General features: G+C 69.5%; 63 protein-coding genes (1 of these 63 only partly in view). 14 read left to right on the top strand and 49 right to left on the bottom strand.

Translation table 11 applies throughout. The features are described from left to right. The 4 genes from ACZ6QO_RS17205 to ACZ6QO_RS17190 all read right to left on the bottom strand — a co-directional run. On the bottom strand, positions 1 to 233 hold the 5' end (the start) of the coding sequence (locus ACZ6QO_RS17205) for an alpha/beta fold hydrolase (RefSeq protein ID WP_465851691.1). It extends 937 nt beyond the left edge of the window; 233 of the gene's 1,170 nt are visible here — the first part of the coding sequence; the start codon lies at positions 231 to 233; its stop codon lies off the left edge, out of view. A 13-nt stretch (positions 234 to 246) separates the two neighbouring features. Further along, the gene (gene alr / locus ACZ6QO_RS17200; RefSeq protein ID WP_465851689.1) at positions 247 to 1,377 is read right to left on the bottom strand and encodes an alanine racemase; all 1,131 of its coding nucleotides are present in this window, start codon (positions 1,375 to 1,377) and stop codon (positions 247 to 249) included. Positions 1,378 to 1,485: 108 nt separating this feature from the next. Continuing rightward, positions 1,486 to 2,988: an NAD(P)H-hydrate dehydratase gene (locus ACZ6QO_RS17195; protein WP_465851687.1), complete on the bottom strand. Its 1,503-nt coding sequence runs from the start codon at positions 2,986 to 2,988 to the stop codon at positions 1,486 to 1,488. A gap of 121 nt (positions 2,989 to 3,109) precedes the next feature. Further along, complete coding sequence (locus tag ACZ6QO_RS17190) at positions 3,110 to 3,460, bottom strand: holo-ACP synthase (RefSeq protein ID WP_465851685.1); 351 nt, start codon at positions 3,458 to 3,460, stop codon at positions 3,110 to 3,112. Between the two features lie 88 nt (positions 3,461 to 3,548). On the opposite strand from ACZ6QO_RS17190, the gene coaA reads away from it, so the two are divergent. From coaA to ACZ6QO_RS17150, 8 genes are all read left to right on the top strand, one after another. Then, positions 3,549 to 4,451 carry a type I pantothenate kinase gene (gene coaA / locus ACZ6QO_RS17185; protein WP_465852008.1) on the top strand — a complete coding sequence of 301 codons (903 nt, stop codon included), beginning with the start codon at positions 3,549 to 3,551 and terminating at the stop codon, positions 4,449 to 4,451. A 25-nt stretch (positions 4,452 to 4,476) separates the two neighbouring features. Continuing rightward, positions 4,477 to 5,442 (top strand): DUF389 domain-containing protein, encoded by a 966-nt coding sequence (locus ACZ6QO_RS17180; RefSeq protein ID WP_465851683.1) that lies wholly within the window; start codon positions 4,477 to 4,479, stop codon positions 5,440 to 5,442. 39 nt (positions 5,443 to 5,481) lie between these two features. After that, a complete protein-coding gene (locus ACZ6QO_RS17175; protein WP_465851681.1) occupies positions 5,482 to 6,390 on the top strand; it encodes an ABC transporter ATP-binding protein in 909 nt (302 codons plus the stop codon). After that, positions 6,383 to 7,279 carry an ABC transporter permease gene (locus tag ACZ6QO_RS17170; RefSeq protein WP_465851680.1) on the top strand — a complete coding sequence of 299 codons (897 nt, stop codon included), beginning with the start codon at positions 6,383 to 6,385 and terminating at the stop codon, positions 7,277 to 7,279. The genes ACZ6QO_RS17175 and ACZ6QO_RS17170 overlap by 8 nt, the downstream gene beginning before the upstream one ends. Next, complete coding sequence (locus ACZ6QO_RS17165; protein WP_465851678.1) at positions 7,276 to 8,193, top strand: ABC transporter ATP-binding protein; 918 nt, start codon at positions 7,276 to 7,278, stop codon at positions 8,191 to 8,193. The genes ACZ6QO_RS17170 and ACZ6QO_RS17165 overlap by 4 nt, the downstream gene beginning before the upstream one ends. Beyond that, positions 8,190 to 8,906, top strand: coding sequence for an ABC transporter permease (locus tag ACZ6QO_RS17160; protein WP_465851677.1), 717 nt, complete (start codon positions 8,190 to 8,192; stop codon positions 8,904 to 8,906). Before ACZ6QO_RS17165 ends, ACZ6QO_RS17160 begins: the two co-directional genes overlap by 4 nt. Positions 8,907 to 8,996: 90 nt before the next feature. Further along, entirely contained in the window at positions 8,997 to 10,352 is a 1,356-nt protein-coding gene (locus ACZ6QO_RS17155) for an AAA family ATPase (protein ID WP_465851676.1), read from the top strand. A gap of 2 nt (positions 10,353 to 10,354) precedes the next feature. After that, positions 10,355 to 10,822, top strand: coding sequence for a hypothetical protein (locus tag ACZ6QO_RS17150; protein WP_465851675.1), 468 nt, complete (start codon positions 10,355 to 10,357; stop codon positions 10,820 to 10,822). Between the two features lie 117 nt (positions 10,823 to 10,939). Here the strand turns inward: ACZ6QO_RS17150 and ACZ6QO_RS17145 are convergent, their stop codons facing one another. Beyond that, a complete protein-coding gene (locus ACZ6QO_RS17145) occupies positions 10,940 to 14,545 on the bottom strand; it encodes an NACHT domain-containing protein (protein ID WP_465851673.1) in 3,606 nt (1,201 codons plus the stop codon). A 108-nt stretch (positions 14,546 to 14,653) separates the two neighbouring features. Next, positions 14,654 to 15,028, bottom strand: coding sequence for a hypothetical protein (locus ACZ6QO_RS17140; protein ID WP_465851672.1), 375 nt, complete (start codon positions 15,026 to 15,028; stop codon positions 14,654 to 14,656). Positions 15,029 to 15,158: 130 nt separating this feature from the next. Between ACZ6QO_RS17140 and ACZ6QO_RS17135 the strand changes: the two genes are divergently transcribed. Beyond that, the gene (locus ACZ6QO_RS17135; protein WP_465851670.1) at positions 15,159 to 15,704 is read left to right on the top strand and encodes a hypothetical protein; all 546 of its coding nucleotides are present in this window, start codon (positions 15,159 to 15,161) and stop codon (positions 15,702 to 15,704) included. 96 nt (positions 15,705 to 15,800) lie between these two features. Here the strand turns inward: ACZ6QO_RS17135 and glmM are convergent, their stop codons facing one another. The 3 genes from glmM to rplM are packed head-to-tail and all read right to left on the bottom strand — an operon-like array spanning position 15,801 to position 18,179. Continuing rightward, on the bottom strand, positions 15,801 to 17,162 hold the full coding sequence (gene glmM, locus ACZ6QO_RS17130; RefSeq protein ID WP_465851669.1) for a phosphoglucosamine mutase: 1,362 nt from the start codon (positions 17,160 to 17,162) through the stop codon (positions 15,801 to 15,803). After that, positions 17,159 to 17,683, bottom strand: coding sequence for a 30S ribosomal protein S9 (rpsI, locus tag ACZ6QO_RS17125; protein ID WP_465851667.1), 525 nt, complete (start codon positions 17,681 to 17,683; stop codon positions 17,159 to 17,161). Before rpsI ends, glmM begins: the two co-directional genes overlap by 4 nt. Before the next feature lie 52 nt (positions 17,684 to 17,735). Next, positions 17,736 to 18,179, bottom strand: coding sequence for a 50S ribosomal protein L13 (gene rplM / locus ACZ6QO_RS17120; RefSeq protein ID WP_465851666.1), 444 nt, complete (start codon positions 18,177 to 18,179; stop codon positions 17,736 to 17,738). A 320-nt stretch (positions 18,180 to 18,499) separates the two neighbouring features. Between rplM and ACZ6QO_RS17115 the strand changes: the two genes are divergently transcribed. From ACZ6QO_RS17115 to ACZ6QO_RS17100, 4 genes are all read left to right on the top strand, one after another. Then, a complete protein-coding gene (locus ACZ6QO_RS17115) occupies positions 18,500 to 19,297 on the top strand; it encodes a CAP domain-containing protein (protein WP_465851665.1) in 798 nt (265 codons plus the stop codon). Between the two features lie 35 nt (positions 19,298 to 19,332). Next, positions 19,333 to 21,108: a hypothetical protein gene (locus tag ACZ6QO_RS17110; protein ID WP_465851663.1), complete on the top strand. Its 1,776-nt coding sequence runs from the start codon at positions 19,333 to 19,335 to the stop codon at positions 21,106 to 21,108. 1,418 nt (positions 21,109 to 22,526) lie between these two features. Further along, the gene (locus tag ACZ6QO_RS17105) at positions 22,527 to 22,844 is read left to right on the top strand and encodes a hypothetical protein (protein ID WP_465851662.1); all 318 of its coding nucleotides are present in this window, start codon (positions 22,527 to 22,529) and stop codon (positions 22,842 to 22,844) included. 36 nt (positions 22,845 to 22,880) lie between these two features. After that, the gene (locus ACZ6QO_RS17100) at positions 22,881 to 23,048 is read left to right on the top strand and encodes a hypothetical protein (RefSeq protein ID WP_465851660.1); all 168 of its coding nucleotides are present in this window, start codon (positions 22,881 to 22,883) and stop codon (positions 23,046 to 23,048) included. A gap of 306 nt (positions 23,049 to 23,354) precedes the next feature. Here the strand turns inward: ACZ6QO_RS17100 and ACZ6QO_RS17095 are convergent, their stop codons facing one another. Beyond that, positions 23,355 to 23,969 carry a hypothetical protein gene (locus ACZ6QO_RS17095; protein WP_465851659.1) on the bottom strand — a complete coding sequence of 205 codons (615 nt, stop codon included), beginning with the start codon at positions 23,967 to 23,969 and terminating at the stop codon, positions 23,355 to 23,357. 193 nt (positions 23,970 to 24,162) lie between these two features. On the opposite strand from ACZ6QO_RS17095, the gene ACZ6QO_RS17090 reads away from it, so the two are divergent. Then, entirely contained in the window at positions 24,163 to 25,686 is a 1,524-nt protein-coding gene (locus ACZ6QO_RS17090; protein WP_465851657.1) for a hypothetical protein, read from the top strand. A gap of 72 nt (positions 25,687 to 25,758) precedes the next feature. Here the strand turns inward: ACZ6QO_RS17090 and truA are convergent, their stop codons facing one another. From truA to ACZ6QO_RS16895, 39 genes are all read right to left on the bottom strand, one after another. Then, positions 25,759 to 26,679 (bottom strand): tRNA pseudouridine(38-40) synthase TruA, encoded by a 921-nt coding sequence (gene truA, locus ACZ6QO_RS17085; RefSeq protein ID WP_465852006.1) that lies wholly within the window; start codon positions 26,677 to 26,679, stop codon positions 25,759 to 25,761. A 412-nt stretch (positions 26,680 to 27,091) separates the two neighbouring features. Further along, complete coding sequence (gene rplQ, locus ACZ6QO_RS17080; protein ID WP_465851656.1) at positions 27,092 to 27,628, bottom strand: 50S ribosomal protein L17; 537 nt, start codon at positions 27,626 to 27,628, stop codon at positions 27,092 to 27,094. A gap of 117 nt (positions 27,629 to 27,745) precedes the next feature. Further along, a complete protein-coding gene (locus tag ACZ6QO_RS17075; protein WP_114032755.1) occupies positions 27,746 to 28,762 on the bottom strand; it encodes a DNA-directed RNA polymerase subunit alpha in 1,017 nt (338 codons plus the stop codon). Positions 28,763 to 28,879: 117 nt separating this feature from the next. Further along, positions 28,880 to 29,506 carry a 30S ribosomal protein S4 gene (gene rpsD / locus ACZ6QO_RS17070; RefSeq protein WP_465851653.1) on the bottom strand — a complete coding sequence of 209 codons (627 nt, stop codon included), beginning with the start codon at positions 29,504 to 29,506 and terminating at the stop codon, positions 28,880 to 28,882. Between the two features lie 20 nt (positions 29,507 to 29,526). Continuing rightward, the gene (gene rpsK, locus ACZ6QO_RS17065) at positions 29,527 to 29,931 is read right to left on the bottom strand and encodes a 30S ribosomal protein S11 (RefSeq protein WP_012887860.1); all 405 of its coding nucleotides are present in this window, start codon (positions 29,929 to 29,931) and stop codon (positions 29,527 to 29,529) included. 93 nt (positions 29,932 to 30,024) lie between these two features. After that, the gene (gene rpsM, locus ACZ6QO_RS17060) at positions 30,025 to 30,405 is read right to left on the bottom strand and encodes a 30S ribosomal protein S13 (RefSeq protein ID WP_465851652.1); all 381 of its coding nucleotides are present in this window, start codon (positions 30,403 to 30,405) and stop codon (positions 30,025 to 30,027) included. A 203-nt stretch (positions 30,406 to 30,608) separates the two neighbouring features. Then, positions 30,609 to 30,722: a 50S ribosomal protein L36 gene (gene rpmJ, locus ACZ6QO_RS17055; RefSeq protein WP_003956441.1), complete on the bottom strand. Its 114-nt coding sequence runs from the start codon at positions 30,720 to 30,722 to the stop codon at positions 30,609 to 30,611. Between the two features lie 112 nt (positions 30,723 to 30,834). Further along, positions 30,835 to 31,056, bottom strand: coding sequence for a translation initiation factor IF-1 (gene infA / locus ACZ6QO_RS17050; protein ID WP_012887858.1), 222 nt, complete (start codon positions 31,054 to 31,056; stop codon positions 30,835 to 30,837). Between the two features lie 606 nt (positions 31,057 to 31,662). After that, complete coding sequence (locus ACZ6QO_RS17045; RefSeq protein ID WP_465851651.1) at positions 31,663 to 32,121, bottom strand: hypothetical protein; 459 nt, start codon at positions 32,119 to 32,121, stop codon at positions 31,663 to 31,665. A gap of 185 nt (positions 32,122 to 32,306) precedes the next feature. Beyond that, positions 32,307 to 32,735: a DUF1707 SHOCT-like domain-containing protein gene (locus ACZ6QO_RS17040; protein WP_465851650.1), complete on the bottom strand. Its 429-nt coding sequence runs from the start codon at positions 32,733 to 32,735 to the stop codon at positions 32,307 to 32,309. Positions 32,736 to 32,799: 64 nt separating this feature from the next. Then, positions 32,800 to 33,639, bottom strand: a complete 840-nt coding sequence (gene map / locus ACZ6QO_RS17035; protein WP_465851648.1) for a type I methionyl aminopeptidase — start codon at positions 33,637 to 33,639, stop codon at positions 32,800 to 32,802. 134 nt (positions 33,640 to 33,773) lie between these two features. Beyond that, entirely contained in the window at positions 33,774 to 34,427 is a 654-nt protein-coding gene (locus tag ACZ6QO_RS17030; protein ID WP_465851647.1) for an adenylate kinase, read from the bottom strand. Further along, the gene (gene secY / locus ACZ6QO_RS17025; RefSeq protein ID WP_465851645.1) at positions 34,427 to 35,734 is read right to left on the bottom strand and encodes a preprotein translocase subunit SecY; all 1,308 of its coding nucleotides are present in this window, start codon (positions 35,732 to 35,734) and stop codon (positions 34,427 to 34,429) included. Before secY ends, ACZ6QO_RS17030 begins: the two co-directional genes overlap by 1 nt. Positions 35,735 to 35,902: 168 nt before the next feature. Then, positions 35,903 to 36,376, bottom strand: a complete 474-nt coding sequence (gene rplO, locus ACZ6QO_RS17020) for a 50S ribosomal protein L15 (protein ID WP_465851644.1) — start codon at positions 36,374 to 36,376, stop codon at positions 35,903 to 35,905. 2 nt (positions 36,377 to 36,378) lie between these two features. Then, entirely contained in the window at positions 36,379 to 36,561 is a 183-nt protein-coding gene (rpmD, locus tag ACZ6QO_RS17015; RefSeq protein ID WP_030451484.1) for a 50S ribosomal protein L30, read from the bottom strand. 3 nt (positions 36,562 to 36,564) lie between these two features. Further along, the gene (gene rpsE, locus ACZ6QO_RS17010; protein WP_347632437.1) at positions 36,565 to 37,197 is read right to left on the bottom strand and encodes a 30S ribosomal protein S5; all 633 of its coding nucleotides are present in this window, start codon (positions 37,195 to 37,197) and stop codon (positions 36,565 to 36,567) included. Positions 37,198 to 37,267: 70 nt separating this feature from the next. Continuing rightward, positions 37,268 to 37,648: a 50S ribosomal protein L18 gene (rplR, locus tag ACZ6QO_RS17005; RefSeq protein WP_465851641.1), complete on the bottom strand. Its 381-nt coding sequence runs from the start codon at positions 37,646 to 37,648 to the stop codon at positions 37,268 to 37,270. Between the two features lie 2 nt (positions 37,649 to 37,650). Further along, the gene (rplF, locus tag ACZ6QO_RS17000; RefSeq protein WP_465851639.1) at positions 37,651 to 38,193 is read right to left on the bottom strand and encodes a 50S ribosomal protein L6; all 543 of its coding nucleotides are present in this window, start codon (positions 38,191 to 38,193) and stop codon (positions 37,651 to 37,653) included. A 17-nt stretch (positions 38,194 to 38,210) separates the two neighbouring features. Next, a complete protein-coding gene (gene rpsH, locus ACZ6QO_RS16995) occupies positions 38,211 to 38,609 on the bottom strand; it encodes a 30S ribosomal protein S8 (RefSeq protein ID WP_465851638.1) in 399 nt (132 codons plus the stop codon). Between the two features lie 171 nt (positions 38,610 to 38,780). Further along, positions 38,781 to 38,966 carry a type Z 30S ribosomal protein S14 gene (locus tag ACZ6QO_RS16990; RefSeq protein ID WP_114032742.1) on the bottom strand — a complete coding sequence of 62 codons (186 nt, stop codon included), beginning with the start codon at positions 38,964 to 38,966 and terminating at the stop codon, positions 38,781 to 38,783. Continuing rightward, positions 38,966 to 39,541, bottom strand: a complete 576-nt coding sequence (gene rplE / locus ACZ6QO_RS16985) for a 50S ribosomal protein L5 (RefSeq protein WP_465851635.1) — start codon at positions 39,539 to 39,541, stop codon at positions 38,966 to 38,968. Before rplE ends, ACZ6QO_RS16990 begins: the two co-directional genes overlap by 1 nt. After that, entirely contained in the window at positions 39,541 to 39,840 is a 300-nt protein-coding gene (gene rplX / locus ACZ6QO_RS16980) for a 50S ribosomal protein L24 (protein WP_465852004.1), read from the bottom strand. The genes rplE and rplX overlap by 1 nt, the downstream gene beginning before the upstream one ends. A 9-nt stretch (positions 39,841 to 39,849) precedes the next feature. Continuing rightward, positions 39,850 to 40,218, bottom strand: coding sequence for a 50S ribosomal protein L14 (rplN, locus tag ACZ6QO_RS16975; RefSeq protein ID WP_189162756.1), 369 nt, complete (start codon positions 40,216 to 40,218; stop codon positions 39,850 to 39,852). A 150-nt stretch (positions 40,219 to 40,368) separates the two neighbouring features. Next, a complete protein-coding gene (rpsQ, locus tag ACZ6QO_RS16970; protein ID WP_380847212.1) occupies positions 40,369 to 40,653 on the bottom strand; it encodes a 30S ribosomal protein S17 in 285 nt (94 codons plus the stop codon). After that, on the bottom strand, positions 40,646 to 40,882 hold the full coding sequence (gene rpmC, locus ACZ6QO_RS16965; RefSeq protein WP_114032840.1) for a 50S ribosomal protein L29: 237 nt from the start codon (positions 40,880 to 40,882) through the stop codon (positions 40,646 to 40,648). The genes rpsQ and rpmC overlap by 8 nt, the downstream gene beginning before the upstream one ends. An 82-nt stretch (positions 40,883 to 40,964) precedes the next feature. Further along, complete coding sequence (gene rplP / locus ACZ6QO_RS16960; protein ID WP_184608221.1) at positions 40,965 to 41,384, bottom strand: 50S ribosomal protein L16; 420 nt, start codon at positions 41,382 to 41,384, stop codon at positions 40,965 to 40,967. A gap of 2 nt (positions 41,385 to 41,386) precedes the next feature. Then, on the bottom strand, positions 41,387 to 42,235 hold the full coding sequence (gene rpsC, locus ACZ6QO_RS16955; RefSeq protein WP_465851633.1) for a 30S ribosomal protein S3: 849 nt from the start codon (positions 42,233 to 42,235) through the stop codon (positions 41,387 to 41,389). After that, positions 42,235 to 42,603 (bottom strand): 50S ribosomal protein L22, encoded by a 369-nt coding sequence (rplV, locus tag ACZ6QO_RS16950; protein WP_189162760.1) that lies wholly within the window; start codon positions 42,601 to 42,603, stop codon positions 42,235 to 42,237. Before rplV ends, rpsC begins: the two co-directional genes overlap by 1 nt. A 25-nt stretch (positions 42,604 to 42,628) precedes the next feature. After that, positions 42,629 to 42,907, bottom strand: coding sequence for a 30S ribosomal protein S19 (rpsS, locus tag ACZ6QO_RS16945; RefSeq protein ID WP_184608224.1), 279 nt, complete (start codon positions 42,905 to 42,907; stop codon positions 42,629 to 42,631). Positions 42,908 to 42,918: 11 nt separating this feature from the next. Continuing rightward, the gene (rplB, locus tag ACZ6QO_RS16940) at positions 42,919 to 43,755 is read right to left on the bottom strand and encodes a 50S ribosomal protein L2 (RefSeq protein ID WP_214414915.1); all 837 of its coding nucleotides are present in this window, start codon (positions 43,753 to 43,755) and stop codon (positions 42,919 to 42,921) included. A gap of 50 nt (positions 43,756 to 43,805) precedes the next feature. Then, positions 43,806 to 44,108, bottom strand: coding sequence for a 50S ribosomal protein L23 (rplW, locus tag ACZ6QO_RS16935; RefSeq protein WP_248964952.1), 303 nt, complete (start codon positions 44,106 to 44,108; stop codon positions 43,806 to 43,808). Beyond that, positions 44,108 to 44,758, bottom strand: coding sequence for a 50S ribosomal protein L4 (gene rplD, locus ACZ6QO_RS16930; protein WP_465851631.1), 651 nt, complete (start codon positions 44,756 to 44,758; stop codon positions 44,108 to 44,110). Before rplD ends, rplW begins: the two co-directional genes overlap by 1 nt. Next, positions 44,755 to 45,408, bottom strand: coding sequence for a 50S ribosomal protein L3 (rplC, locus tag ACZ6QO_RS16925; protein ID WP_465851629.1), 654 nt, complete (start codon positions 45,406 to 45,408; stop codon positions 44,755 to 44,757). The genes rplD and rplC overlap by 4 nt, the downstream gene beginning before the upstream one ends. A gap of 14 nt (positions 45,409 to 45,422) precedes the next feature. Further along, positions 45,423 to 45,731, bottom strand: coding sequence for a 30S ribosomal protein S10 (gene rpsJ / locus ACZ6QO_RS16920; protein ID WP_030912931.1), 309 nt, complete (start codon positions 45,729 to 45,731; stop codon positions 45,423 to 45,425). A 270-nt stretch (positions 45,732 to 46,001) separates the two neighbouring features. Further along, positions 46,002 to 47,195 carry an elongation factor Tu gene (gene tuf, locus ACZ6QO_RS16915; RefSeq protein WP_465851626.1) on the bottom strand — a complete coding sequence of 398 codons (1,194 nt, stop codon included), beginning with the start codon at positions 47,193 to 47,195 and terminating at the stop codon, positions 46,002 to 46,004. 175 nt (positions 47,196 to 47,370) lie between these two features. Further along, positions 47,371 to 49,419: an elongation factor G gene (gene fusA, locus ACZ6QO_RS16910; RefSeq protein ID WP_465852003.1), complete on the bottom strand. Its 2,049-nt coding sequence runs from the start codon at positions 49,417 to 49,419 to the stop codon at positions 47,371 to 47,373. A gap of 90 nt (positions 49,420 to 49,509) precedes the next feature. Next, positions 49,510 to 49,980: a 30S ribosomal protein S7 gene (rpsG, locus tag ACZ6QO_RS16905; RefSeq protein ID WP_380847232.1), complete on the bottom strand. Its 471-nt coding sequence runs from the start codon at positions 49,978 to 49,980 to the stop codon at positions 49,510 to 49,512. A gap of 1 nt (position 49,981) precedes the next feature. Continuing rightward, positions 49,982 to 50,356: a 30S ribosomal protein S12 gene (gene rpsL / locus ACZ6QO_RS16900; protein WP_061253213.1), complete on the bottom strand. Its 375-nt coding sequence runs from the start codon at positions 50,354 to 50,356 to the stop codon at positions 49,982 to 49,984. Positions 50,357 to 50,999: 643 nt separating this feature from the next. Then, complete coding sequence (locus ACZ6QO_RS16895) at positions 51,000 to 54,875, bottom strand: DNA-directed RNA polymerase subunit beta' (protein ID WP_465851624.1); 3,876 nt, start codon at positions 54,873 to 54,875, stop codon at positions 51,000 to 51,002. Positions 54,876 to 55,008 lie beyond the last annotated feature (133 nt).

Here is a 55,008-nt window from a genome sequence, read left to right as displayed (position 1 = left end):
GTCAGCGGGGCGTCCTCTGGCCCGTCGACCTCGGCGTACAGCTCGACGCCGTCGGAGGTCCTGACCGTGGTCGGACGCCCGCGCAGCTCACCGAACTGCTCGCTCGCCTCCAGGTCGGGCCGCAGACGGATGCGGCCCACGACGTACCGCTTGGCCAGCGCCGTCGCCGCGAGGCCCGCCGACGCCGTCCCGAAGACCGCCCCGGCGATCCCGACCCTGCGCCGTGTGGACATTCACGACCTCCTCTTACCGGTGAACGCGCGGCACGCGCGGACCAATCCTCGTCACGATCTCATGGGTGATCGTGCCGAGGGAATCGGCCCACTCTTGCGCGGTCGGCTCGCCGGCGGTCCCCGGCCCGAAAAGGATCACCTCGTCACCCTCGCTCGCCTGGTCGTCACCGATGTCGATCAAAAACTGGTCCATGCACACCCGGCCCGCGATCGTGCGCCGCCGGCCCGCCGCCCACACCTGCCCGCGATTGGTGGCCGCACGCATCACACCGTCGGCGTAACCGAGGGGCACCAGCGCCAGCGTCGTCTCGCGCTCGGTGACGTAGAGGTGCCCGTAGGACACCCCCGTGCCGGGCGGCACCCGCTTGACCATCGCCAGGCGGGCGCTGAGCGTCATCGCGGGCCGCAGCCCGAAGTCGCCGAGCTCGGGGATCGGGCTGAGCCCGTACACCGCGAGGCCGGGCCGCACCATGTCGTAGTGGGCCTGGGGGATGTTGACGGTGGCCGCCGAGTTGGCGATGTGGCGCAGGACGCGCGGCCCGGCCACCCCGGACTTCTCGGCTACCGCGAGGGCGTCGTCGAACGCGGCGAGCTGCCGCTCGATCGCCGGGTGCCCGGGGATGTCCGCGCAGGCCAGGTGCGACCACAGCCCGGCGATCTCGATCAGGCCCTCGGCCTGTGCGGCCAGGGCGCGCTCCAGCAGCGCGGGCCACCCGTCGGCGGTGGCGCCGCCGCGCGTCATGCCGGTGTCGATCTTGAGGTGGACGCGCGCCGTGCGCCCGGTGCGGCGGGCCGAGGCCGCGATGTCGTCCAGCAGCCAGACCGCGCCCGCCGACAGGTCGACCGCGGCGGCCACGGCGTCGTCGATGGGCTCGCCGGGCGTGACGATCCACGACAGGACGGGCGCCGTCACGCCGGCGGCGCGCAGGTCCAGGGCCTCCTGGATGAAGGCGGTGCCGAGCCGCGAGGCGCCGGCGGCGAGAGCGGCGCGCGCGCAGGGCACCAGGCCGTGGCCGTAGGCATCGGCCTTCACCACGGCCATCATCTCGGCGGCCGGGGCGTGCTCGCGCAGCACGGCGAGGTTGTGCGCGATGGCGGAGAGATCCACCCGGGCCTGAGCCGGCGTCACGAGGGAACCGTCCATGGGGAAGCTCACTCTCTCAGTCTGGCAGTGACGCGCCGTGCCCGAGCCGGTCGGCAGGGCGGCGGTGGCGGTCGTCACAGTGGTACGGGTCGGCGTGATCAGTCGAGGTCAGGCGCCCGCGGTGAGCGCGCGGACGGCGGCGGGGATCGCAAGGGCCACGTCGAGGGCGGCGATCGGCGCCTCGCCCTCTTTCGGCCCGCCGGCCGCGAGGCGTCCGGCCAGACCATGCGCGTAGGCCGCGCAGGAAGCGGCGTCATAGCAGCTCAGCCCCCCGGCGAGGAAGGCTCCCGCGATGCCGGCGAGCACGTCGCCCGTGCCGCCGGTGGCCAGCCAAGGGGTGCCCGTGACGTTCACGCGGACCGGCCTGCCCTCCTCGGCGACCAGGGTAGTCGACCCCTTGAGAAGAACGGTCACTCCCAGTTCCCGGGCCGCGTGGCGTGCGTAGTGCAGCCGGCGGGCCTCGATGTCGTCCCGCGCCACGCCGAGCAGCCGGGCGAGCTCACCGGCGTGCGGGGTGATCAGCGTGGGCGCCTCGCGCCGCAGGAGCCCGGGGTCGCCGGACACGACGGTCAGGCCGTCGGCGTCGACCAGCACCGGGACGTCGCCGCCGAGCACCGACCGTGCCAGGGCGTGCGCCTCGTCGCCGGTGCCCATGCCGGGCCCGAGTACCCACGCCTGCACCCGGCCGACGTCTCGCACTCCCTCGGCGGCCGTGACGACCTTCGTCACCGCCTCGGGCCATCTGGCGCGTACCTGGGCGACGGGCTCGGCGGCGCTCGCGAAGCGGACCAGCCCGGCGCCCGCGCGCACGGCGCCGCCGACCGTCAGCACCGCCGCCCCGGTGAACCGGTCGCTGCCCGCGACGACGCCGACCACGCCCCTGCGGTACTTGTCGGACTCCGCTCCCGGGCGCGGCAGCCGGCCGGCGACGTCCGCGCCGGTGAGCGCCACCACGTCCGGGTCGGGCAGGTAGGGCCCGAGGCCGATGTCCACCGGGTGCAGGGTGCCCACGCGGCTCGCTCCCGGGTCGATCAGCAGGCCCGCCTTGACCGCGCCGAAGGTCACCGTGAGATGCGCGCTGATCGCCTCGCCCGCGACCTCCCCGGTGCTCGCGTCGACCCCGCTCGGGACGTCCACGGCGACGACGACGCCGGGCGCGCCGGCCGTCAGCCTGGCCAGCGCCGCGTACGGCTCGCGCAGCGCGCCGGCGCCGCCGATGCCCACCAGGCCGTCGACGATGACGTCCGCCCGCTCGACCAGGTCCGCGAGGACGCCTCCCGCGGCGTCGACGCCGTCCCGCGCGTCCACGAGCCGGCCTCCGGCCCGGCGCAGGTCGGCCAGGCCTCCCTCGTGCGTCTTGCGCCCGGCGAGGACGGCGTGCACCCGCGCGCCGCGGCGGGCCAGCAGGGCTCCGGCGTACAGCGCGTCGCCGCCGTTGTCACCGCTGCCGATCAGCAGGACGACGCGGGAGCCGTACACGCGGGGCAGGACGTTCACGCAGGCCACCGCCAGCGCGGAGGCGGCACGGCGCATGAGCGTGCCCTCGGGGAGGCGTGCCATGAGCGTCCGCTCGGCCGCCCTGATCTGGTCGGAGGTGTACGCGGTCAGCATCTCACCGAATGTAGCCCTCGCCGATCACCGCCGCGAAGGCCACCCGCCGCGAGACGCCACCCACGCGCGGCCCCACGCGCCCTTCCGTGCCGACCCCGCGCGCCGGCGGCCCGGCCGGGCGTCAGCCTTCGGCGATGACGTAGGCGATGGCGAGGCCGCCGTCGTGGCTGAGGGAGACGTGCCAGCGGCGCACGCCGAGCTTCGCGGCGACCTCGGCGACCCGGCCGCGCACCCCGAGCACCGGACGTCCGTGCTCGGCGACCGTGATCTCGGCGTCGCGGTGGCCGAGGCCGGGCGGCGCGCCCAGCGCCTTGGCCACGGCCTCCTTGGCGGCGAAGCGGGCGGCCAGCGAGGCGACGGGCAGCCCCTTCTCGGCATCGGTGAAGACGCGGTCGCGCAGGCTCGGAGTGCGTTCGAGGGCGGCGCCCAGGCGCGCGATGTCAACGATGTCCACGCCGATGCCCACGATCACCGCCCCATTCTGCCGCAGAGCGGCCCCGCCGAGATCGAAGGCGGGGCCGTCAGTAGAGTTTGCGGCCATGGAGGCACCGAACCCCTATGTGGAGCTCAGCCGCGCGCAGTGGCGAGATCTCCGAGAGAACACGCCTCTCACCCTCACGGCCGACGAGCTCGAAGAGCTGCGCGGGGTCGACGACCCGATCGACCTGGCCGAGGTCACCGACATCTACCTCCCGCTGACGCGCCTGCTCAACCTGCACTTCACCGGGGCGCGGCAGCGCAGCGCGGCCGTCAACACCTTCCTCGGCGACGACCGCGAGCCGCCTCCGTACATCCTGGGCATCGCGGGCAGCGTCGCGGTCGGCAAGTCCACGACGGCCCGGTTGCTGCACACCCTGCTCGCCCGCTGGCCGGAGCACCCCCGGGTGGAGCTGGTCACCACCGACTCCTTCCTCTACCCGAACGCGGTGCTCGAAGAGCGCGGCATCCCGCACCGGAAGGGCTTCCCCGAGAGCTACGACCGCCGGGCGCTCGTGCGGTTCGTCGCCGACGTCAAGGCGGGGATGCCCGAGGTCCGCGCCCCCATCTACAGCCACCTGGAGTACGACATCGTGCCCGGCGCCGTCCAGACGGTCCGCCGGCCGGACATCCTGATCGTCGAGGGCCTCAACGTGCTGCAGCCCGCCCCGCCCGCGGCGCTCGCGGTGAACGACTACTTCGACTTCTCCATCTATGTGGACGCCAAGGTGGAGGACATCAGGTCCTGGTACGTCGACCGCTTCCACAAGCTGCGCCGCACGGCGTTCGCCGATCCCAAGTCGTACTTCGCCTACCTCGCCGACCTGTCGGAGGAGGAGGCGACGCGGTTCGCCAAGGACGTCTGGCGGGACGTCAACGAGCGCAACCTGGTCGAGAACATCGCCCCCACGCGCGGTCGCGCCGGACTGGTCCTGCACAAGGGCGCCGACCACTCGGTCCGCCGCGTCCAGCTCCGCCGTACCTGACCCGCGCCGTACTTAGGCTTTGATCGTGTTGCACTTGCGGGTGATCTCCCCTTCCGGCCGCACCGTCGATGTGCTGGACCTCCTCGACGCCGCCGTCGGCGTCACCAACGTCGTCGTCCTGCCGGACGCCGGCCACCGTCCCAAGGGCGACGTGATCCTGTTCGACGCCGCGCGCGAGGCGACGAACGAGATCATCGAACGGCTGAAGGACCTGCGCCTGCCCGAGGACGGCTCGATCGCGGTCGAGCGGGTCGACCTCTCGCTGTCCGACGTGGCCGACGTCGCCGAGGCCGAGGCGCCGGGCGCGCCCGAGGACGCCGTGGTGTGGGAGGAGTTCGCCCGCCAGGTCGCGAGCGACTGCCGCATCACCTGGGCGTTCCTGGCGTTCCTCACCATCGCCACGCAGCTCGCGGCGATCGGCGTGCTGCTCCCGTCGATCATCCTGATCGTCGGTGCGATGGTCCTCGGCCCCGAGTTCGGCGCCGTGGCCGCGGTCTCGTTCGGGCTGCTGCGCCGCGACCGCCGGCTCATCGTGACCGCGGCCCGCGCGCTCGTCGTCGGGTTCGCCGTGGCCATCGCCGTCACCTGCGCGTGCGCGCTGCTGTTCTCCGCCTTCGGGTGGATCACCCCGCAGAGCCTCAACGGGCACAACGAGGTCGAGTTCATCGTCAAGCCGGACAAGTGGTCGTTCATCGTCGCGCTGCTCGCCGGGGGCGCCGGGGTGCTGTCGGTCACGGCGGGCAAGTCCTCGGCGCTGGTCGGCGTCTTCATCTCGGTCACCACGGTCCCGGCCGCCGGGTACGCCGCGGTGGCCGTCGCGCTGGGCCGCTGGCAGGACGTCGGCGGCTCGGTCACCCAGCTGACGACGAACATCGCAGGCATGATCATCGCCGGCACGCTGACGCTGCTGGTCCAGCGGTTCTTCTGGGCGAAGTACGGCCTGCGCATCACCTCGCCCGCCGCTCGGAGGAGACGCGGTTCCTCCGTGTGAGGGAGGATCCGCGCCGGGCGCTTGGATAGTGTCCTGGTCATGACCATCCTCGCGACCGAGGGACTCACCAAACGCTTTCCCCGGGTGACGGCGCTCGACGGCCTCACCGTCAGCGCGGGATCGGGCGTCACCGGCCTGGTCGGCGCCAACGGAGCGGGGAAGTCCACCCTCATCAAGATCCTGCTCGGCCTGCTGCCGCCCACCGAGGGCCGCGCCACCGTCCTCGGCCTGGACCCCGCCGTCCAGTCGCTCGACATCCGGCGCGTCGTGGGCTACATGCCCGAGCACGACTGCCTGCCGCCCGACGTGTCCGCCACCGAGTTCACGGTGCACATGGCGCAGATGTCCGGCCTGCCGCGCAGCGCCGCCCGCGAGCGCGCCGCCGACACCCTGCGGCACGTCGGCCTGTACGAGGAGCGCTACCGGCCCATCGGCGGCTACTCCACCGGCATGCGGCAGCGGGTCAAGCTGGCCCAGGCTCTCGTGCACGACCCGAGGCTCGTCTTCCTCGACGAGCCCACCAACGGCCTCGACCCGCAGGGCCGCGACGACATGCTCGCCCTGATCCGGCGCATCGGCACCGAGTTCGGCATCAGCGTGGTCGTCACCTCGCACCTGCTCGGCGAGCTCGAACGGGTCTGCGACCACGTCATCGTCATCGACGGCGGGCGCCTGCTGCGCTCCTCGGCCATCGGCGAGTTCACCCAGGCGACCAAGTCGATCACCGTCGAGGTGGAGGAGGGCGCCGACCGCCTGGCCGCCCGGCTCACCGAGGCGGGGCGGCAGGTCACGCCGCACGGCCGCCTGCTGAGCGTCGAGGCGGGCTCCCCCGACACCTTCGACATCGTCCGGGACGCCGTGTGCGACCTGGACCTCAGCCTGGTCCGGCTGGAACAGGGCCGCCACCGCATCGAGGACGTCTTCCGGGAGGAGGCCGCCAATGTCTGAGACCGTTCCGCCTCCGCACGCGCCCACCGGCGTCATCCACGACATCGGCTACCGGCACTACGAGGGCGCGCGTCTCGGCCGGGGCAACGCGTTCGCCGCCCTGACGCTGCACAGCCTGCGCGGCGTCTTCGGCCTGGGCCGCCCCGCCCGCGCCAAGATCATGCCGTTCGCCCTGGGCGGGGTGATGATGCTGCCGGCCGCCGTGTCGATCGCGGTGATGGCCCTGCTCAAACGGCAAGGGGTGTCCTATACGGCCTACGCCGTGACCATGCAGGCGGTGCTGGCGGTCTTCCTCGCGGCCCAGTCGCCCTATCTGGTGGCTCCCGATCTGCGGTTCCGCGTGCTGCCGCTGTACCTGTCCCGGCCGGTCAAGACCGGCGACTACGTGGCGGCCAAGCTCGGGGCCATGGCCATCGCGCTGTTCCTGCTGGTGGCGGTGCCGCTGACCACCCTGTACATCGGCGAGCTGCTCATCGACCTGCCCGGCCCGCCGCACACCGGCGACTACCTCGCCGCGCTGGCCACCGCGGTCATCTACGCGGTGCTGCTGGCGTCCGTCGGCGTCGCGCTCGCGTCGTTCACTCCGCGGCGCGGGCTCGGCGTGGCCTCGGTCATCGCCGTCTACCTGCTGTCCTCGGCGATTTCGGGCGTCATGGTCGGCGTGCTGATGTCGGTCAGCCGCGACAGCGCCGCCCAGTGGGCGTGGCTGCTCAATCCGTTCTTCCTGGTGGACTCCGTGCAGGTGTGGCTGTTCGGCACCACGGCCAACAACGACGGCGGCTATCCGCCCGGGGCCGGCGGGCCGATCGCCGCCGCCGCCGTGCTCGCGATCGTCGCCCTGTCGGTGACCGCGCTCGTCCTCCGCTACCGCAAGGCGGCCTCATCGTGAACATCGAACTCACCCAGGTCTCCCGCTGGTACGGCAACGTGGTGGCCGTCAACGACGTCACGATGACCGTCGGCCCCGGCGTGACCGGGCTGCTCGGCCCGAACGGCGCGGGCAAGTCCACGCTGCTGCACATGATGGCGGGCTTCCTCGCCCCCTCCACCGGCACCGCGACGCTCGACGGCAAGCCCATCTGGCGCAACCACCAGATCTACCGCTCCATCGGGCTGGTGCCCGAGCGCGAGGCCGTCTACGGCTTCCTCACCGGCTGGCAGTTCGTGCTCTCCAGCGCGCGCCTGCACCGCCTGCCCTCCCCGGAGGACGCCGCCGCCAAGGCGCTGGCCATGGTCGAGATGGAGGACGCCAAGGACCGCCGCGTCGAGACCTACTCCAAGGGCATGCGCCAGCGGGTCAAGGTCGCCGCCGCCCTCGTCCACGACCCCCAGGTGCTGCTGCTGGACGAGCCGTTCAACGGCATGGACCCCCGCCAGCGCCTCCACCTGATGGACCTGGTCAGCGAGCTGGGGGCCGCTGGACGCACCATCTTGTTCAGCTCGCACATCCTGGAGGAGGTCGAGCGGGTCGCCCAGCAGATCGAGGTGCTCGTGGCCGGCCGGCACGCGGCCTCCGGCGACTTCCGCGAGATCCGCCGGCGCATGACCGACCGGCCCCACCTGTTCCGCGTGCGCTCCAGCGACGACCGGCGCCTGGCCGCGGCGCTCATCGCCGACGCCTCCTCGGGAGCGGTGTCGCTGAGCGAGACCGGCCTTGAGGTGCAGGCCGTGGACTTCCGCAGGTTCACCTGGCTGCTGCCCCGCGTCGCCCGCGACGCCGGCGTCACCGTCTGGCAGCTCTCCCCCGCCGACGAGGACCTCGAAAGCGTCTTCTCCTACCTGATCACCCGGAGCACCCGATGAACTCCGTCGTCGCCGGCATCACCTACCGCGCCGTCCTCGGGCGCCGCCGGGTCCTGCTGCTGATCCTGCTCCCGCTCGTGCTCATCGGCCTGGCCGTGGTCCTGCGCCTGGTCGGCAGCACGGACGAGCGGGCCACCGTCACGCTCATGCAGGTGTACGCCATCGGCACCATGCTGCCGCTGCTGGGCCTGATCGCCGGCACCGGCACGATCGCGCCCGAGATCGACGACGGCACGATCATCCACCTGCTGTCCAAGCCCATCTCGCGCCCGGTGATCGTCCTCACCAAGTTCGCGGTGGCCTCCTCGCTGCTCGCCCTGTTCGCCGCCGTCCCGACGTTCGCCGCCGGGTACCTCCTGCTCCGCGGCGAGTCCGGCATCGCCGCCGGGTTCGCGCTGGGCTCCCTGATCGGCGGCATCGCCTACTCGGCGGTGTTCCTGCTGCTCGGCGTCGTCACCCGGCACGCGGTGACCATCGGCATCATCTACGCCGTGGTCTGGGAGAGCCTGGTCGGCGGCCTGGTGCCGGGCGCGCGCAACTTCTCCATCCAGCAGTGGGCGCAGACCTTCGCCGGGCAGCTCACCTCGACCGACTTCTTCAAGCCCACGGTCACCATGGGCTTCGCCGTCCCCGCCGTCCTGATCGTCACCATCGGCGCCGTCCTCTGGGCCGGCCAACGCCTGCGCTCCCTCTCCCTCACCGGCGACGAGTAACCCGCCCGCGCTCGCACCGCTGCGGCCCGCAGCCTCAAGCACTGAGCGAACCCGTCATGGCGGCGCCATGACCCCCGGTACGGTTTACCCATGAGACCGCACCTGTTGGAGCTGCGCCTTTCACATTTCAAGACGTTTCATGATGAGAAGCTGCTCTTGCATCCAATGACGGTGCTTATCGGGCGCAACAGCAGTGGGAAGTCAAATGCGCTCGATGGTCTCGAAGTTCTCTCTCGACTCGCCAGCGGCGCGGACGTCGCCGACGCCCTCGACAGTCGCCGGGGCGACGAGGGACCCCTGCGCGGCGGAATGGCAGGCTGCCCGCCACACGGTAGTGATCATTTCACCTTGGGCTGCAAAGTCTTCTCCCCCGAGGACGCACCACACCGCGACTACTGGCTCCTCGACCTTGAGGTCACCGTCCAGGTTCGGCCAGAGCCTGAGATCGTCAAGGAAACCCTGCGGGGCGTCTCTGGAAAACGGCGTGACACCAAGAACCCAGAGGAAAAATACTTTCATACCCTCCTGACCACGCACGAACCTTCGTCGGGCCCTGGAAGCATCGACGCAAGCTGGCACAGCGGGCGCAGAGGACGCGCGCCCCGCGGAGCGTTTCGATCGACCAGACTCCTTACCGCGCAGCTTCCTCTCCGCATACCCGGCGAAACCAAAACGGAGCAACAGGTCGTCAAGGCCGCGAAGACCGTACTAGACGTCCTTGGCCGCGTTTTCCACCTTGATCCAATCCCTCATCTGATGCGGCAGTACGTGCCCGGACGCGATGTCAGACTGAGGCGGACGGCGGAGAACCTCTCGGCCGTCATCGGGCAGATGTCAAACGAGGACCCTGAGGGATTCCGGCGCCTGCTGCGACTGGTACAGGATCTCGTGGAGCACGAGGTCACCGGCCTCGACATCGTGCGCTCGGAGTTGAACGATGTCATGCTGGCGCTAAACGAAAGCAATGCGATCACGCCGGCTCGGGAAATGAGCGACGGACTTCTGCGCTTCATCGCGATAGCCACAGCCCTCCTGCGCAGAGGTACGGACCTGGACGTCGGAGGACCGGACGGCAAAGATGAGAACCGCCCCATCACGCTGGTGATCGAGGAATTGGAGAACGGCCTGCATCCATCCCAGGCCGCGAAATTGCTTGAACTAGTAAAAAGCTACGCAATGGACTACGGCGCGCGAGCGCTGTTCACTACACACAGCCCTGCGCTGCTGTCCGCCCTCGATCCGAGCGATCACACAGGTGTTATGGTCTGCTCTCGTGACTCTCGCACGGGATGGTCACATCTTCGGCCACTTCCCGCCCTTGAAGGCTACCCAAGGCTGATGGCCAAGGGAAAGCTCGGTGATGTGATCACGTCCGGGCTGCTGGAGGAAGGGACCGAACAGGCCACGAACTACAGCGAGTTCGACCGGCTGATGGGAATGGAGTGACCATGAGCCGCAGGGTCGAATTCGTTGACACCTCCATTCTGTGCAACCTGCTGGACGTTCCCGGGAAAAACCAGGACCGGCAAGCGGTCCAACAGGATCTGATGACCAAGAGAAAGTCCACGGACCTGATCCTGCCCGTCACGGCCGTTATCGAGACGGGCAATCACATCGCCCAACTCAAGGACGGATCTGCTCGCCGGGATCGCGCGGAGAAGCTGACCAAGCTTCTGGAACTTGTCATCGCAGGGGATGCCCCCTGGGTCCTCCATACGGTCGAGTGGGGTGAAGGCTTTCTCCGTCGGCTCCTCACGGGAGCCGGAACAGATATCACCCTGACCAACCACGCCATGTCCGGACTAGGACTGGGCGACCTGTGCATCCTGGTCGAACGCGAACTGTATCAGCAGCGCGTAGCAGGCGTCGAAGTGTCCATATGGACTCTCGACCATCAGCTCAGTGCCCATAACTGACCTGCTCGCGCCCACGCCTTCAGCGATCACCACCGATGTCATCTTCGCGTGCTGCGACAGGAGCCTCGGCAGGGAGACGCCTCAACGAGGTCGATCGAGACGAGCGACCTTCGTGGCTCAGGTTCGCATAAGGACGATGAGTTCGTTCGCCGGCAGGCGGCCCTCGAACCGTTCCTGGAGGCCCGCGAGCCCGGCCATGGCCTCGGCGAGCAGTTCGGCGGCCCCCTCGCTCTTGCTGACCGGCAGCTCGTACCGCCCGCCGACGGGGCGCACCAGCAGTGCCACGGCGGCGAGCAGGCGCACGCGCGCGTGCGCGAAGTCGACCACGTTGTAGGAGGCGCCGTCGAGCAGCACCGGAGCGACCAACTCGTCGGCCTCCTCGGCCAGGCTCAGGGCCTGCTCGCGGACGCTCTCCGCGAGGCCGAGCGAGGTCATCCCCGACAGGACGGCGATGCCCCCGCGCAGAGCCGCGACCGGATTCCCGCGGTGGCGCAGCGTGAAGGACAGCCCTCTGGTGAACTCGGTGAGCGCACGCTCAAACGCGGCACGGTGGAAAGTCGTGAGCGGGGGTCCGCCTATGGGCGTCCGCCCCGAGCCGCCCCCGGCCGTGACCCGCGTCGGCCGCCACAAGGTGAGCAGAACGTGCAGCGCGGTCATCGCTCCCTCGAACCGGTCGTCATGCATCACGAGGGCCAGGCCGAGCCCGCGCCTGAGTTCGTCTTCCCCGTCGGAGGTGCCCGCGCCGTCGTAGAACTCGTGGACGGCATCGGGGTCCCGGAAGTAAGGCGAGTCGCCGGCGACGCCGGACAGCCGGGCCAGAACGGCGTCGGCGCGGCCGAACTCCCGGGTGGGATCGCCGGCCATCCGGTCGAGCCGGCGCTCATGAGCCAGAACGGCGGCATGCTCAAGCGCCTCCTCCAGATTCGACACGATGAGCCGCCACGCCGGTATTCGCAGATCCTCGGACAGATCAGCATCGAGGTGTCCGTAGGCGCCCAAGGCGTCCTCGATCTGCTCGATCAACGGCGCGAGGAGGTCGGTCAACGAGAACAACGAGGGAAGTCGCCTGGAGTTCGGAAATGCCCTGCCCGGCAGGGTGGCCTCGACCAGTTCGTCGAACGTGAGGAAGCCGGTGAGGCCGGCGTGGGCCGCGAGGTCCAGGCCAAGGGCCTGTCCCAGCCGCATGACGCGGGCGAGCACCACGGCGCGGCGGGCGTCCGCCGCGCGGTCCAGCACGAGGATTCCGAGGCGTTCGAGCTCCAGTCGCAGCGCCAGGACCAGGACGCGGGCGAAGTCGTCCCGGTCGCGGCCCTGCGACGGCTCCTCGACGGATCTGAGCGCGGCGGCGAAGACGCGCGTGTGCGACCACACATTCCGGGATATCTCCGCGCTCAGCGCCAAGGCCAGATAGTCGCCGCAGAAGGCGACGTCGCGCGCCGGGTAGTCCAGGAGGCGCGAGACGTCGGGCGCGTACGGGGATCTGACGCGGGCCGGTTGGTAGAGGACGACGCCGTCGGCGGTGGGGGCGACGCCATCGGCGGTGGAGGTGACCTCCGACGGCCCTGCGGCGCCGGAGCCGCGAACCCAGACGGTGCGGCGCGGAACGCCCGCCACCAGGCTCAGGGCGGGGTCGGCGATCTCCTCGGGGGTCGGCAGCCGGTAGGTGACGTCCCCGTCGAACAGGGCGTTGAGCCAGTTGACGAAGCGCTCGGCGTGACCGGCGAGGACGCCGACCGCCGGCACGTCACCGGCCGCCCTGGCCGACGCGTCCCCGGCACCGGTCGGCGACGCGTCCCGGCCGTCCTCGGACGGCACGTTCCCGCCGCGCGCGGGTGAGGCGTCGCCGTCGTGACCGGACGAGGCGTCGTCGCGCGCGCCGTACCAGGTGTCGCCCCGCACCCCGGTGTCGCGGAGGAACATGTCGTACAGGTCGCGCGAGACCGGGCGGGCGCAGACGGCGGTGTTCTCGTCGAGCCAGATCACCTCGCGCAGGCTCCGCGTGGCCCGCACCCCGGCGAGCAGCCGGCGACGGTCCTCGTCCTGCTCGGCGCCGCCGGAGTCCAGCAGGCCCTCCAGCCGCTCGCGGATCTCCGGATCCACCTGGAGGGCCTGCTCGGCGCAGTCGAAGGCCAGGGCCAGGGCGTGGACGGTTCCCGAGGCCATGCACGCCTCGATGACCGGGGTCGCGTCGGCGTTGGCGGACCACAGCAGAATCGTCTCCCGCCACCACGGGTCGTCCACGTGACCGGCGAGCGGGCCCGCGTCCTGCTGGCCGATCTGGGCGGCGGCCAGGTACTCCTGCAAGGTCAGGTGGGCGAAGGCGTACATGCCGTGCTCACGTTCCACGAGCAGACCGCTCTTGCGGGCCTCCTCCAGGAAGACCTCCGGGGTCACGGTGCCCGACACCGTGCGCAGCGCCCGCCTGATTGCCCTGCGCGCGTCCACGGCCGCCATGTCCCGGACCCTGCCCCGCATCATGGCCAGCGCCAGGTGCCGGACGACCCGCTCCTTCTGCGGGCCGCGGAGGCCGGTGGCGTCGGTCAGGTTGCGGGCCTCCTGGCGACGGTGCAGCAGGACATCGCACATCTCGGCGTACAGCGCGGCGCGGCTGCCCGGGAGCTGGCCGCGGTAGCGGTGCACGTTCGCGATCATGGTGAGCAGCAGGGGGTTGGCCGCCAGGTCGTACAGGCCGGGGGCCGCGCGGACGCGGGCGAGCAGTTCGTCGGCCTTGCCAGCGGCGATGTCCCTGACGGCCGGGCCGGCCGCGCCGGCGGCGCGGCTCTCGATGGCGTGGTACCAGCCGTGCAGGTAACGCGTGATCTGCTCGTGGGTGAAGCGCCGCACCTGGAGCACCTCGGCGCTGGGCAGCGGGTTGGACAGATAGCCGTGCGGGCGGGAGGTGACGACGTACTGGTTGCCGGGGTGCCGCTCGATCTGCCGCCGGATCCACGCCACCACGCGGACGCGGTCGTCATCGTCGGCGACCTCGTCCAGGCCGTCCATCAGCACGACGCAGCCGCCCCGGTCGAGCCGCCGCTCCAGCCACGCGGCGGGGATCTTCCCGGCCAGCCACCCGGCCGACGTCGCCACGGCGGCGAGTCCGGGGGGCTCCTCGGCCAGCAGCGCGGCCGCGTGGTCGCGCAGGTAGATGAGAACGGGCAGCGGGCCGCGCTTCCAGAACCGCCACGGGCGCGCGCTCAGATTGAGCGTGGTGCTGCGGGCGAGGGTCGTCTTGCCCGAGCCGGGCCCGCCGATGACCGCCAGCACCCGGCCGCCGTCGCCCGCCGCGAGAAACGACTCCAGCGTCCGCCGTTCGCCGGGCGTCGCGTGCCCTCGCGCGGGGACGGCTCCGACGTAGGGCTCGCGGGCCGTGTCGTGCGTGGGTTTGGGCATCAGGCTGACGTCGACGTACACCTGCCGCGTGCGCAGCATGAACTCGCTCTGGGTGGCCACCCCGACGGTCTCCATGTAGCTCACGCTGGCGCGCACCTGGCGCAGGTAGACGCCGCGGCCTCCGCGCGGCGGCCGTGAACCCGAGGGAGGCGACGGCTGGGAGACCAGCAGCTCCCTGGACAGCTCGGCGATCAGGGCCAGAGCGAACGCGGCGTACGCCCAGTTCCAGCTCAGCGCGCCGTTGTCCAGTACCTGGTTGGTGGCCACCCCGGCCGCGACCACGCCGGCCGCTCCGGCGGCCACCCGCACCAGGACCTTCAGACCCCGCACCGATGTCCTCCTCCTGGCCGGCCCACGGACACCACTGAACCGGAATCGGGCCCGACGGACGGTGCGTTTCGCCGACCCGAGACACTCCGGGCGGCGGGAGCGGGCGGCTCAGCGGCGGAACATCAGGCGGACGCAGATGCCGATGGCGACGCAGCCGACCGAGAAGACCAGCAGCAGCGTCGAGATCACGAATCCGAGCACCCACATGCCGCCGTCGCCGTCGGGCTGGGGCGTCATGCCGTCCCACACGGCGAGCAGCGGCTGGGGCAGTGAGAACGGCACCAGGACGGCGATGGCGCTTCCCACGCGGACGACGCTGCCCAGGATGACGGCGACCAGCAGGACGCCCGCGCACGTCCATGGATACAGCAGTGAGCGGAAGAAGTCGCCGTCGGTGCCGGTGGCCGTCAGCATCCACGTCACGAGGACACCTCCGGCGAAGGAGGTGACGGCGATCAACTGGTGCCTGCGCCTACGGATCACGACCAGCCACCCTAAATCACCCCTGACAGGAAAAGCGGCTTGAGTCTCCACCGACTGGAGGGTGAAGTCTTGCCTTCGAAGCATCGCCCGGAGCGGTGCTTCGGCGACATGACTGAGGAGACGAGGAAACATGCACGATTTGGGCGCACTGTCCGCACGGGAGCGACAGCAGATCATCGACGGCTTCGTCGACGAGGCGTTCGCGGGCATCGACCCCGGCGCCCCGGGCGCGGGCATCGCCCAGGCCATGCGGCAGTTGCCGGCCGAACTGCCGCAGGAGCCCGGCGCGGAGGTGAGCGAGGCGTGGTCAGAGCTCGTCGAGCTGATCTCCGACGAGGCTTTCCGGCAGCGTGTGCGGCAGATGGCGCTGGCGGGCGCGGAGGGCGGGCAGGCTCAGCCGTACGACCCGCAGCCGGTGATCGAGCACGCCGGGGCGGCGGTGGCGGCGGGCATCGCCCCCGGGTCGCCGGAGGCCCGGCGGGTGCTCGACCGCATCGTCGCGCCGGACATGCCGGCCGATGAGCGGTCCGAGCTGGCCGCGCGGCTGGAGACCTTCACCGACCGGCGGGTGGAGCGCTACTGGGAGCTGACGGGCGTGCTCAACGGCCGTCCGCCGTTCCCCTCCAGCCTCCCGGCCTTCGAGTGGTTCATCGCGGCACTGCGCGCCCACGCCTGAGACCAGAAGAGAGGCCACCGGGCGCGGCGGCGCCGGACATGAGCGTCCCCCGTACGACAAGTCGTACGGGGGACCACGGCGTTGGACCGAGACCGGCTATCCGCAAGTGGTGCGGACGACCTCGGCCAGCTTGTTCGCGATGGCCTCGGCCTCGTCCTGGGACTCGGCCTCCACCATGACGCGGACCATCGGCTCGGTGCCGCTCGGCCGGATGAGCACCCGGCCGCCGTCGCCGAGCGACTCCTCAGCGGCGGCCACGGCGGCGGCGAGCTCCAGCGAGCCGGCCGCCTTGGCCTTGGAGACGTCGCGGACGTTCACCAGCACCTGCGGCAGCCGCGTCATGACCGAGGCCAGCTCGGCGAGGGAACGGCCCGACCGGGTGACCTCGGCCAGCAGGTGCAGCGAGGTGAGCAGCCCGTCGCCGGTGGTGGCGTGGTCGAGCAGCAGGACGTGGCCCGACTGCTCACCGCCCAGGTTGTACCCGCCCGCCTGCATGGCCTCAAGGACGTAGCGGTCGCCGACGGCGGTCTCCACCATGGTCAGCCCCGCCTTGGTCAAGGCGTGCTTGAAGCCCAGGTTGGACATGATGGTCGCCACGACGGTGTCCTGGACGAGGGTGCCGGCGGAGTGCATGGCCAGCGCCAGCACCACCATGATCTGGTCGCCGTCCACGATCTCGCCGGACGCCGTCACCGCCAGGCAGCGGTCGGCGTCGCCGTCGTAGGCGATGCCGGCGTCGGCCCCGCGCTCCACGACGGCCTCGCGCAAGGCGTCGAGGTGGGTGGAGCCGACGCCCTCGTTGATGTTGAGGCCGTCGGGCGAGGCGCCGATCGTCTCGACGACGGCCCCCGCGCGCAGCAGCGCCTCGGGAGCCACCATGTGCGCGGCGCCGTGCGCGCAGTCGACGATCACGCGCAGCCCGTCCAGGCGTCCCGGCAGCGTTTCGAGCAGGTGGGAGACGTAGCGGTCGGCTTCGCCGTACGCCTCACGGACCCGCCCGACGGCCGCGCCGACCGGACGGCTCCACTTCTCGCCGAGCCGCTGCTCGATGTCGTTCTCGACCGCGTCGGGCAGCTTGTACCCGCCCCGGGCGAAGAACTTGATGCCGTTGTCCGGTGCCGGGTTGTGCGAAGCGGAGATCATGACCCCGAGGTCGGCCCCGAGGGCCGAGGTCAGATAGGCGACGGCCGGGGTGGGCAGCACGCCGAGGCGCAGCACGTCCACACCGGACGACGCGAGGCCGGCGACCACGGCGGCCTCGAGGAACTCCCCCGAGGCGCGCGGGTCCCGGCCCACGACGGCGACCGGGCGGCCACGCCGCCCGACGCTCGACTCGAACGCGCCCGCGTCACCGAGGACGTGAGCCGCCGCGACCGAAAGGTCCATGGCGAGCTCGGCCGTGAGGTCGCGACCCGCGACCCCACGAACCCCGTCGGTGCCGAAGAGCCGACCCGTCAACGCTTGCTGTACTGCGGAGCCTTACGGGCCTTCTTCAGACCGGCCTTCTTCCGCTCCGTCTCACGGGCGTCGCGGGTGAGGAAGCCGGCCTTCTTCAGCGGCGGACGGTTGACCTCGGAGTCCAGCGCGGTGAGCGCGCGGGCGAGGCCCATGCGCACGGCGCCGGCCTGGCCGGTCACGCCGCCACCGTCGATGCGGACGAAGACGTCGAACTGGTCCTCGGCGCCGAGCGTCACGAACGGCTCGTTGACGATCTGCTGGTGGACCTTGTTCGGGAAGTAGTTCTCCAGCGAGCGGCCCTCGATGGTCCACTTGCCGGTGCCCGGCATGATGCGGACCCGGGCGATGGCCTCCTTGCGGCGGCCGGTGCCGTAAGAGTTGCCCGTGGTGATGGGCTTACGTGCGGCGACCTCGCTGCTGGGAGCGGACTCGCTGGTGTACTCGGACGGGAACTCCTCGGAGTTGTCCGCAATGTCCAGCTCGCCCTCGAGGGGCGTCTCGACACCGGTGGGCTCAGCCACGGTTCTCCTCTAACTTTCGATCTCGCGTCGGCCGTCGGCCAACGGCGTACGACTACTGGGCGACCTGGGTGATCTCGAACGGCACCGGCTGCTGCGCCAGGTGCGGGTGCTCGGCACCGGCATAGACCTTGAGCTTCTTGGCCATCTTCCGACCGAGGGAGTTCTTGGGCAGCATGCCCTTCACGGCCTTCTCCACGGCCCGGTCCGGCCGCTTCTCCAGCAGCTCGCTGTAGGAGACCGAGCGCAGACCGCCCGGGTAGCCCGAGTGGCGGTACGCCTTCTTCTGCTCCAGCTTGTTGCCGGTCAGGGCCACCTTGTCGGCGTTGATGACGATGACGAAGTCGCCCGTGTCGACGTGCGGCGCGAAGATCGGCTTGTGCTTACCGCGGAGCAGCGTCGCGACCTGGGTGGCCAGCCGACCCAGCACGACGTCGGTGGCGTCGATGACGTACCACTGACGCTGTACGTCGGTGGCCTTAGGGGTGAACGTGCGCACGGTGGTAAGCCTTCTGTCGGGTTGGCGTCTCTGGTGGAGGTCATGGGCGGGCGCACGACAGCCCAGACCTTCCGTCTCCACGAGCAGGGAGATGACGCCGGACGCGCCGCGCACCGGTCACGAAGGACCGATTCGCACACAACGAACCTGCAGACTACCGCCTGTGACAGGCACGGGTCAAAACGAACGACGCCGACGCCTGGACCGTCACAACGGGCCCGCGCCCACAGTCTATTGGTGATCAGACCAATGTCCCAACGAAAACCAGTCCCTCACGTCTCTTCTTTAACATGAGCTGACCTCTCTATATTGGCAGCGGTATGTGTCAGCGCCCTCACCTTCGGCACACCCGGCGGTTCCCCCATCGGCGGACCGGGCTGGGTCTGCTGGCGTGCCTGACCCTGGTCCTTCTCGCCGGCTTCGTGGCCGTGCGGCTGGACGGCGCCCAGAGTCCCGGCGAGGTCTACCTCCAGACCGGCACGCCCACGCCCACCCTCACCCGGCTGCTGGCGGCGCCCAGGCCCAAGGCGACGTCCTCCGTCGGCCGCGCCCCGCTCGGCCACGTCGCGCGCGCGTACGTCTCTCCCACGGCCGGTCCGCGATCGCGTCCCACTCCGGCGGCCACCACACGGCCCCACACCATCGACGGCTCGGGCTCCGAGGTCCCGGCCGGCACGAGCGTCGGCGCGGCGGGCGGCCGGGGAACGCAGGAGCCGCCGCCCGACGGGGCTCCCTCCGCCGCCCGGCTCGAAGCCGAGGCCGTGCGCCTCACCAACCGAGAGCGGGCGGCGCACGGATGCGCGCCGCTGCGCGTCGACCCGCGGCTCACCCGGTCCGCGCGCGCCCACAGCCGCGACATGGCGGTGAAGAACTATTTCGGCCACACCTCGCCGGGCGGGGCCAGCCCCTGGGATCGCATGGCCCGGGCCGGGTACGGCAACAGCGCGGCCGAGAACATCGCCCGCGGCTACGAGACCGCCGATGAAGCCGTACGCGGCTGGATGGCCAACACAGGGCATCGCCGCAACATCCTGAACTGCCGCATAGTCACCGTCGGGGTCGGGGTCGCCTACGGTTCCGGCGACACCTGGTGGACGCAGGACTTCGGCTATTCCTGACCTGTTATGTCGTCGTGCCGGGCTAGTCTCGGCGCATGGGTTACCCCGGGGATCGACAGCCACGCCGCCAGCCTTACCAGCCGTACGAGACACCTCGGCAGACCGGCGACCTCCGGCCGGAGACCGAGCCGGAAGCGACCGCCCGCGAGTCGGGGTCATGGCCCGTCGCGCCCGAATCCGGCGCTGACCTGCCCTCGTGGGGCCGCTCCGAAGAGCGGCGGCAGCACTCGTACGGCGACCCCGCCTCCAGCGGGGCGGGCGACCCCACCTTCGACGTCGGGCGGACGTACGGCACGCCGCGCAACACCGCCTTCCCCGAGCCCGAGGGCGACGTCCGCCCCTTCGAGGCCCCGCGGGCGCGCGGCGGCGCGTTCACCCCGCACAGCGAAGGCTCCTTCGGCAGGCCGCCGGCGAGCGGCTCTTTCGGCGAGACATCGACGAGCGGCCCCTACGGCGAGACGCGAAGGAACGACGCCCTCGGCGAGACGCGCTCGAACACCCCTAACGGCGACGCGCGCTCGACTTACGGACACACGCGCTCGGACACCTCTTACGGAGAGACCCGGTCGGACACCTCTTTCGGCTCTTTCGGCTCTTTCGGCGAGACGCGGCCGGACGCCTCTCCCGGCGGGACGCAGACCGGCGGGACGTACGGCGGAGCGCGTGGAGCAGGGGCGTTCGGCGAGGCCCGGGGCGGTTCCTTCGAACCGCGCGAAGGCGGGTCGCTCGGCGGGCGGCAGGCGCAGTCGCGTCCGTTCGAAGACCTCGGCCGCCGTCCCTTCGAACCTCCCGCGCACCAGCAGGCGGCTCCCTCGAACGCCGCGCCGTCCCAAACCGGTCCTTTCCAGCCCGTGCCGTCGCAGACGACGGGCCCCTTCGGCAACGCACGGTCGCAGACGGGGTCCTTCGAGACCCCTCGCGCGCAGACCGGCGCCTTCGAGAATCCCCGCGCGCAGACCGGCGCCTTCGAGAATCCCCGCGCGCAGGGGCAGGCCGGGAATGGGCGCGGCAGAGAGGCCGCGGCGTCCGTGCCGCCGCCTCCCGACAAGAAGAAGGCGAGCGAGTTCGACCTGGTCCCGCGCACGTCGCGAGCTCCGCTGTTCATGATCGGGGGGGTGTTCGGCCTGATCGCCGTGATCGTCCTGGGCATCGTCATCATGAGCCAGAGCGACGACCCGGTCAGCACGGCGTCCCCCTCGGCCGGCGGTCCCTCGGCGCAGGCGCCGGTGGTGGGCCGCGTCGGCAGCGGCAAGTACGGCTTCGCGGCCTCGCGCAAGAGCGACCCGCAGCCCCTCACGCTCAAAGAGGTGTTCGGCCACAGGAAGGTCACCGCCCACAAACGCTCGTACATCATGACGGTGCGGCGGCTCGACAAGAAGTGCAAGGACGCCGTGCACGGCGCCAAGATGCAGAAGGTCCTGACGGCGGGCAAGTGCACGCAGTTCCTGCGCGCGAGCTTCCGCGACGCGCCGGGCAAGCTCATCGGCACGGTCGGCGTGGCCAACCTGAACACCGCCGCCGGGGCCAAGAAGGCGGCGAAGACCGGCACCGGCGGCGAGCTGCAGGACTACGTCAACCCGCTGCAGGGGAAGGACTCCGCTACCAAGCTGCTCGGAAGCGGCGGCGAGTCGTACGCCACCGCGTGGCCGCAGGGCCATTACCTGGTGCTGCTGTGGTTCCAGTACAAGGACGGCCACAAGCCGTCCAAGACCGAGCTGAAGCGTCTCAACCGAGCGGCGATGGACATCACCGAGGCGACCGTCTTCTCGGCGCTGGACACCCGCGCGCTCACCGGCGTCAAGAGCAACTGACCTCGGGACGAGGCGACCGGGCGACCGGGCCACCCTCGCGGCCCGGAACGCGCGCTGCCGGACCCAGGCTCCGCCCGTGGACCCGTCCTCCGGCCCCGCCTTCCCGGACCGATGCGATCGGTCCGTGCCCCGGTCGAGACAGGCGGGCACTTCACCGAGGGAGCAATTGGCCACCAAACCGCTTATATATGTAGATAAGCGGACAAACCGCTCGGCAAGCTAGACCAGGAAACGCCCATAGCGGTATGCCGATCTCCGACTGTGGATACGCTTCCGCGTATGCGTGGCCAGGATTCCGGATCCGAGCACGAACGCGGGACCGAGAGCTCGGGGGCTCCGTCAATGCCACCCCCGAGCTTCGGGCAGGTACGCCCGCAGGTGCCAGGAACCGACCAGAGCGTGACGGATTCCAACTCGACCCAGGAGGTGAGATCCCCCCGCCGCAGAGGTACGAGGGGCCTCTCCTCCGCCGAGGAGACGACCGCCCCGGCCTCTGGCGATGCCCTGACCGACCGCCCCTCCATCTCTGAGTCGGCGACCGGCACCACCAGCACCTCCGACTCCCCCACCACCCCTGGCACCGCGCTCTCCGGAACGGCCGCCACGGGGTCTGCGCCGGCCCCCTCGGCGGGGTCGTCCAACCCTCTGGGAACAGAGCACGGCACGGGCGGCCGTTCCTCGCGACCGGCCGATCGCTTCCCTCTCGATTACGAGTGGCTCGATCCCGACCAGCCGCCGAGGCACAACTACCGATCGGTCGGCTCCCCCGGCACTTCTGACGGCGGCGGCGTGTCCGCAAGCCCCGCACCGAGCGGTCTGTCGACGTCCCCTCCGCCCGGCGGCACGTCTCCAAGCCCTCTGTCCGGCGGCATGTCCATGAACGCCCAGACGGACGGCGCCCCTGCAAGCCGGCAACTCGGCGGCATGACGACCGGCGCTTCACAGGGAACCGGCCCGCAAGGAGCCGGCGCGGAGGGAACCGCCGCACAGGAAACCCACCCGCAGGGAACCGGCATACACGTAACCGGCGCGCATGGAGCCGGCATACAGGTAACCGGCGCGCAGGGAAGCGGCTCGCAGGCCGGGCCAGAGGCATGGCAGTCGCCCCCTCCGTACGGCACCTCCGGTGACAGCGCCCCCAACGTGCCGGTCGCGGGTCAGATGTGGGCCGCGCCGGTGCTCCTCCCTCCGGACGCCGCCGAGGCCCCCGCCATCGACCCGCGTCCGGCGGACTCGCTCGCCCCGCCGAACTCGTGGGCCATCCCACCGGCCTCCTCGGCGGCGGTCCCCCAGAACGGGCCGTCCTTCTCCCAGCAGCCCGGCAGCCCCCCGCCGAGCTGGTCCGCAGCTCGCCAGGAAGCACCCGCATCTGCCGCGGGCCAGACCCCCGCCCCGCAGACCGCACAGCAGGACCGGCCGTGGGCGCCGCCCAGTCCACAGGACCGGCCGTGGGCGCCGCCGACCCCCCAGAACGGCATCTCGTCGCCGCCACAGAACGGCCCGTGGACAGCGCCGGCATCACAGGACGCCCGATGGGCGCCGCCCGCGCCGCAAGACGGCTCCTGGACGCCGCCGACCCCGCAGGACGGCACCTGGCCGTCCTCCGCACCGCAGAACGGCCCATCGACGCCGTCAGCGCCGCACAGCGGCCCATCTACGCCACAGACGCCACAGAACGGCCCATGGACGCCACCGGCGCCACAGAGCGGTCCAGGGACACCGCCGGCCTCCCCTGAGGGCGCCTGGACGGCTCCGGCCCCCCAGGGCGGCCCATGGACGCCGCCGGCGCCTCAAGACGGCCCGTGGACGTCGGCGCCGCCACAGAACGGCCCGTGGACGTCGGCGCCGCCACAGGACGGCCCGTGGACGTCGGCGCCCGCACAGGACGGCCCGTGGACAGCAGCGCCGCCACAGGACGGCCCGTGGACGTCGGCAACTGAGGACGCTTCGCGGGCGCCTTCTCAACCGCAGCACGGAAACCGGCCGCCTTCGGCGCCGCAGGACGCGCCGTCGCCGTCCCTGCCTCCGCATGCGCCATCTCGGCCGCAGGACGCCCCACCCAGGCCACAGGACACCTTGCCTGGACCGCAGAGCGCCTCGTCCGGGCCGCAGGACGCCTCGTCCACGCCACAGGACGCCTCGTCCACGCCACAGGACGCCTTGTCCGGGCCTCAGGATGCCGCACGGCCGTCCCATAACGCGCCGAAGGACGCCGGGCACCAATCTGGTGCCGGCACGTGGCGTGCTCAAACCCCGCAATATCCCGACGTGCCGGTCTGGCCGCCGCCCGACATGCTCGACGGCGACGGCACCGGCGCAACGCACGCCGGCGGGCCCGGGGATGCCGCGGGCACCAGCGAGGCGGAGGGCAAGCGTCCTTCGAACGCCGACGACAAGCCCGCGACGCCGGAAACCGCGCCCGGCGCGGACCAGGCCGAGACCGCACCCCGCGACCTGCCGCCGTCCCAGCCCTCGCCGGGTCCGGGGCCGTCCCAGCCGTCGCCCGTCCCGACGCCCGGTCCGCGGCCGTCCCCGACGATTCCTGCGCCGTCGCCGCCCCCGGTGCCGGCCCCGTCCATCCCGGCGCCGCGGCCTCCCGCGCCCAGCACCGCGCCACCGTCCGAACCGCCGACGTCCCCCCTGTCAGGTTCCCCCGCCCCCGGCATGTCCCAGGCATCGGAGACTTCCCCGACATCGGACACCTTCCCGACGTCGGGGACGCCGACGGCACCGGAGGTGTCGGCCGAGTCGGCCACATCTCCTAGTTCGGACGCGGCACCGTCCTCCAGCACGTCCGCGCTTCCCGGGTCCGGCGCGTCGACGCCGTCCGGGACCGGGAAGCAGGACGACGCGCGAGGCATGCCGGCCATCCCGCGTTCGCAGGCGGGGCCTCCGCCCAGGCCCGCCCTACCTCCCGCGCGTCCGCCGGGCACCCCGCTCCCGCCCGCGCCGATGTCGCTCAGCCCGCTGGACGACCGGTCGCCAGGGGCGCGCACGGCCGAGGGCCCGACATTGCCAGGACGGGTGCCCGGCACGCCTCTCCCCCCTGCCCCCATGACGAGCGACGCGCTCCCACTGCGCTCCAGGCACGCGCTCTCGCCCGGGGCCTCCGCTGAGAAGTCCTCTGCGGAGACGACCCAGCAGGCCACCGGTACGTCCCACCCGGGCACGGGAACGTGGCAAGCGGGTGCGTCCGGTACGGCGCTGCCGCCCGCGCCCGCGCCGGGCACACCGCTCCCGCCGGCGCCGCGCAGCCTCTCGCCGCTGCCCCTCCCGCCGGGCGGCGCCCCCTCGCCCGCCGACGGCGCCGCCAAGCCGTCCACGGTCGGGGGCACCTCAAACCATCCGTCCACGTCCGGCGGCGTCGGCAAGGGCTCTTCCGGTGCCGGCGGCCTCACGAACAGCCCGCCCACGACCGGCGGCGTGACGAACAGCCCGTCGAGCGCCGCCTCCGCAGGCGGCCCGTCCACGGCCGACGGCATCACCGGTAGCCGATCCACGTCCGCGGGCGGTCTGTCCGCGTCCGGCGGTGGCCAGGCCGACGTCGGCGGCGGCATCGCCGGTAGCGGGTCGGCAGGTGGTGTCACGACCGCCTCGCCGACGACCTCGGTGACGACGGCATCGGCCATCTCGACGGGCAGCGCGTCCGGCGGCGCTTCGACGGCCACCGGCATCACCACCGCGCCGGCGCCCGGCACGGGCATCGGCATCGGGGTGACCGGAAGCTTCGGGAGCGGCGAGCGTCCCACGGCCTCCGAGGTCGCGGTCGAGCGCCCACCGTTCGTCCCACCGGGCGCCACCCCGCCCGAGCCGCCCGCCGGGACCACATCCGGCGAGCCGGCTCCCCGTTCCGGCAAGAGGGTGGTGCTGGCCGCGGGGGTGGCCGTCGCGGTCGCCGCGATCGGCACGGCGGCGTTCTTCGGCTACCAGAGCTACAACACCACGGGCAAGCCGGTGACCATGCCGGACCCGTTGCCGTCGGTGGATGTGGTCCTGCCGGAGGAGGAGCCGAGCGTGTCCGCCTCTCCTGAGCCGAGCGTGGCGGCGACCACCGTGCTGGACTCGGTGAAGACCGACCCCAAGAAGCTCACTCTCAAGGAGGCCTTCGCGCGGCGGCGGGTGACCATCGACGGGCGCGCCTACACCCGTGCCAAGGTGGACATCACGCCGCAGTGCGACAAGGTGGCGGTGGGCAGCTTCGCCACGGCGCTGAAGCGCCAGAAGTGCACCCGCGTCCTGCGGGCGACGTACGTCGACAACAAGCGCCGCTACGCGGTGACGACGGGCATCGCCGTGTTCCCGACCAAGCGGGCGGCCGTCGCGGCCGACAAGCGGAAGGACCTCGCCAAGACCGTGTGGTTCCGCGGTCTGGCGGGCGGGACGGGCACCGGCACCGACAAGGCCGACATCTCCGGTGGCTACGCCGCGGGGCTGGTCTGGGGACGCTACATCGTCTTCAGCTTCGCCACCTACAGCGACGGGCACACGCCCGGCGCACAGGAGAAGGACCTCGGCCCGGTCAGCGGCGCCTTCCGCGACTACACCGCCCGGGTGATCGAAAAGCGCGTCACCGACTGACCGTCCGGCCGCCGGGCCCCGATCACACGGGGCCCCGCCGGCCCGGCCACCCGGACCGCCTGCGGGGCGGGTTCAGAGGTTGAGGGTACGCAGGTGGCGGGTCTGGCCGGCGCGGTGGGCCAGTTCGTCGTCGGCCGGGTAGCGGACCTCTTCCAGGCACAGGCCGCGCGCGGGGGCGACGTTCACCCCCGAGTCGCGTACGGCCTTCAGCAGGACGTCGGCGGGCCAATCGACGGGCCGCTGCCCCTCGCCGACGGCGAGCAGGCAGCCGACGAGCGCGCGCACCATCGAGTGGCAGAAGGCGTCGGCGACGACGGTGGCGACGAGCAGGCCGTCGGCGTCGCGCGCCCATTCCAGGCGCTGGAGCTCGCGGATGGTCGTGGCGCCGTCCCTCCTCTTGCAGAAGGCGGCGAAGTCATGCTCTCCGAGCAGATGGGCGGCGGCGGCGTTCATGCGGTCCATGTCGAGGGTCCTGGGATACCAGAGAACCTCGCGCCTGCGCAGCGGGTCGCCCCCTCCCGGAAGGTCGCAGACACGGTACGCGTAGCGCCGCGAAAGCGCCGAGAACCGGGCGTCGAAGCCTTCAGGGGCCACGCTGACGGCATGAACCCGTACGTCCGGCGGCAGAACACCGGCGAGGCGCCGGGTGAGCGTGGAGAGCCGCTCGGACACGCTCATCGAGCCGGCGTCCTTCTTGCGTCCCTCGACCGCCCGCAGCGCCTCGGCGGGCAGGTCGACGTGCGCAACCTGGCCGCGCGCGTGCACGCCCGCGTCGGTACGGCCGGCGACCGTCAGGGAGGGCGGAGCTTCGAGACGCAGGACGCGGGCGAGCGCGCCCTCCAGCTCACCTTGGACGGTCCGCCGCTCAGGCTGGCGCGCCCAGCCGGAGAACTCGGTGCCGTCGTACCCGAGGTCGAGCCGCAGCCGCAGCGTCACTCCCGCGTCGTCCAAGGACACGGCCGCCGGCACGGCTTCGACCCCGGAAGGCACCATGCCGGAACCGGACGACGACGCGCCTGGCGCGGAGGTCGTGGGTGCTGCGGGCGGTGATGCGGGCACTGCGTTCTCCCTGAGTGCCGAGGTTGCCGTCGTCCTGCTCGTAGTGATCGCCGTGATGCCGCCGATCGCCCCGGCCGTGCTGATCGCCGTGGTCGTGTTGATCACGCCGGCCGTGCTGATCGCCGTGCTCGCGCCGGTCGCCGTGGCGGTGCTGATTGCGTTGGTCGTGCTGATCGCCGTGGTCGCCACCGTCGTCAGGCGAGGCCGGACTGACCGTGCGGCTTGGTGGTCGAACGCGGACGGGCCCAGCGCACCGGGTGGTGTGCTGGGCCCGTCCGTGAGCGTTCCGTGGCCGGTCGGCCCGCCAGGCCCGGGGGCGGCGAGCCCCCGGGATGGCCGCCAGAGGTCAGGCCTCGTCCTTCTTGGACTCGGTCTTCTCGTCGGCCGGCGCCGCGTCGGCGGGGGCCTCGTCGGCCGGAGCCTCGGCGGTGGGAGCGTCGTTCTCGGGGAGCTCGACGACTTCCTCGGCGGGGGCGGCGACCGGTGCGGCGGCGGGCGTCGTACGGGTCGTCGTCACCGCGTTCAGCGGCTCGGACACCAGCTCGATCAGCGCCATCGGGGCGTTGTCGCCCTTACGCGGGCCGAGCTTGGTGATGCGCGTGTAGCCACCGGGACGCTCGGCGAAGGTCGGCGCGATCTCGGTGAACAGGTGGTGGACGACGCCCTTGTCCTTGACCACGGACAGAACCTGTCGGCGGTTGTGGATGTCGCCCTTCTTGGCCTTCGTGATGAGACGCTCGGCCACCGGCCGAAGGCGCTTGGCCTTGGTCTCGGTGGTGCGGATGCGGCCGTGCTGGAACAGCTGGGTGGCGAGGTTCGCCAGGATCAGCCGCTCGTGGGCCGGGCTGCCGCCGAGACGTGCGCCCTTGGCAGGCTTGGGCATGGTCGTTCTCCTTTGAGGTAACCCGCCCCGGCCGTGTCAGGTACCGGGGTCGGGCCGGGAGCCCAGGTGGTCACCAGGGCTCCCGTTGACAGAAAATGCGTCGCCGGCCGAAGCCGATCAGTACTGCTCGGTCTCGACGTAACGGGCGTCGTCGTCGTCGTAGTCGCCGCCGGCGACGGCCGTCGGGTCGAATCCGGGCGGGGAGTCCTTGAGGGCCAGCGTCATCTCGTGCAGCTTCTGCTTGACCTCTTCGATCGACTTGGCACCGAAGTTCCTTATGTCGAGAAGGTCCTGCTCGCTGCGCGCGACGAGCTCACCCACGGTGTGGATGCCCTCGCGCTTGAGGCAGTTGTAGGAGCGGACGGTGAGGTTCAGCTCCTCGATCGGCAGCGCCAGGTCGGCGGCGAGCGCCGCGTCCGTCGGCGACGGGCCGATGTCGATGCCCTCGGCCTCGACGTTGAGCTCGCGGGCCAGGCCGAACAGCTCGACCAGCGTCTTGCCGGCGGAGGCCACCGCGTCGCGGGGCTTCATCGACGGCTTGGTCTCGACGTCCAGGATCAGACGGTCGAAGTCGGTGCGCTGCTCGACTCGGGTGGCCTCGACCTTGTAGGTCACCTTCAGGACCGGCGAGTAGATCGAGTCGACCGGAACGCGGCCGATCTCCTGGCCGGGCTGCTTGTTCTGGGCGGCGGAGACGTAGCCGCGACCGCGCTCGACGGTCAGCTCCATCTCAAGCTTCGCCTTGCCGTTCAGCGTGGCGATGTGCAGGTCGGGGTTGTGCACCTCGACGCCGGCCGGCGGCGCGATGTCGGCGGCCGTGACCTCGCCGGGACCCTGCTTGCGCAGGTACATCACCACGGGCTCGTCGTGCTCGGAGGAGACGACCAGGGCCTTGAGGTTGAGAATGATGTCGGTGACGTCTTCCTTGACCCCGGGCACGGTCGAGAACTCGTGCAGGACGCCCTCGATGCGGATGCTCGTGACCGCCGCCCCCGGGATGGAGGACAGCAGCGTGCGGCGCAGCGAGTTGCCGATGGTGTAGCCGAAGCCCGGCTCCAGCGGCTCGATGACGAACCGGGACCTGGTCTCCTCGATCGACTCTTCGAGGAGGGATGGGCGCTGTGCGATCAGCATGGGTTCTCCCCTGGTTACGCGGGGCCCGCTATTTGACCACCGCGATTGGGTTGTTCACTGCCAAAGCTGTACGGCCTCCGCGAGGACGCCGTACAGCTCCGCAGACTTGCTCGAGCCTTACTTGGAGTAGAGCTCGACGATCAGCTGCTCCTGGACCTGGGTGTCGATCTGCTGACGGACCGGGAGCTGGTGCACCAGGACGCGCAGCTTGTCGGGAACGACGCCCAGCCAGGCCGGGACGGTGCGGTCGCCCGTGGTGGCGCGGGCCACCTCGTACGGCATCAGGTTGCGAGCCTTCTCGCGGACCTCGATGATGTCGTGCTCGCGGACGCGGTAGGACGGGATGTCGACCTTCTTGCCGTTGACCAGGATGTGGCCGTGGCGCACCTGCTGGCGGGCGGCGTCACGGGACACGGCCAGGCCGGCGCGGAAGACGACGTTGTCGAGACGGCTTTCCAGGATCTGGAGGAGGTTCTCACCCGTCTTGCCCGACTTGCGGTTGGCTTCCTCGTAGTAGTTGCGGAACTGCTTCTCGAGGATGCCGTAGATGCGGCGGGTCTTCTGCTTCTCACGAAGCTGGAGCTGGTACTCAGACTCCTTGGGACGGCCGCGGCCGTGCTCACCCGGAGGGTAAGGACGGATCTCGATGGGGCACTTGGGGGACTCACACTTGCTGCCCTTGAGGAAGAGCTTGGTCTTCTCACGGCGGCAGAGCTTGCAGTCCGCTCCGGTGTAACGAGCCATTTCTCTATTTCTCCTGGGCCTCAGACGCGGCGGCGCTTGGGCGGACGGCAGCCATTGTGCGGAACCGGGGTCACGTCCTGGATGGACCCCACCTCAAGGCCGGTGGCCTGGAGGGACCGGATCGCGGTCTCACGACCGGAGCCGGGGCCCTTGACGAAGACGTCGACCTTGCGCATGCCGTGCTCCATGGCGCGGCGGGCGGCGTTCTCGGCGGCCATCTGCGCCGCGAACGGCGTGGACTTGCGGGAGCCCTTGAAGCCGACGTGGCCGGCGCTGGCCCAGGAGATCACGTTCCCGCTGGGGTCGGTGATCGAAACGATCGTGTTGTTGAACGTGCTCTTGATGTGGGCGTGCCCGTGAGCGACGTTCTTCTTTTCCTTGCGGCGCACCTTCTTCGGTGCACCCTGGCGGCTCTTCGGAGGCATGTAGCGCTATCTCCTGAGGTGGTCGGTCCTGCTGCGTGGACGGCGGCGCGGCATCGGGTCGTCGGACGGCCCGGCTCTGCGCCGCGTCGCGGACTACTTCTTGCCGGGCTTCTTCTTGCCGGCCACGGTCTTCTTCTTGCCCTTGCGGGTGCGCGCGTTGGTCTGCGTGCGCTGACCATGCACGGGAAGGCCGCGACGGTGACGGATGCCCTGGTAGCAGCCGATTTCGATCTTGCGGCGGATGTCGGCCTGGACCTCGCGGCGGAGGTCACCTTCGATCTTGAAGGTGGCTTCGATGTAGTCACGCAGAGGCACCAGCTCGGTGTCGCTGAGCTGGTGGACCCGCAGGTCACCGTTCACGCCGGTGGCGTTCAGGATCTCGATGGCGCGGCTGCGGCCGATTCCGTAGATGTAGGTGAGAGCGATCTCCAGCCGCTTGTCGCGGGGGAGGTCGACGCCAACCAGGCGAGCCATGGTCGGGCATTCTCCTTCGATGTGGCGGAGGTCCTGCGCCTCACTACCCCTCCCCATGCCCGGGGTGAGGGCCCCGGCCTCCGACCGGGGGTCGCCCGCGCGGTTCGGCCCTGAGGCCGCCTGCGCGGGTGTGGTGCGCGATTACGTTGTTCCGGGTGAGCCCGTCCGCCCCCTGAGGGCCGGACGCCTCACCCGGGCCGCGATCAGCCCTGGCGCTGCTTGTGGCGCAGGTTGTCGCAGATCACCATGACGCGACCGTGCCGGCGGATCACCTTGCACTTGTCGCAGATCTTCTTGACGCTCGGCTTGACCTTCATAGTCCCTGTCGTTCCTCAGACGGCCCGCCCGCCGGCCCTGCCCGGTAGTCCCGCCGACGCCGTGCGGAACGCACGACCGCGGCGGTTCTTCCTCGCTGCCGGGACGGGGGGCTTACTTGTATCGGTAGACGATCCGCCCACGACTGAGGTCGTAGGGGCTCAGTTCAACGACAACCCTGTCGTCGGGGAGGATCCGGATGTAGTGCATCCGCATCCGTCCGCTGATGTGGGCCAGGACCTTATGGCCGTTGTCGAGTTGCACCCGGAACATCGCGTTCGGGAGCGACTCAACCACAGTGCCCTCGATCTCGATGGCGCCGTCCTTCTTGGCCATGTCCCTCGCGTTTCACTGATCGGTCGTCTGAGGTATCGGCACACTAAGCAGCCGCGACCTGAAGCGCGCATGAGAGAGCGGCGATAGCTGACCGCCGACGCGCATTGGTCATAGTGAGCCGACAAAGGAGTGTACGACAACCGGCGAGGAATTGCGAAACGCCTGGCGCTTGTCCGGACACAACCGACCACTAGCGTACCTCACCGAACCCGGAAGAGCAGCGGACCCGCCGCCCCTGCTTCGGCCCCCGACCGGGCCACCTGCCGCGCGATGTCCGAGCAGACCACCTGCCGCGCGGCGCCGGCGCGGACGCGCCCACCCGGCCGCACGGTACCGCCGATACCGGGCCTGGGTGGGCGCGTGCTCGTGGCGCGCCCGGGGGGCGCTCGCAAAAGCTCACCTACCCGGCGACACCCCGGGAAACTGCCCTGAGCGGTAAAGCCTGCGTCCAATGCCCGTGAACAGTCCAATGCCCGTGAACAGTCCAATGGGCCTGAACACGAGAAGAGCGGGCGCTCCCCCCCAGGAGCACCCGCTCGTCTTCCCCCGCCTCCGGTCCCCCTCACTGAGACCGGAAGGTCTGATCACCGTGAGAGAGGAGACCGGTCAGAACCGGTGCCAGCCGCTCCAGTCGTAGTCACGGGTGGAACCCTCGCCCACGCGGAAGCGGAAGCCGTCCGTGCGCCGGTTGAAGTCGATGCGGTGGCCGAAGTGGCCGAAGGTGCGGTAGCGCTTGTAGAAGTGCCAGCCGCTGCCGTTGTGGTAGTAGACGTCCAGCCACGCGTACTGGCGGTCGCGGTCACGGTCGAACAGGTCGAAGTCGAGGTAGTAGTGGCCGCCCGACCGGCCCCAGAAGCCCTTGACGTAGGCGCGGTCGCCCCGGTCCTCGCGGCCGCCGAAGTCGGAGAAGTACGGGCCGAAGCTGTGACGGGACAGAGCCTGGGTGGCCGAGGTGGCGGCGGCGGCGCCCTCCGTCGACGCCGAGGCGGCGGGGGCGGCGGCGACGCCGGCCGCCAGAGCACCGGCGAGGGCGGTGCCGACGAGCAGGTTGCGGATCTTGCGCACGGTTTCCTCCTGTGAGCGAGCGTCCTCAGGGTGAGGACGCGTTCCCCGTGCCGGTCGAGCTTTCTGTGTGCCGCTCGTTCCGGACAACGCTCACGTTATGGAGTTCGGCCCTACCGTTCTGCGTACGAATACGCACTCACCGCCGAGGGTGTATTTCTCCACAGAACACGCGAATACGGAAGGGCTCAGGCCTTCTTCCCCGAGTCGCGCGAACCCGCACCGAAGATGGTGCTGACCAGCAGAATCGCGCCCCAGGGGCCCGCCACCCACATCGGCCAGAAATATCCGCCGAGGTCGGTGAGGGCGTAGACCACCGTGCAGACGGCCAGCACGGAGGCCCACGCCGACCAGGCGGCCTTGATCACCTTCACGCCCTGGCCGGCCTCCGGGGACGGCGCCGGCGCCTGGGCGGCGGGAAGGTTGTGCAGGTCGATGTCGGGCAGGTCGGCGGTGAGCTTCTGCAGGTCGCCGTAGGTGCGCCCGGCGTAGACGAGTTCGAGGCGCTCGTTGAACTCGTCCATCGTGAGCCTGCCTTGGGCGCAATGCTCACGCAGTGCGGCCGCGACCCTGTCTCGGTCGCCGTCGGACGCCCTCATGTCCGGTGTCGCAGCCATCACCATCAACTCCCGCGCAGACGTCAGCCGACAGGCCGTTCCACGAGCGGGTCAAGGGAGCGCATCACTCCGTCTTGCCGTCGGTCGCGGCCTTCTCTCCTAGAAGCTCGCCAAGGCGTGCTTTCCCCCCGTCAAGGGCGGTGAGCACCCAAGGACCATTATCGGTCACCGCGACGCTGTGCTCGAAGTGCGCGGAGGGTTTTCCGTCGATGGTCACAACGGTCCAGTCGTCGGCCAGCACGCGGGTGCGGTCGGTGCCGAGGTTCACCATCGGCTCGACGGCGAAGCACATGCCGGTCTCGAAGCGCGGGCCCCGGCCCGGCCGCCCGTGGTTGGCCACCCATGGGTCCATGTGCATCTCGGTGCCGATGCCGTGGCCGCCGTACTCCTGAGGAATGCCGTAACGACCCTGAGAACGCACGTAGCGCTCTACCTCGTACCCGATGTCGGACAGGTGCCGGCCGACGGTCAGGGCGGCGATGCCGCGCCACATGGCCTCTTCGGTCACCCGCATCAGCTCGGCCAGCTTGGGGTCGATCTCGCCGATGCCCATGGTGATCGCCGAGTCGCCGTGCCAGCCGTCGAGGATGGCACCGCAGTCGATGGAGATGATGTCGCCCTCGCGCAGGGGACGCCGGTCGCCGGGGATGCCGTGGACGACCTCCTCGTTCACCGAGGCGCAGATGGACGCCGGATAGCCCTGGTAGCCCTTGAACGACGGGATGGCCCCCTCGTCGCGGATCGCCTTCTCGGCGATGGCGTCGAGGTCGAGCGGCGTCATCCCCGGGCGCACGGACTCGCGCAGGAGCTGGAGCGTGCGCCCGACCACCAGCCCGGCGGCCCGCATCTTCTCCAGCTGTGCGGGCGTCTTGATCTGAATTCCGTGCTTGTTCTTCTTGAACACTTACTGGCACCCCCTGGGGTGAATCAACGGACCGCGCGGCATCCCAATTCCCCCGATTGTCCCCCCTGATTGTCCCCCGGCAAGCCGAACGCCACCCTTGGGACGAACCCAAAGGTGGCGTCGGAGTGGTGCGTTCAGTCAGTGAAACGGCGCAGTTCCGCCATCGCCCGCTGGGTGATCTCTTCGACCGGCCCGGTGGCGTCCACGCCGTGCAGGATGCCCTCGTCGGCGTAGAAGGAGATCAGCGGAGCCGTCTGCTGCTGGTAGACCTCCAGGCGGTGGCGGATCGTCTCTTCCCGGTCGTCGTCCCGCTGGAACAGATCGCCGCCGCAGGCGTCGCAGACCCCGTCCTTGGAGGAGGGGTCGAAGACCACGTGCCACACCTTGCCGCAGGAGCGGCAGGTGCGCCGGCCGGCCAGGCGGCGCACGACCTCCTCGTCGTCGACCACGAGTTCGAGGACGACATCGAGGTGGGTGCCGAACTCGGCCAGCATCTTGTTCAAGATCTGCGCCTGCGGCACGTTACGCGGGAAGCCGTCCAGCAGGAAACCCTCCTGCGCGTCCGGCTCCCCGAGGCGGTCGCGGACCATGGCGACGGTCACCTCGTCGGGTACGAGGTCGCCGCGGTCCATGTACTCCTTGGCAAGCTTGCCGAGTTCCGTGCCGCCCGACACGTTGGCACGGAAGATGTCACCTGTCGAGATCTTCGGGATGGACAGGTTCGATGCGATGAACTGGGCCTGTGTCCCCTTGCCCGCTCCGGGGGGCCCGACCAGGACGACGCGCACTACTTGAGGAAGCCCTCGTAGTTCCGCTGCTGGAGCTGGCTCTCGATCTGCTTAACGGTGTCCAGCCCAACACCAACCATGATCAGAATGCTCGTGCCTCCGAACGGGAAGTTCTGGCTGGCCCCGGCCACCGCGAGCGCGATGATCGGAACCATGGAGATCAGCCCCAGGTAGAGCGAGCCCGGAGCGGTCAGCCGGTTGAGCACGTAGCTCAGGTACTCGGCGGTCGGCCGTCCCGGACGGATGCCTGGGATGAATCCACCGTACTTCTTCATGTTGTCGGCCACTTCAACGGGGTTGAAGGTGATGGACACGTAGAAGTAAGTGAAGAAGATGATCAGCACGAAGAACGTGAGCATGTAGACCGGGTGGTCGCCGCGGACGAAGTTCTGCGCGAGCCACTGCACGACCGCGCCGGGGTTCTCACTGTTGCCGAACAGCGAGACCACGAGCTGCGGCAGGTAGAGCAGCGAGGAGGCGAAGATGACCGGGATGATGCCGGCCTGGTTCACCTTCAGCGGGATGTAGGTCGAGGTGCCGCCGTACATCCGGCGGCCGACCATGCGCTTGGCGTACTGCACCGGGATGCGGCGCTGGGCCTGCTCGACGAACACCACGGCCGCGATCATGAACACACCGACGATCATCACCACGACGAAGGTGAAGGCGTTCTGCCGGAAGATGTTCAGCAGCTCCGACGGGAAGACCGCGATGACCTGGGTGAAGATCAGGATGGACATGCCGTTGCCGACGCCGCGGTCGGTCACGAGCTCGCCCAGCCACATGATGACCGAGGTGCCGGCCGTCATGACGACCACCATCGTGACGATGGTGAAGGCGTCGTTGTTCACCAGCAGCGGCTGGCGGCAGTTCGGGAACAGCTGACCGGTGCGCGCGAGGGCCACGAACGCGGTCGACTGCAGCACGGCCAGGCCGATGGTCAGGTAACGCGTGTACTGCGTGATCTTCGCGGTGCCGGACTGACCCTCCTTCTTGAGGGCCTCCAGGCGGGGGATCACCACCGTCAGGAGCTGAAGGATGATGCTCGAGGTGATGTACGGCATGATGCCCAGCGCGAACACTGAAAGTTTCAGCAGCGCGCCGCCGCTGAAGAGCTGCACCATGCCATAAATGTTGGCGGCGTCGCCCGCCTGCGCCTCTTTCAGACACTGCTGCACGTTCACCGTGTTGACGCCGGGGGTCGGCAGCACCGAACCCAGTCGGAACAACACGATGATGCCCAGTGTGAAGAGCAGCTTGTTGCGCAGGTCGGGCGTACGGAACGCCCGGGTAATCGCGGTCAGCACGGTCCCTCCTGCGCGCCTATAAGGCGGTATCGGTCAGCGAAGGTCTGAAAGTGAAGCATCGGCACGTCTCTGACTCAACGAGCCCTGGACAGCCTTTGTCCAGCGCACTCTAACGCACTACGGGCGCGGCGGCTCCCCACGGAGCCCCCGCGCCTCGTACTGCCTTGCCTACAGCTCGGTGACAGAGCCACCGGCCGCAGCGATCTTCTCCTTCGCGGAGGCGGAGAAAGCGTGCGCCTGCACGTTCAACGCCACCGAGATGTCGCCGGTTCCCAGGACCTTGACCGGCTGGTTCTTGCGGACCGCGCCACGCGCAACCAGCGTGTCCACCGTGACGTCTCCGCCCTCGGTGAACAGCTCGCTGAGCTTGTCCAGATTGACGACCTGGTAGGTCGTCTTGAACATGGCGTTGGAGAAGCCCTTCCGCTTGGGCAGCCGCCGCTGAAGCGGAACCTGGCCGCCCTCGAAGCCGAGAGGGACGTTCGTGCGGGACTTGGTGCCCTTGGTGCCACGACCGGCGGTCTTGCCCTTGGACGCCTCGCCGCGACCCTTGCGGATCTTGGCCTTGTTGGCGCCGGGGGCCGGACGCAGGTCGTGGATGCCGAGCGGCCGCGCGCCGCTCTGGTTCTCTGCGTTAGCCATGACTAGTCGACCTCTTCCACCTCGACGAGGTGCGTCACCACGGCGACCATGCCCCGGATCTCCGGGCGGTCCTCCTTGACGACGACGTCGCCGATTCGCTTCAGGCCCAGCGAGCGCAGCGAGTCACGCTGGTTCTGCTTGCCACCGATCTTCGACCGGGTCTGGGTGATCTTGAGACGAGCCATCGGCTAGCTCACCGCCTTCGCCGCAGCGGCGGCCTCGGCGATGCCCTCGGCGCGCGCCTTGAGCATGCGCACGGGGGCGACGTGCTCGATCGGGAGCCCACGGCGGGCGGCGATCTCCTCGGGCCTGCTGAGGCCCTTCAGCGCCGCCACGGTGGCGTGGACGATGTTGATCGGGTTGTCCGAGCCGAGCGACTTGGACAGCACGTCGTGGATGCCGGCGCACTCAAGGACGGCGCGCACGGGGCCACCCGCGATGACACCGGTACCGGGCGAGGCCGGCCGCAGCAGGACGACGCCGGCGGCGTCCTCACCCTGCGAGGTGTGCGGGATGGTGCCCTGGATGCGCGGCACCTTGAAGAAGTGCTTCTTGGCCTCCTCGACGCCCTTGGCGATCGCCGCGGGCACCTCCTTGGCCTTGCCGTATCCCACGCCTACCAGGCCGTTGCCGTCACCGACGACAACCAGGGCGGTGAAGCTGAAGCGCCGACCACCCTTGACGACCTTGGCAACTCGGTTGATCTTCACCACGCGCTCGATGTACGAGACGCCCTTCTCGGCAGCGCCGCCGCGGCGATCGTCGCGACGGTCACGCCGCTCACCACCGCCGCCGGCGCCGCGACGCGGAGCTGCAGCCATCAGTGGTCCCTCTCCTCATTGCTCTTGATTGCGATGCCGGCCGGAGACGTCGGTTGCGATGCTCGCCCCATCAGAACTCCAGCCCGCCTTCACGGGCGCTGTCCGCGAGAGCCGCGATGCGGCCCGCGTAGCGATTGCCACCGCGGTCGAAGACCACGGCGGTGATCCCGGCGGCCTTGGCCCGCTGAGCGAGGAGCTCGCCGACCTTCTTCGCCTTGTCGGTCTTGGTGCCCTCGGCCGTGCGCAGGGAGGCGTCCAGGGTGGACGCGCTCACCAGCGTGTGGCCGGCGAGGTCGTCGACGATCTGCACGAACATGTGGCGCGCGGAGCGGTTGACGACCAGGCGCGGACGGGCCGGAGAGCCCACGACCTTCTTGCGGACACGACGGTGACGACGCGAACGCGACAGGGCGCGCGCGGCCGTGTGCTTGGCAACCTTGGTGAAGGCCATGACTACTTACCAGCCTTTCCGACCTTGCGGCGGATGACTTCGCCCTGGTACCGCACACCCTTGCCCTTGTAGGGGTCGGGCTTGCGCAGCTTGCGGATGTTCGCGGCGACTTCGCCGACCTTCTGCTTGTCGATGCCGTCCACGTGGAACAGGGTCGGCCGATCGACGCGGAAGGAGACACCCTCAGGGGCGTCGACGACCACGGGGTGACTGAAGCCCAGCGAGAACTCCAGCTGCGCCGGGCTCTTGGCCTGGACGCGGTAACCCACGCCGACGATCTCCAGCGTCTTGCTGTATCCCTTGGTCACGCCGTCCACCATGTTGGCGATCAGCGTGCGGGAGAGTCCGTGCAGCGCACGGACCTTCTGCTCGTCGTTGGGGCGGGTGACGGCGATCGTGCCGTCCTCGCCCTTCTCGACCACGATCGGCTCGGCGACCGTGTGCGAAAGCGTGCCCTTGGGGCCCTTGACCGTGACATCCCGGCCGTCGATGGTGATGTCAACACCATTCGGTACGGGGATGGGCAGCCGTCCAATTCGCGACATGCTGTGATTCCTCCCCTCTACCAAACGTAGGCGAGGACTTCCCCGCCCACACCACGCTTGCCGGCCTGCCTGTCGGTCATGAGCCCGCCGGACGTCGAGATGATCGCGACGCCCAGACCGCCCAGGACCCGGGGCAGGTTGTCCTTCTTTGCATAGACCCGCAGACCGGGCTTGGAAACCCGGCGCAGGCCCGCGATAGACCGTTCACGCGTAGGCCCGAACTTGAGCTCCACCACGAGGTTCTTCCCGACCTTGGCGTCTTCGACGGCCCAGGACTGGATGTAACCCTCCTGCTGGAGGATCTCGGCGATGTGCGCCTTGATCTTCGAGTACGGCATGGCCACGGTGTCGTGGTATGCCGAGTTCGCGTTACGCAGACGTGTCAACATGTCTGCGATCGGGTCGGTCATCGTCATGGCCGGTGGCCCTCCTCACCGCGGTTTCCCTGTGACGGGACCTACGGTGTGGTCATGGGCGCCTAGAGCAGCGCCCGGTTGATATGACTTATATGTACGGCTGGCGCCGTGCGGGCCCCTCCCTGAGGGATGTCCCTCGGGGAGCCCCTCGAAGAGGAGCCCGCACGCGGACTACCAGCTCGACTTGGTGATGCCGGGCAGCTCGCCCCGGTGCGCCATCTCACGGAAGCACACGCGGCAGAGGCCGAACTTGCGGTAGACGGCGCGGGGCCGGCCACAGCGCGAGCATCGAGTGTACGCCCGCACGCCGAACTTCGGCTTGCGCTCGGCCTTCGCGATCAGAGACTTCTTTGCCATCAGGCCTCCTTGAAGGGGAAGCCGAGAAGCTTCAGCAGCGCCCGGCCCTGGTCGTCGTTCGTGGCCGTGGTCACGACCGTGATGTCCATGCCCCGCTGGCGGTCGACCCGGTCGGGGTCCACCTCGTGGAACATGACCTGCTCGGTCAGACCGAAGGTGTAGTTCCCGTTGCCGTCGAACTGCTTGGGCGACAGGCCGCGGAAGTCCCGGATGCGCGGAAGCGCCAGGGAGAGCAGCCGGTCCAGGAACTCCCACATGCGGTCGCCGCGCAGCGTCACGTGCGCGCCGATCGGCATGCCCTCGCGCAGCTTGAACTGGGCGATGGACTTGCGGGCGTGGGCGACGGCCGGCTTCTGACCGGTGATGGCGGTGAGATCGCGCACCGCGCCCTCGATGAGCTTGGAGTCACGAGCCGCCTCGCCGACGCCCATGTTCACCTTGATCTTGGTGAGCCTGGGGATCTGCATGGCGTTCTCGATGCCGAACTGCTCGCGCAGCTTGGCGGCGATCTCCTCGTGGTAGCGCTGCTTGAGACGCGGCGCGACGCGCTCGGTCTCGGTTGTGGTGGCGGTCATCAGTTGTCCTCACCCGATTCGTCGGCCTTGTCGGCCTTCTTGGCGGGCTTGTCGTCCTTCTTCGCCTCATCCTTGAGCTTCTTGACGTTGCTCACGTGGATGGGGGCCTCCATGGTCTGCACGCCGCCTTCCTTGGCGCCGCGCGGACCCTGGTGGGTGACCTTCGAGTGCTTCTTGATCATGTTGACGCCCTCGACGACCACGCGGTCCTCGCGCGGGAGAGCGAGGATCACGCGACCCTTGGCACCCTTGTCCTTACCGGCGATGACCTGGACGAGGTCACCCTTCTTCACATGCAGCTTCGGCATTTACAACACCTCCGGCGCGAGCGAGATGATGCGCATGAACTTCTTCTCGCGCAGCTCGCGACCCACCGGACCGAAGATACGCGTGCCCCGAGGGTCACCGCTGTCCTTGATGATGACCGCGGCGTTCTCGTCGAAGCGGATGTAGGAGCCGTCGGGGCGGCGGCGCTCCTTAGTGGTGCGCACCACGACAGCCTTGACCACATCACCCTTTTTGACACCCGCGGCGGGAAGGGCGTCCTTCACCGTCGCGACGATGATGTCGCCGATACCCGCGTAGCGCCGACCCGAGCCGCCGAGCACGCGGATGCACAAGATTTCCTTTGCACCCGTGTTGTCGGCGACCTTGAGCCGCGACTCCTGCTGGATCACGTCAACTCCCGTGTGTCACGCCGGTTCTCATCCGATGAGCCTGGCGGAACTAGATTTCGGTCTAATGCGCCCTGGTGCCGGCCGGGCCGGCACCGAGGGGGGACGCCCGCGCGGGAGACCCCCTTCCAGAGGGGTCTCCCGCAAGGCGACTTACTTGGCCCGCTCGAGGATCTCCACGACCCGCCACCGCTTGGTGGCGGACAGCGGCCGGGTCTCCATCAGGAGAACGCGGTCGCCGACGCCGCAGGAGTTGGCCTCGTCGTGGGCCTTGTACTTGGTCGTACGGCGGATGACCTTGCCGTACAGCGGGTGCTTGACGCGGTCTTCGACGGCGACGACGACGGTCTTGTCCATCTTGTCGCTGACGACCAGACCCTCACGGGTCTTGCGGTAGTTCCGCGCCTGCTTGTCGGTGGTCTCAGTTGTCTCAGCCATCGCTCGGCTCCTTCTCGACCGTGATGATTCCGAGCTCCCGCTCGCGCATCACGGTGTAGATACGGGCGATCTCGCGGCGGACGGCACGGAGCCGCCCGTGGCTTTCCAACTGACCGGTCGCCGCCTGGAAGCGGAGGTTGAAAAGCTCCTCCTTGGCTTCCTTCAGCTTCTGGACCAGCTCATCCTGGTCAGAAGTACGCAGCTCACCGGCGGTCAGGCCCTTAGCCATCACGCCTCACCCACTTCACGCTTAACAAACCGGCAGCTTTTCGACGAGCACAGCATCGGGAGCTTGTGCATCTGGCGGTGCATCAGGCCTCCCCTACTTCGCGCTTGACGAACCGGCACTTCATCGGGAGCTTGTGCATCGCGCGCCGGAGGGCCTCACGGGCCACCGGCTCGGAGACGCCCGAGAGCTCGAACATGACACGGCCGGGCTTGACGTTGGCGATCCACCACTCCGGCGAACCCTTACCGGAACCCATGCGGGTCTCGGCCGGCTTCTTCGTCAGGGGACGGTCGGGGTAGATGTTGATCCACACCTTGCCGCCACGGCGGATGTGCCGGGTCATGGCGATACGAGCGGCCTCGATCTGGCGGTTGGTCACGTAGTGGTGCTCAAGCGCCTGGATGCCGAACTCGCCGAACACGACCCTGGTGCCGCCCTTGGCGGCTCCGCTGCGGTCAGGCCGGTGCTGCTTGCGGTGCTTGACCCTGCGAGGGATCAGCATGGTCAGCTCCCTTCAGCACCCGGCTGCTCCGCCGGGCCGGTCTCGGGCGCCCCAGCGGGCGCGGTGCTTTCGGTCCTCGGGCCACGGCCGCCGCCACGGGGGGCGCCGCCGTCACGGCCACGACCGCCGCCGCCCGCGCCGCGGCCGCGCTGCGGCCGGTCGGTGCGGTCACGACGCTGGCCGCCCGCGCGCGCGCCGGCCGCGGCCGCCTCGCGCTCGGCGCGGCTCGGCGGAGCCTCGCCCTTGTAGATCCACACCTTCACGCCGATGCGGCCGAAGGTGGTGCGGGCCTCGTAGAAGCCGTAGTCGATGTCCGCGCGGAGGGTGTGCAGCGGAACGCGACCCTCGCGGTAGAACTCCGAGCGCGACATCTCGGCGCCGCCGAGACGACCGGAGCACTGGACACGGATGCCCTTGGCGCCGCTCTTCATCGCCGACTGCATGGCCTTGCGCATCGCACGCCGGAAGGAGACCCGGCTGGAGAGCTGCTCGGCCACGCCCTGGGCGACGAGCTGGGCGTCCACCTCGGGGTTCTTGACCTCGAGGATGTTCAGCTGGACCTGCTTCTTGGTCAGCTTCTCAAGGTCGCCACGGATGCGGTCCGCCTCGGCGCCGCGGCGGCCGATGACGATGCCCGGCCGGGCGGTGTGGATGTCGACCTGGACGCGGTCGGTGGTGCGCTCGATCTCGACCTTGGAGATGCCCGCCCGCTCCATGCCCTTCTGCAGCATGCGGCGGATCGACACGTCCTCGGCGACGTAGGACTTGTACAGCTTGTCGGCGTACCACCGGCTCTTGAAGTCGGTCGTGATGCCGAGTCGGAACCCGTGCGGGTTAACCTTCTGGCCCACTAGCGGGTCCTTCCCTTCGGCCTGCCCTGACCTTCCGGCCGGGCTTCGACGATCACAGTGATGTGGCTCGTCCGCTTGTTGATCCGATAGGCACGGCCCTGGGCACGGGGACGGAACCTCTTCAGCGTCGGGCCCTCGTCGACCCACGCCCGGCTCACGACCAGCGTCTCGCGGTCGAGCTTGAAGTTGTGCTCGGCGTTCGCCATCGCGCTCGTGAGCACCTTGAAGATCGGCTCGCTCGCCGCCTGGGGGGCGAACTGCAGCACGGCCTGCGCCTCCGAAGCGGGCAGCCCGCGAATGAGGTCCACCACGCGGCGGGCCTTCTGGGGCGTGACGCGGACGAACCGCGCCTGAGCCCTGGCTTCCATCGCTTACTCCTCGTTTCTAAGGCGCTTACCGCCGGCTACGCCGGTCTTCCTTGACGTGGCTCCGGAAGGTCCGCGTCGGCGCGAACTCACCCAGCTTGTGACCGATCATCGACTCGGTGACGAACACCGGGACGTGCTTGCGCCCGTCGTGGACGGCGATCGTGTGGCCGAGCATGTCGGGCACGATCATGGAGCGCCGCGACCACGTCTTGATGACGTTCTTGGTGCCCTTTTCGTTCTGCGTGTCCACCTTCTTCATCAGGTGGTCGTCAACGAAAGGACCCTTCTTAAGGCTACGTGGCATTTAGGCTGCTCCTACCGCTTCTTCCTCTTGCTCCGCCGACGGATGATCAGTCGGTCGCTGGCCTTGTTGGCCTGGCGGGTACGACCCTCGGGCTTGCCCTTGGGGTTCACCGGGTGGCGACCGCCGGAGGTCTTACCCTCACCACCACCGTGCGGGTGGTCGACCGGGTTCATGGCGACACCGCGGACGGTCGGGCGCTTGCCCTTCCAGCGGTTGCGGCCTGCCTTACCGATGTTGATGTTGGCCTGCTCGGCGTTGCCGACCTGGCCGACGGAGGCGCGGCAGCGCACGTCCACCTGGCGCATTTCGCCGGAGGGCATGCGCAGCGTGGCGTACTGCCCTTCCTTCGCCAGCAGCTGGATCTGCGCGCCGGCGGACCGGCCCAGCTTCGCGCCGCCGCCCGGCTTCAGCTCCACGGCGTGGATGAAGGTACCGGTCGGGATGTTGCGCAGCGGCAGGCAGTTGCCCGGCTTGATGTCGGCCGCGGGGCCGTTCTCGATGCGGTCGCCCTGCTTGATGCCCGTGGGAGCGAGGATGTAGCGCTTCTCGCCGTCCGCGTAGTGCAGGAGCGCGATGCGCGACGTCCGGTTGGGGTCGTACTCGATGTGAGCGACCTTGGCCGGAATGCCGTCCTTGTCGTGGCGCCGGAAGTCGATGATCCGGTAGGCGCGCTTGTGCCCGCCACCCTGGTGACGCGCGGTCACCCGGCCGTGGACGTTACGACCACCCTTGCTGTGCAGGGGAGCAAGCAGCGACTTCTCCGGAGTGCTGCGCGTGATCTCGGCGAAGTCCGAGACGCTCGCGCCGCGGCGACCCGGAGTCGTCGGCTTGTATTTACGGATGCCCATCTTTTTCGTTCATCCCTTGTCGATGTTGCTTGGCTGTGCGGAGGCGGAGATCAGCTGATCTGACCGAAGATGTCGATCCGGTCGCCTTCCACCAGGCTCACGATCGCCCGCTTGGTGCTCGGGCGCTGGCCGTAACCGAACTTCGTCCGCTTACGCTTGCCCTGGCGGTTGATCGTGTTCACGCTGGTGACCTTGACGCCGAAGATCTGCTCTACAGCGATCTTCACCTGCGTCTTGTTGGCCGTCTTGCGCACCAAGAACGTGTACTTGTTGTGCTCATCGATCAGGCCGTAGCTCTTCTCAGAGACGATCGGCTTGATGATGATGTCGCGCGGGTCGGCGATCTTCTGCATCAGGCGTCTTCCTTCCCGCTGCTGCCCAGCCGCGCCACGACCTGGTCGTACGCCTCACGCGTGAAGACCACGTCGTCGTAGCAGAGCACGTCATACGTGTTGAGCTGGCCCGCGTCCAGGAGGTGGACCTCCGGCGCGTTCCGCAGGCTCAGCCAGGTGAGCTCGTCGTCCGCGTCGACCACGACGAGGACGCTGCGAGCCTTGGAGATGTTGCGCAGCGCAGTGAGGGCCGCCTTGGTCTTCGGGGTGTCCCCGCTGACCAGGCTGTCCACAATGTGCACGCGGCCGCCGGCCGCCCGGTCGCTGAGGGCCCCGCGCAGGGCGGCGGCCTTCATCTTCTTGGGCGTCTTCTGGCTGTAGTCACGCGGCTGCGGGCCGTGGACGGTGCCACCGCCGGTGAACTGCGGCGCGCGGGTCGAACCCTGACGGGCCCGGCCGGTGCCCTTCTGGCGGTACGGCTTCTTGCCGCCGCCTCGGACCTCGCCGCGGGTCTTCGTCTTGTGGGTGCCCTGACGGCGCGCGGCCAGCTGGGCGACGACGACCTGGTGGATCAACGGGATGTTGACCTTGGCGCCGAAGATGGCCTCCGGCAGGTCCACGCTCCCGGTCTTCGCGCCGGCCGCGTCGAGGACGTCAACGGTGGTGCTCACTTGGCAGCCCCCTTCTTGGCAGCGGTGCGAATGAGGACCAGGCTGCCGTTGGCGCCGGGAACCGCACCCTTGACCAGGATGAGGTTCTTCTCGGCGTCCACGGCGTGAACCTTGAGGTTCTGGACGGTGGTCCGGACGTTGCCCATGCGGCCCGCCATGCGCAGGCCCTTGAACACGCGGCCCGGAGTGGCGCAGCCGCCGATGGAGCCGGGCGAGCGGTGCTTGCGCTGGGTGCCGTGCGAGGCGCTGAGGCCCTTGAAGCCGTGACGCTTCATGACACCCGCGAAGCCCTTGCCCTTGCTCTTGCCGGTCACGTCGATGAACTGGCCGGCCTCGAAGGTGTCGGCCAGGACTTCCTGGCCGAGCGTGTACTCGGAAGCGTCGGAGGTCCGGAGCTCGACGAAGTAGCGGCGCGGGGTGATGTCGTGCTTGCGCAGATAATCACCCAGCGGCTTGTTCACCTTGCGCGGGTCCACCTGCCCGTAGCCGAGCTGAACAGCGGAGTAGCCGTCCTTGTCCTCAGTGCGGACGCGGGTCACCACGCACGGACCGGCCTCGATGACGGTCACCGGGACGATCCGGTTGCCCTCATCGAAGACCTGGGTCATGCCGAGCTTCTTGCCCAGGACGCCCTTGATCTGCTTAGCCATGTCAGTGCGTTCCCTCAGAGCTTGATCGAGATGTCGACGCCGGCCGGAAGGTCGAGACGCATGAGCGAGTCGACGGTCTTCGGCGTCGGATCGATGATGTCAATCAGCCGCTTGTGCGTGCGCATTTCGAAGTGCTCACGGCTGTCCTTGTACTTGTGCGGCGAGCGGATGACGCAGTACACGTTCTTCTCGGTCGGCAACGGCACCGGGCCCGCGACCTTCGCCCCAGTCCGCGTCACCGTCTCGACGATCTTCTTGGCCGAGACGTCGATGACCTCGTGGTCATAGGCCTTAAGCCGGATGCGGATCTTCTGTCCCGCCATAGTGGCCTCGGTGTCCTTCGCTGTCGTCCTGCAAAAGTTTCGTGCGGCCTTTTGCCGCTGTGGGTGTCCCACGTGGCTTGCGCCCCATGGCCCCCCTCTTCTTCCGTGATCTTGCAGTCATCTCGGTCGCGACGGCCGAGACGGCTGCGAGATCACGGGCCCGGGTGGGCTCGGAGCTCGCCGTGGGCTCTGGGGCCGCGCGGAGCGGCCCCGTCGTGGTGCGGCGGTCGGACCCGGTTCCCCGGGGCCGACCGCCGACCCGCGGTCGTGCTACTTGATGATCTTCGTGACTCGACCCGCACCGACGGTGCGGCCACCCTCGCGGATGGCGAACTTCAGACCGTCCTCCATCGCGATGGGCTGGATCAGCTGGACGCTCATCTCGGTGTTGTCACCGGGCATGACCATCTCAGTGCCCTCGGGGAGGGTCACGACGCCCGTCACGTCCGTGGTACGGAAGTAGAACTGCGGGCGGTAGTTGTTGAAGAACGGCGTGTGGCGGCCGCCCTCGTCCTTGGACAGGATGTAGACCTGCGCCTCGAACTCGGTGTGCGGGGTGGTCGTGCCCGGCTTGATGATGCACTGGCCGCGCTCGACGTCCTCGCGCTTGATGCCGCGCAGGAGCAGACCGACGTTGTCGCCGGCCCGGCCCTCGTCAAGGAGCTTGCGGAACATCTCGACACCGGTGACGGTGGTCGTGGTGCTCTTCTCCTTGATGCCGATGATGTCGACGGTCTCGTTGACCTTGACGATGCCGCGCTCGATGCGGCCGGTCACGACGGTGCCGCGGCCGGTGATCGAGAAGACGTCCTCGATCGGCATGAGGAACGGCTTGTCGGTGTCACGCTGCGGCTCGGGAACGTTGTCGTCGACGGCGTTCATGAGCTCGATGATCGAGTCGCCCCACTTCTCGTCGCCCTCGAGCGCCTTCAGCGCCGAGACGCGAACGACCGGCAGGTCGTCACCCGGGAACTCCTGAGCGGAGAGCAGCTCGCGGACCTCGAGCTCGACGAGCTCCAGGATCTCCTCGTCGTCCACCATGTCGGCCTTGTTCAGGGCGACGACGATGTAGGGGACGCCGACCTGGCGGGCCAGGAGGACGTGCTCCTTGGTCTGCGGCATCGGGCCGTCGGTGGCGGCGACCACGAGGATCGCGCCGTCCATCTGGGCCGCACCGGTGATCATGTTCTTCACGTAGTCGGCGTGACCGGGGCAGTCCACGTGAGCGTAGTGACGCTTCTCCGTCTGGTACTCGACGTGGGCGATGGAGATGGTGATGCCGCGGGCCTTCTCCTCGGGCGCCTTGTCGATCTTGTCGAACGGGGTCGCCTCATTGAGGTGAGGGAAACGGTCGTGGAGCACCTTGGTGATCGCCGCGGTCAGAGTGGTCTTGCCGTGGTCGATGTGCCCAATGGTGCCGATGTTCACGTGCGGCTTGGTCCGCTCGAACTTGGCCTTGGCCACTGCTCTGTCTCCTTAGAGATTCTGACGTGACTTGCTAGTCTCACTCGGGCTCGGAGCCCGATCCCCGGACGGCGATCTCCCGCCGTCCGGGCCGGTCAGGGTCTGGGACCTGTCCCCGACTCCTGTGCCGGCGGGGGCGACGATCTCTCGGCGCCCCGGGCCACCAGGTGCAGGGCTATTCGCCCCGAGCCTTCGCGACGATCTCCTTGGCGATGCCCGGGGGCACCTCCGAGTAGGAGTTGAACTGCATGCTGTAGACGGCCCGGCCCTGGGTCTTGCTGCGAAGGTCGCCCACGTAGCCGAACATCTCTGACAGCGGGACCAGGGCGTTGATGACCTTCGCCCCGGACCGGTCCTCCATAGCCTGGATCTGTCCGCGGCGGCCGTTGAGGTCGCCGATGACGTCACCCATGTAGTCCTCGGGCGTGGTGACCTCGACGGCCATCATCGGCTCCAGGATCACGGCGTCCGCGCGGCGCGCGGCCTCCTTGAAGGCCATCGAACCGGCGATCTTGAAGGCCATTTCGGAGGAGTCGACCTCGTGGTAGGCACCGTCCTGGAGGGTGACCTTCACACCCACCATCGGGTAGCCGGCCAGCACGCCGAACTCGGCGGCCTCCTGGGCGCCCGCGTCCACCGACGGGATGTACTCCCGGGGGATGCGGCCGCCGCTGACCTTGTTCGAGAACTCGTAACCGTCGTTGCCCTCGCCCAGCGGCTCCAGGTCGATGATCACGCGCGCGAACTGGCCGGAACCACCGGTCTGCTTCTTGTGCGTGTACTCGATCTTCTCCACCTTGCGGCGGATGGTCTCGCGGTAGGCCACCTGCGGGCGGCCGACGTTGGCCTCGACCTTGAACTCGCGGCGCATCCGGTCGACGAGGATCTCCAGGTGGAGCTCGCCCATGCCCCAGATGACCGTCTGCCCGGTCTCCTCGTCCCGGCGGACCTGGAAGGAGGGGTCCTCCTCGGCCAGGCGCTGGATCGCGGTGCTGAGCTTCTCCTGGTCGCCCTTGGTCTTGGGCTCGATGGCCACGTTGATGACCGGCGCTGGGAAGGTCATCGACTCAAGGACGACCGGGTTGGCCGGGTCGGAGAGGGTGTCACCGGTGGTGGTGTCCTTCAGACCCATGACCGCCACGATCTGACCGGCGTGCGCCGACGCGCGCTCTTCGCGCTTGTTGGCGTGCATCTGGTAGATCTTGCCGATGCGCTCCTTCTTGCCCTTGACCGAGTTCACCACGGAGGTGCCGGTCTCGAGCGTGCCGGAGTAGATCCGGATGAAGGTGAGCTTGCCCAGGTGCTGGTCGCTCATGATCTTGAAGGCCAGCGCCGAGAACGGCTCGGTCGGGTCCGCGTGACGCTCGATGACCTCCTCCTCCTTGCCGACCGCGTGCCCCTTGAAGGCGGGGATGTCGGTCGGGGCGGGGAGGTAGGCGACGATGGCGTCGAGCAGGGGCTGCACGCCCTTGTTCTTGAACGCGGTGCCGCACAGGACCGGGTTGAGCGAGCTGGCCAGCGTGGCGCGGCGGATGCCGGCGATGAGCTGCTCCTCGGTGGGCTCGACGCCCTCGAGGTAGAGCTCCATGAGCTGGTCGTCGTGCTCGGCGACCGTCTCGATGAGCCGGTCGCGCCACTCGCGGGCCACCTCGGCGTGGTCGGCCGGGATGTCGACGGTGTCGTACATCTCGCCCTTGGCCGCCTCGGCGCTCCAGATCAGGCCCTTCATCTTCACCAGGTCGATGACGCCCTTGAAGTCGGCCTCAACGCCCCAGGGAAGCTGGATGACCAGCGGCGTCGCGCCGAGACGCGACACGATCATGTCGACGCAGCGGTGGAACTCCGCGCCGACGCGGTCCATCTTGTTGACGAAGCAGATGCGCGGAACGCCGTAGCGGTCCGCCTGGCGCCAGACCGTCTCTGACTGCGGCTCGACGCCGGCCACGGCGTCGAACACCGCGACCGCACCGTCGAGAACGCGCAGCGAGCGCTCCACCTCGACCGTGAAGTCGACGTGGCCGGGCGTGTCGATGATGTTGATCGTGTGATCGAGCCACTCGCAGGTGGTCGCGGCGGAGGTGATCGTGATGCCGCGCTCTTGCTCCTGCTCCATCCAGTCCATCGTGGCAGCGCCCTCGTGGACTTCACCGATCTTGTAGTTGATACCGGTGTAGAACAGGATGCGCTCGGTCGTGGTGGTCTTGCCCGCGTCGATATGGGCCATGATCCCGATGTTGCGGACCTTGGCCAGGTCAAGAGCGGTCGTAGCAGCCACTTCTCTCGCGTCCTCGTCGTCTCGTCGTCGCCGCTGGGGTTACCAGCGGTAGTGGGCGAAGGCCTTGTTGGACTCGGCCATCTTGTGCGTGTCCTCGCGCCGCTTCACACTCGCGCCAAGGCCGTTGCTCGCGTCGAGCAGCTCGTTCATCAGCCGCTCGGTCATGGTCTTCTCGCGGCGGGCGCGGGAGTACTGCACCAGCCAGCGGAGCGCCAGGGTCGTGCTGCGCGCGGCGCGCACCTCGACCGGCACCTGGTAGGTGGCGCCACCGACGCGGCGGCTGCGCACCTCAAGAGTGGGCTTGACGTTGTCGAGAGCGCGCTTGAGGGTGACGACCGGGTCGTTGCCCGACTTCTCCCTGCAGCCCTCGAGGGCGTCGTAGACGATCGTCTGAGCGAGCGACCGCTTGCCGTTCAGAAGCACCTTGTTGATGAGCGCGGTGACCAGCGGCGAGTTGAACACCGGGTCTGCGACAAGCTGTCGGCGCCCTGCGGGACCCTTGCGCGGCATGTCAGCTCTTCTCCTTCTTAGCGCCGTAGCGGCTGCGGGCCTGCTTGCGGTTGCGGACGCCCTGGGTGTCCAGCGAACCACGGATGATCTTGTAGCGAACACCCGGCAGGTCCTTCACACGACCGCCACGCACGAGCACGATGGAGTGCTCCTGAAGGTTGTGACCGACACCAGGGATGTAGGCCGTCACCTCGATGCCGTTGGTGAGCCGGACACGCGCCACCTTGCGGAGGGCGGAGTTCGGCTTCTTCGGGGTCGTCGTATACACGCGCGTGCAGACGCCGCGCCGCTGGGGGCTCCCCTTGAGCGCCGGGGTCTTGGTCTTACTGACCTTGTCCTGGCGGCCCTTGCGGACCAGCTGCTGAATCGTGGGCACCGCGTCTCCGTTCGTGCTTGGCCGGTAATTCGGAAAGTCGTGCGTTTCGCAGGCTCTGCCGGTGTCATGACCTGCTGTTTGTCCCTCGGCTCCGACCCACGCGTTCGGGCGTGTCGCGATCTTTGCCGCAATGCGCCCCGCGATGACCGGCAACCGGTGGAGGAGATCACACGTCGCCCGGCCGGCCCATAGGACCTCGGAGCGCACGCATGTGAGCCCATGAAGCCACGGGCACGAAGGGCAAGACTACCCAGCCCATCGCAACACGTCAAAACGGCTGCGCCGAGCCGCCTGTGCGTGCGGTCTCAGATCGTGTCGTGGTCCCGCGGCCGGTTTCCCCCCGGCCGCTATAAGGCACCAGGCAAGTTTACGCCAATCGCGGACTCGTCTCGACGATTTCCCCGCCTCGCCGTCCCGCCCTTCCGCGCCGCCTCCATGCCCCCCTTCCGTGCCGCCCTCCATGCCGGTCGCGGGCGACCCCCGGGCCGCCGGGCGGCAGCGGCGCCACCTGACCGAGCGGAGGGCGTCCCGGAGGCGTGTGGGGCCGGGAGCACACGGCGAGGGGCGCCCGCCCCCTCCCGGGAACGGGCGCCCCTCGCATGCCTGCCGTGACGCGGGGCCGGCGCGACGCCGGCCCTCGCCGTCAGCGGTTGTACTGACCGAAGTCGTACTCCTCCAGCGGGACGGCCTCGCCGCTGCCGGTGCCGAAGGTGTAGTCGGTCGCCGAGCCGTCGTAGCCGCCGACGGTGTACATCGCCGCCTTGGCCTCCTCGGTCGGCTCGACCCGGATGTTGCGGTACTGGGACATGCCCGTACCGGCCGGGATGAGCTTACCGATGATGACGTTCTCCTTCAGACCGAGCAGACTGTCGGACTTGGCGTGGATCGCCGCGTCCGTCAGCACCCGCGTGGTCTCCTGGAAGGACGCCGCCGACAGCCACGACTCGGTGGCCAGCGACGCCTTGGTGATGCCCATGAGCACCGGACGGCCGGAGGCGGGGGTGCCGCCCTCGGCGACGACCTCGCGGTTGACCATCTCGAAGCGCGGGCGCTCGACGAGCTCGCCGGGCAGCAGATCGGTGTCGCCCGACTCGAGCACGTTCACGCGCTTGAGCATCTGCCGCACGATGATCTCGATGTGCTTGTCGTGGATCGACACACCCTGCGAGCGGTACACCTGCTGGACCTCGGCCACCAGGTGCAGTTGCACGGCCCGGGGGCCGAGGATGCGCAGCACCTCGTTGGGGTTGACCGCGCCGGCGATGAGCTGCTGGCCCACCGACACGCGCTGGCCCTCGCTCACCAGCAGCCGCGACCGCATGGACACCGGGTAGGCGATCTCGTCGGAACCGTCGTCCGGCGTGATCACGATCTTGCGGGTCTTGTCGGTCTCGTCGATGCGCACGCGGCCCTCGGCCTCGCTGATCGGGGCGACGCCCTTGGGGACGCGCGCCTCGAAGAGCTCCTGGACACGGGGCAGACCGTGGGTGATGTCCGCGCCCGCCACACCACCGGTGTGGAAGGTGCGCATCGTCAGCTGGGTGCCGGGCTCGCCGATCGACTGGGCGGCGATGATGCCGACCGCCTCGCCGACGTCCACCAGCTTGCCGGTCGCCAGGGAGCGGCCGTAGCAGGTGGCGCAGACGCCGATCTTGGCCTCGCACACCAGCGCGCTGCGCGTGCGGACCGTCTCGATGCCGGCCTCGACCAGCGCGGTGACGATGGCGTCGTTGATGTCGGCGCCGGCCGTCGCGACGACCTTGCCGTCCACCTCGACGTCCTCGGCCAGGATGCGGCCGTGCACGTTGCTCTCGGCGTTCTCGGCCTTGACCAGGTTGCCGCCGGAGTCGCGCTCGCCGACGTGCAGCGGGACGCCGCGGTCGGTGCCGCAGTCGATCTCGCGGACGATGACGTCCTGCGCGACGTCCACCAGACGACGGGTCAGGTAACCCGAGTCGGCGGTGCGCAGGGCGGTGTCGGCCAGACCCTTCCGCTGTCCGTGGGTGGAGATGAAGTACTCCAGCACCGACAGGCCCTCGCGGAAGGAGGACTTGATCGGCCGCGGGATCGTCTCACCCTTGGTGTTGGACACCAGGCCGCGGATGCCCGCGATCTGGCGCACCTGCATCTTGTTGCCTCGGGCGCCGGAGTTGACCATCATCCAGACGGAGTTGGTCGCCGGGAAGGCGTTCACCATGTCGGTCTCGACGTCCGCCGTGGCGTGCGTCCAGATCTCGATGAGCTCCTGGCGGCGCTCCTCGTCGGTGATCAGACCGCGCTCGTACTCGCGCTGGACCTTGTCGGCCCGGCGCTCGTAGGACTCCATGATCTCGGCCTTGTTCGGCGGCGCGACGACGTCGTCGATGGAGATCGTGACGCCGGAGCGGGTCGCCCAGTGGAAGCCCGCGTCCTTGAGCGCGTCCAGGGCGGCCGCGACCTCGACCTTCGGGTACTTCTCGGCCAGCTCGTTGACGATCGCCGAGAGCTGCTTCTTGCCGATCTGGGAGTTCACGAACGGGTAGTTGTCGGGCAGCGTCTGGTTGAACAGCGCGCGGCCCAGCGTGGTCTCCAGGCGGTAGGACTCGCCGGCCTCCCAGCCCTCGGGGGCGGACCAGCCCCGCGGCGGCGGGACGTCCTTGACCCGGACCTGGATCTTGGCCTGGATGTCCAGCTCGCGGCGGTCGAAGGCCATGAGCGCCTCCGACACCGAGCCGAACACGCGGCCCTCGCCCTCGGCGCCGTCACGCTGCGTGGTCAGCCAGTACAGACCGATGATCATGTCCTGGGTGGGCATGGTCACCGGCTTGCCGTCGGCCGGCTTGAGGATGTTGTTGGTCGAGAGCATCAGGATGCGCGCCTCGGCCTGGGCCTCCGCCGACAGGGGCAGATGGACCGCCATCTGGTCGCCGTCGAAGTCGGCGTTGAAGGCGGTGCAGACCAGCGGGTGGATCTGGATGGCCTTGCCCTCGACCAGCTGCGGCTCGAAGGCCTGGATGCCCAGGCGGTGCAGGGTCGGCGCGCGGTTGAGTAGCACCGGGTGCTCGGTGATGACCTCTTCGAGCACGTCCCACACGACCGGCCTGGCCCGCTCGACCATGCGCTTGGCCGACTTGATGTTCTGCGCGTGGTTGAGGTCGACCAGGCGCTTCATCACGAACGGCTTGAACAGCTCAAGCGCCATCTGCTTGGGCAGGCCGCACTGGTGCAGCTTGAGCTGCGGGCCGACGACGATGACCGAACGGCCGGAGTAGTCGACGCGCTTGCCGAGCAGGTTCTGCCGGAAACGGCCCTGCTTGCCCTTGAGCATGTCGGACAGCGACTTCAGCGGGCGGTTGCCCGGCCCGGTGACCGGACGGCCGCGGCGGCCGTTGTCGAACAGCGCGTCGACGGCCTCCTGCAGCATCCGCTTCTCGTTGTTGACGATGATCTCGGGCGCGCCGAGGTCGAGAAGCCGCTTGAGGCGGTTGTTGCGGTTGATCACCCGGCGGTACAGGTCGTTGAGGTCGGAGGTCGCGAAGCGGCCACCGTCGAGCTGCACCATCGGCCGCAGGTCCGGCGGGATCACCGGGATGCAGTCGAGCACCATGCCGTTGGGCGAGTTGCGGGTGGTGAGGAACGCCGACACGACCTTGAGCCGCTTGAGCGCGCGCGCCTTCTTCTGACCCTTGCCGCTGCGGATGGTCTCGCGCAGCGACTCGGCCTCGGCGGCCAGGTCGAAGTTGTTCAGCCGCTCCTGGATGGCCTGGGCGCCCATGCCGCCGCGGAAGTAGCGGCCGAAGCGGTCGCGCATCTCGCGGTAGAGCAGCTCGTCGCCCTCGAGGTCCTGGACCTTGAGGTTCTTGAAGCGGCTCCAGACCTCCTCGAGACGGTCGAGCTCGCGCTGGGTGCGGTCGCGGAGCTGACGCATCTCGCGGTCGGCGCCCTCGCGGACCTTGCGGCGCTGGTCGCCCTTGGCGCCGGCGGCCTCCAGCTCGGCCAGGTCGGCCTCGAGCTTCTTCTGGCGGGCCTCGATGTCGGCGTCGCGGCGCTGCTCGATGTGCTGCCGCTCGACGGAGATCTTGGCTTCCAGCGAGGGCAGGTCACGAGCACGCATGTCGGTGTCGACATACGTGATCATGTACGCCGCGAAGTAGATGACCTTCTCCAGGTCCTTCGGGGCGAGGTCGAGCAGGTATCCCAGACGGGACGGGACGCCCTTGAAGTACCAGATGTGGGTGACCGGCGCGGCCAGCTCGATGTGGCCCATCCGCTCGCGGCGCACCTTGGCGCGCGTGACCTCGACGCCACAGCGCTCACAGATGATGCCCTTGAAGCGGACGCGCTTGTACTTGCCGCAGTAGCACTCCCAGTCGCGGGTCGGGCCGAAGATCTTCTCGCAGAAGAGTCCGTCCTTCTCGGGCTTGAGGGTGCGGTAGTTGATGGTCTCGGGCTTCTTGACCTCGCCGTGGGACCACTGCCGGATATCGTCGGCCGTGGCGAGGCCGATGCGGAGCTCGTCGAAGAAGTTGACGTCGAGCACTTGTTATCCCCTCGCTTGAAAATCAGACCTCTTCGACACTGCTCGGCTCGCGCCGGGACAGGTCGATGCCGAGCTCCTCCGCCGCGCGGAAGACGTCCTCGTCGGTGTCGCGCATCTCGATGGACATGCCGTC

The organism is Sphaerisporangium sp. NPDC049457 (assembly GCF_055586705.1).
Note: the sequence above shows the minus strand (reverse complement) of the source record. Positions and strands in the feature narration are given on the sequence as shown.

Excerpts from the sequence above, each read along its gene's own strand:
- ACZ6QO_RS16990 (WP_114032742.1), bottom strand. The coding sequence starts at position 38,966 with ATGGCAAAGAAGTCTCTGATCGCGAAGGCCGAGCGCAAGCCGAAGTTC.
- rplC (WP_465851629.1), bottom strand. The coding sequence starts at position 45,408 with ATGGCTAAGCAGATCAAGGGCGTCCTGGGCAAGAAGCTCGGCATGACC.
- rpsG (WP_380847232.1), bottom strand. The coding sequence starts at position 49,980 with ATGCCGCGCAAGGGTCCCGCAGGGCGCCGACAGCTTGTCGCAGACCCG.
- rpsK (WP_012887860.1), bottom strand. The coding sequence starts at position 29,931 with ATGCCTCCGAAGAGCCGCCAGGGTGCACCGAAGAAGGTGCGCCGCAAG.
- rpsJ (WP_030912931.1), bottom strand. The coding sequence starts at position 45,731 with ATGGCGGGACAGAAGATCCGCATCCGGCTTAAGGCCTATGACCACGAG.
- ACZ6QO_RS17040 (WP_465851650.1), bottom strand. The coding sequence starts at position 32,735 with ATGGCTGCGACACCGGACATGAGGGCGTCCGACGGCGACCGAGACAGG.
- rpsH (WP_465851638.1), bottom strand. The coding sequence starts at position 38,609 with ATGACGATGACCGACCCGATCGCAGACATGTTGACACGTCTGCGTAAC.
- rpsQ (WP_380847212.1), bottom strand. The coding sequence starts at position 40,653 with ATGGCTGAGACAACTGAGACCACCGACAAGCAGGCGCGGAACTACCGC.
- truA (WP_465852006.1), bottom strand. The coding sequence starts at position 26,679 with ATGGTGCCTTCCGGGGTCGAAGCCGTGCCGGCGGCCGTGTCCTTGGAC.
- ACZ6QO_RS17175 (WP_465851681.1), top strand. The coding sequence starts at position 5,482 with ATGACCATCCTCGCGACCGAGGGACTCACCAAACGCTTTCCCCGGGTG.
- rpmJ (WP_003956441.1), bottom strand. The coding sequence starts at position 30,722 with ATGAAGGTCAAGCCGAGCGTCAAGAAGATCTGCGACAAGTGCAAGGTG.
- ACZ6QO_RS17075 (WP_114032755.1), bottom strand. The coding sequence starts at position 28,762 with ATGCTGATCGCACAGCGCCCATCCCTCCTCGAAGAGTCGATCGAGGAG.
- rplR (WP_465851641.1), bottom strand. The coding sequence starts at position 37,648 with ATGGCCTTCACCAAGGTTGCCAAGCACACGGCCGCGCGCGCCCTGTCG.
- rpsM (WP_465851652.1), bottom strand. The coding sequence starts at position 30,405 with ATGGCTCGCCTGGTTGGCGTCGACCTCCCCCGCGACAAGCGGCTGGAG.
- infA (WP_012887858.1), bottom strand. The coding sequence starts at position 31,056 with ATGGCCAAGAAGGACGGCGCCATCGAGATCGAGGGCACTGTGGTTGAG.
- rpsD (WP_465851653.1), bottom strand. The coding sequence starts at position 29,506 with ATGGCTCGTTACACCGGAGCGGACTGCAAGCTCTGCCGCCGTGAGAAG.
- ACZ6QO_RS17115 (WP_465851665.1), top strand. The coding sequence starts at position 18,500 with ATGTGTCAGCGCCCTCACCTTCGGCACACCCGGCGGTTCCCCCATCGG.
- ACZ6QO_RS17150 (WP_465851675.1), top strand. The coding sequence starts at position 10,355 with ATGAGCCGCAGGGTCGAATTCGTTGACACCTCCATTCTGTGCAACCTG.
- rpmC (WP_114032840.1), bottom strand. The coding sequence starts at position 40,882 with ATGGCTAAGGGCCTGACCGCCGGTGAGCTGCGTACTTCTGACCAGGAT.
- rplE (WP_465851635.1), bottom strand. The coding sequence starts at position 39,541 with ATGACCGCCACCACAACCGAGACCGAGCGCGTCGCGCCGCGTCTCAAG.
- fusA (WP_465852003.1), bottom strand. The coding sequence starts at position 49,419 with ATGGCCCATATCGACGCGGGCAAGACCACCACGACCGAGCGCATCCTG.
- ACZ6QO_RS17095 (WP_465851659.1), bottom strand. The coding sequence starts at position 23,969 with ATGCCTCGCGCGTCGTCCTGCTTCCCGGTCCCGGACGGCGTCGACGCG.
- rplQ (WP_465851656.1), bottom strand. The coding sequence starts at position 27,628 with ATGCCCAAGCCTGCCAAGGGCGCACGTCTCGGCGGCAGCCCGGCCCAC.
- rpsS (WP_184608224.1), bottom strand. The coding sequence starts at position 42,907 with ATGCCACGTAGCCTTAAGAAGGGTCCTTTCGTTGACGACCACCTGATG.
- rpmD (WP_030451484.1), bottom strand. The coding sequence starts at position 36,561 with ATGGCTCGTCTCAAGATCACCCAGACCCGGTCGAAGATCGGTGGCAAG.
- ACZ6QO_RS17110 (WP_465851663.1), top strand. The coding sequence starts at position 19,333 with ATGGGTTACCCCGGGGATCGACAGCCACGCCGCCAGCCTTACCAGCCG.
- rplW (WP_248964952.1), bottom strand. The coding sequence starts at position 44,108 with ATGCAGAAGATCGCCGACCCGCGCGACATCATCATCAAGCCGATCGTC.
- ACZ6QO_RS17090 (WP_465851657.1), top strand. The coding sequence starts at position 24,163 with ATGACGAGCGACGCGCTCCCACTGCGCTCCAGGCACGCGCTCTCGCCC.
- ACZ6QO_RS17195 (WP_465851687.1), bottom strand. The coding sequence starts at position 2,988 with ATGCTGACCGCGTACACCTCCGACCAGATCAGGGCGGCCGAGCGGACG.
- rplO (WP_465851644.1), bottom strand. The coding sequence starts at position 36,376 with ATGGCTAACGCAGAGAACCAGAGCGGCGCGCGGCCGCTCGGCATCCAC.
- ACZ6QO_RS17135 (WP_465851670.1), top strand. The coding sequence starts at position 15,159 with ATGCACGATTTGGGCGCACTGTCCGCACGGGAGCGACAGCAGATCATC.
- ACZ6QO_RS17100 (WP_465851660.1), top strand. The coding sequence starts at position 22,881 with ATGGACGCCGCCGGCGCCTCAAGACGGCCCGTGGACGTCGGCGCCGCC.
- rplV (WP_189162760.1), bottom strand. The coding sequence starts at position 42,603 with ATGGAAGCCAGGGCTCAGGCGCGGTTCGTCCGCGTCACGCCCCAGAAG.
- rplB (WP_214414915.1), bottom strand. The coding sequence starts at position 43,755 with ATGGGCATCCGTAAATACAAGCCGACGACTCCGGGTCGCCGCGGCGCG.
- rplF (WP_465851639.1), bottom strand. The coding sequence starts at position 38,193 with ATGTCGCGAATTGGACGGCTGCCCATCCCCGTACCGAATGGTGTTGAC.
- ACZ6QO_RS17155 (WP_465851676.1), top strand. The coding sequence starts at position 8,997 with ATGAGACCGCACCTGTTGGAGCTGCGCCTTTCACATTTCAAGACGTTT.
- rpsE (WP_347632437.1), bottom strand. The coding sequence starts at position 37,197 with ATGGCTGCAGCTCCGCGTCGCGGCGCCGGCGGCGGTGGTGAGCGGCGT.
- alr (WP_465851689.1), bottom strand. The coding sequence starts at position 1,377 with ATGGACGGTTCCCTCGTGACGCCGGCTCAGGCCCGGGTGGATCTCTCC.
- ACZ6QO_RS17170 (WP_465851680.1), top strand. The coding sequence starts at position 6,383 with ATGTCTGAGACCGTTCCGCCTCCGCACGCGCCCACCGGCGTCATCCAC.
- rplP (WP_184608221.1), bottom strand. The coding sequence starts at position 41,384 with ATGCTGATCCCTCGCAGGGTCAAGCACCGCAAGCAGCACCGGCCTGAC.
- ACZ6QO_RS17160 (WP_465851677.1), top strand. The coding sequence starts at position 8,190 with ATGAACTCCGTCGTCGCCGGCATCACCTACCGCGCCGTCCTCGGGCGC.